General features: G+C 39.2%; 63 protein-coding genes and 1 other RNA gene (1 of these 64 running past the window's edge). 46 read left to right on the forward strand and 18 right to left on the reverse strand.

Annotated elements, in window-relative coordinates; genetic code table 11:
• Positions 1-401 (forward strand): IS3 family transposase (locus Q8865_00545; GenBank protein ID MDP4151916.1); only part of this gene is annotated, 401 nt, incomplete at its 5' end.
• A 78-nt stretch (positions 402-479) separates the two neighbouring features.
• On the opposite strand, the gene Q8865_00550 is transcribed toward Q8865_00545, so the two are convergent.
• Positions 480-1817 carry a sodium:alanine symporter family protein gene (locus tag Q8865_00550; GenBank protein MDP4151917.1) on the reverse strand — a complete coding sequence of 446 codons (1338 nt, stop codon included), beginning with the start codon at positions 1815-1817 and terminating at the stop codon, positions 480-482.
• A gap of 198 nt (positions 1818-2015) precedes the next feature.
• Here Q8865_00550 and recJ point away from each other — a divergent pair, with 198 nt between their 5' ends.
• The 11 genes from recJ (at position 2016) to Q8865_00605 (ending at position 13575) form a co-directional block, all read left to right on the forward strand.
• A complete protein-coding gene (gene recJ / locus Q8865_00555; GenBank protein ID MDP4151918.1) occupies positions 2016-4103 on the forward strand; it encodes a single-stranded-DNA-specific exonuclease RecJ in 2088 nt (695 codons plus the stop codon).
• Positions 4104-4128: 25 nt separating this feature from the next.
• Entirely contained in the window at positions 4129-6312 is a 2184-nt protein-coding gene (locus tag Q8865_00560; protein ID MDP4151919.1) for a bifunctional (p)ppGpp synthetase/guanosine-3',5'-bis(diphosphate) 3'-pyrophosphohydrolase, read from the forward strand.
• Positions 6313-6774, forward strand: a complete 462-nt coding sequence (gene dtd / locus Q8865_00565) for a D-aminoacyl-tRNA deacylase (GenBank protein ID MDP4151920.1) — start codon at positions 6313-6315, stop codon at positions 6772-6774.
• A gap of 2 nt (positions 6775-6776) precedes the next feature.
• Positions 6777-7400: an MBL fold metallo-hydrolase gene (locus tag Q8865_00570; GenBank protein MDP4151921.1), complete on the forward strand. Its 624-nt coding sequence runs from the start codon at positions 6777-6779 to the stop codon at positions 7398-7400.
• An 18-nt stretch (positions 7401-7418) separates the two neighbouring features.
• The gene (gene hemZ, locus Q8865_00575) at positions 7419-8861 is read left to right on the forward strand and encodes a coproporphyrinogen dehydrogenase HemZ (GenBank protein MDP4151922.1); all 1443 of its coding nucleotides are present in this window, start codon (positions 7419-7421) and stop codon (positions 8859-8861) included.
• 14 nt (positions 8862-8875) lie between these two features.
• Complete coding sequence (locus Q8865_00580) at positions 8876-9844, forward strand: hypothetical protein (GenBank protein ID MDP4151923.1); 969 nt, start codon at positions 8876-8878, stop codon at positions 9842-9844.
• A gap of 56 nt (positions 9845-9900) precedes the next feature.
• Positions 9901-10257: a hypothetical protein gene (locus tag Q8865_00585; protein MDP4151924.1), complete on the forward strand. Its 357-nt coding sequence runs from the start codon at positions 9901-9903 to the stop codon at positions 10255-10257.
• Between the two features lie 221 nt (positions 10258-10478).
• Positions 10479-12086, forward strand: a complete 1608-nt coding sequence (locus Q8865_00590; GenBank protein ID MDP4151925.1) for a polysaccharide biosynthesis protein — start codon at positions 10479-10481, stop codon at positions 12084-12086.
• 1 nt (position 12087) lies between these two features.
• On the forward strand, positions 12088-12894 hold the full coding sequence (gene mazG / locus Q8865_00595; GenBank protein MDP4151926.1) for a nucleoside triphosphate pyrophosphohydrolase: 807 nt from the start codon (positions 12088-12090) through the stop codon (positions 12892-12894).
• Positions 12895-12948: 54 nt separating this feature from the next.
• Positions 12949-13221 (forward strand): HU family DNA-binding protein, encoded by a 273-nt coding sequence (locus Q8865_00600; GenBank protein ID MDP4151927.1) that lies wholly within the window; start codon positions 12949-12951, stop codon positions 13219-13221.
• 111 nt (positions 13222-13332) lie between these two features.
• Complete coding sequence (locus Q8865_00605) at positions 13333-13575, forward strand: RNA-binding S4 domain-containing protein (protein MDP4151928.1); 243 nt, start codon at positions 13333-13335, stop codon at positions 13573-13575.
• A gap of 62 nt (positions 13576-13637) precedes the next feature.
• Here the strand turns inward: Q8865_00605 and Q8865_00610 are convergent, their stop codons facing one another.
• Complete coding sequence (locus tag Q8865_00610; protein ID MDP4151929.1) at positions 13638-14525, reverse strand: class I mannose-6-phosphate isomerase; 888 nt, start codon at positions 14523-14525, stop codon at positions 13638-13640.
• A gap of 94 nt (positions 14526-14619) precedes the next feature.
• Here Q8865_00610 and Q8865_00615 point away from each other — a divergent pair, with 94 nt between their 5' ends.
• From Q8865_00615 to Q8865_00625, 3 genes are read left to right on the forward strand one after another with little or no spacing between them, the layout of a single operon-like run.
• Positions 14620-15486 (forward strand): YegS/Rv2252/BmrU family lipid kinase, encoded by an 867-nt coding sequence (locus Q8865_00615; protein MDP4151930.1) that lies wholly within the window; start codon positions 14620-14622, stop codon positions 15484-15486.
• A gap of 36 nt (positions 15487-15522) precedes the next feature.
• On the forward strand, positions 15523-16767 hold the full coding sequence (locus tag Q8865_00620; protein ID MDP4151931.1) for a replication-associated recombination protein A: 1245 nt from the start codon (positions 15523-15525) through the stop codon (positions 16765-16767).
• Between the two features lie 9 nt (positions 16768-16776).
• The gene (locus Q8865_00625; protein ID MDP4151932.1) at positions 16777-17244 is read left to right on the forward strand and encodes a flavodoxin domain-containing protein; all 468 of its coding nucleotides are present in this window, start codon (positions 16777-16779) and stop codon (positions 17242-17244) included.
• 3 nt (positions 17245-17247) lie between these two features.
• Here the strand turns inward: Q8865_00625 and Q8865_00630 are convergent, their stop codons facing one another.
• Genes Q8865_00630 through trpS form a run of 4 tightly spaced genes read right to left on the reverse strand, consistent with a single transcriptional unit; the run spans position 17248 to position 21272 of the window.
• Positions 17248-18000 carry a hypothetical protein gene (locus Q8865_00630; GenBank protein ID MDP4151933.1) on the reverse strand — a complete coding sequence of 251 codons (753 nt, stop codon included), beginning with the start codon at positions 17998-18000 and terminating at the stop codon, positions 17248-17250.
• A 24-nt stretch (positions 18001-18024) separates the two neighbouring features.
• On the reverse strand, positions 18025-19182 hold the full coding sequence (gene wecB, locus Q8865_00635; GenBank protein MDP4151934.1) for a UDP-N-acetylglucosamine 2-epimerase (non-hydrolyzing): 1158 nt from the start codon (positions 19180-19182) through the stop codon (positions 18025-18027).
• 9 nt (positions 19183-19191) lie between these two features.
• A complete protein-coding gene (locus tag Q8865_00640; protein MDP4151935.1) occupies positions 19192-20259 on the reverse strand; it encodes an MraY family glycosyltransferase in 1068 nt (355 codons plus the stop codon).
• The gene (trpS, locus tag Q8865_00645; protein MDP4151936.1) at positions 20259-21272 is read right to left on the reverse strand and encodes a tryptophan--tRNA ligase; all 1014 of its coding nucleotides are present in this window, start codon (positions 21270-21272) and stop codon (positions 20259-20261) included. The genes Q8865_00640 and trpS overlap by 1 nt, the downstream gene beginning before the upstream one ends.
• Before the next feature lie 200 nt (positions 21273-21472).
• Between trpS and ffs the strand changes: the two genes are divergently transcribed.
• From ffs to clpB, 31 genes are all read left to right on the forward strand, one after another.
• Positions 21473-21737: signal recognition particle sRNA large type (gene ffs / locus Q8865_00650), an RNA gene on the forward strand.
• 45 nt (positions 21738-21782) lie between these two features.
• Positions 21783-23336 (forward strand): DNA polymerase III subunit gamma/tau, encoded by a 1554-nt coding sequence (gene dnaX, locus Q8865_00655; protein ID MDP4151937.1) that lies wholly within the window; start codon positions 21783-21785, stop codon positions 23334-23336.
• A 25-nt stretch (positions 23337-23361) separates the two neighbouring features.
• Positions 23362-23712 (forward strand): YbaB/EbfC family nucleoid-associated protein, encoded by a 351-nt coding sequence (locus Q8865_00660; GenBank protein ID MDP4151938.1) that lies wholly within the window; start codon positions 23362-23364, stop codon positions 23710-23712.
• A gap of 16 nt (positions 23713-23728) precedes the next feature.
• On the forward strand, positions 23729-24331 hold the full coding sequence (gene recR / locus Q8865_00665) for a recombination mediator RecR (protein MDP4151939.1): 603 nt from the start codon (positions 23729-23731) through the stop codon (positions 24329-24331).
• Between the two features lie 23 nt (positions 24332-24354).
• On the forward strand, positions 24355-25236 hold the full coding sequence (locus tag Q8865_00670) for a 2-oxoglutarate dehydrogenase (protein MDP4151940.1): 882 nt from the start codon (positions 24355-24357) through the stop codon (positions 25234-25236).
• Positions 25237-25340: 104 nt separating this feature from the next.
• On the forward strand, positions 25341-26330 hold the full coding sequence (locus Q8865_00675) for a biotin--[acetyl-CoA-carboxylase] ligase (protein MDP4151941.1): 990 nt from the start codon (positions 25341-25343) through the stop codon (positions 26328-26330).
• On the forward strand, positions 26327-26875 hold the full coding sequence (locus Q8865_00680; protein ID MDP4151942.1) for a biotin transporter BioY: 549 nt from the start codon (positions 26327-26329) through the stop codon (positions 26873-26875). The genes Q8865_00675 and Q8865_00680 overlap by 4 nt, the downstream gene beginning before the upstream one ends.
• Positions 26876-26943: 68 nt before the next feature.
• Positions 26944-27690: a hypothetical protein gene (locus Q8865_00685; GenBank protein ID MDP4151943.1), complete on the forward strand. Its 747-nt coding sequence runs from the start codon at positions 26944-26946 to the stop codon at positions 27688-27690.
• Positions 27691-27743: 53 nt separating this feature from the next.
• Complete coding sequence (gene yabP / locus Q8865_00690) at positions 27744-28025, forward strand: sporulation protein YabP (protein MDP4151944.1); 282 nt, start codon at positions 27744-27746, stop codon at positions 28023-28025.
• A 1-nt stretch (position 28026) separates the two neighbouring features.
• Positions 28027-28542, forward strand: a complete 516-nt coding sequence (locus tag Q8865_00695; protein ID MDP4151945.1) for a spore cortex biosynthesis protein YabQ — start codon at positions 28027-28029, stop codon at positions 28540-28542.
• Positions 28532-28813, forward strand: coding sequence for a septum formation initiator family protein (locus tag Q8865_00700; GenBank protein MDP4151946.1), 282 nt, complete (start codon positions 28532-28534; stop codon positions 28811-28813). Before Q8865_00695 ends, Q8865_00700 begins: the two co-directional genes overlap by 11 nt.
• Positions 28814-28871: 58 nt before the next feature.
• Positions 28872-29303, forward strand: coding sequence for a S1 RNA-binding domain-containing protein (locus Q8865_00705; GenBank protein MDP4151947.1), 432 nt, complete (start codon positions 28872-28874; stop codon positions 29301-29303).
• A 229-nt stretch (positions 29304-29532) separates the two neighbouring features.
• Entirely contained in the window at positions 29533-30687 is a 1155-nt protein-coding gene (locus Q8865_00710; protein MDP4151948.1) for an amidohydrolase, read from the forward strand.
• Between the two features lie 6 nt (positions 30688-30693).
• Positions 30694-31536: a fumarate hydratase gene (locus Q8865_00715; protein MDP4151949.1), complete on the forward strand. Its 843-nt coding sequence runs from the start codon at positions 30694-30696 to the stop codon at positions 31534-31536.
• Positions 31537-31628: 92 nt separating this feature from the next.
• Positions 31629-32153: a ribosome-associated translation inhibitor RaiA gene (raiA, locus tag Q8865_00720; GenBank protein ID MDP4151950.1), complete on the forward strand. Its 525-nt coding sequence runs from the start codon at positions 31629-31631 to the stop codon at positions 32151-32153.
• Positions 32154-32275: 122 nt separating this feature from the next.
• A complete protein-coding gene (locus Q8865_00725; GenBank protein MDP4151951.1) occupies positions 32276-33190 on the forward strand; it encodes a metal ABC transporter substrate-binding protein in 915 nt (304 codons plus the stop codon).
• 4 nt (positions 33191-33194) lie between these two features.
• Positions 33195-33938 carry an ABC transporter ATP-binding protein gene (locus Q8865_00730; protein ID MDP4151952.1) on the forward strand — a complete coding sequence of 248 codons (744 nt, stop codon included), beginning with the start codon at positions 33195-33197 and terminating at the stop codon, positions 33936-33938.
• Positions 33935-34753, forward strand: coding sequence for a metal ABC transporter permease (locus Q8865_00735; GenBank protein ID MDP4151953.1), 819 nt, complete (start codon positions 33935-33937; stop codon positions 34751-34753). The genes Q8865_00730 and Q8865_00735 overlap by 4 nt, the downstream gene beginning before the upstream one ends.
• Positions 34746-35159, forward strand: coding sequence for a Fur family transcriptional regulator (locus tag Q8865_00740; GenBank protein MDP4151954.1), 414 nt, complete (start codon positions 34746-34748; stop codon positions 35157-35159). Before Q8865_00735 ends, Q8865_00740 begins: the two co-directional genes overlap by 8 nt.
• A 774-nt stretch (positions 35160-35933) precedes the next feature.
• Positions 35934-37826 (forward strand): cation-translocating P-type ATPase, encoded by a 1893-nt coding sequence (locus tag Q8865_00745; protein MDP4151955.1) that lies wholly within the window; start codon positions 35934-35936, stop codon positions 37824-37826.
• Positions 37827-37992: 166 nt separating this feature from the next.
• The gene (locus Q8865_00750) at positions 37993-38187 is read left to right on the forward strand and encodes a spore coat associated protein CotJA (GenBank protein ID MDP4151956.1); all 195 of its coding nucleotides are present in this window, start codon (positions 37993-37995) and stop codon (positions 38185-38187) included.
• Positions 38181-38558 carry a spore coat protein CotJB gene (locus Q8865_00755; GenBank protein MDP4151957.1) on the forward strand — a complete coding sequence of 126 codons (378 nt, stop codon included), beginning with the start codon at positions 38181-38183 and terminating at the stop codon, positions 38556-38558. Before Q8865_00750 ends, Q8865_00755 begins: the two co-directional genes overlap by 7 nt.
• A 14-nt stretch (positions 38559-38572) precedes the next feature.
• Complete coding sequence (locus tag Q8865_00760; GenBank protein ID MDP4151958.1) at positions 38573-39142, forward strand: manganese catalase family protein; 570 nt, start codon at positions 38573-38575, stop codon at positions 39140-39142.
• Between the two features lie 61 nt (positions 39143-39203).
• A complete protein-coding gene (locus Q8865_00765; GenBank protein MDP4151959.1) occupies positions 39204-39365 on the forward strand; it encodes a hypothetical protein in 162 nt (53 codons plus the stop codon).
• Positions 39365-39619 carry a hypothetical protein gene (locus Q8865_00770; protein ID MDP4151960.1) on the forward strand — a complete coding sequence of 85 codons (255 nt, stop codon included), beginning with the start codon at positions 39365-39367 and terminating at the stop codon, positions 39617-39619. Before Q8865_00765 ends, Q8865_00770 begins: the two co-directional genes overlap by 1 nt.
• A gap of 91 nt (positions 39620-39710) precedes the next feature.
• Entirely contained in the window at positions 39711-40544 is an 834-nt protein-coding gene (locus Q8865_00775; GenBank protein ID MDP4151961.1) for an endonuclease/exonuclease/phosphatase family protein, read from the forward strand.
• Positions 40545-40693: 149 nt separating this feature from the next.
• Positions 40694-41068: a DUF134 domain-containing protein gene (locus Q8865_00780; protein ID MDP4151962.1), complete on the forward strand. Its 375-nt coding sequence runs from the start codon at positions 40694-40696 to the stop codon at positions 41066-41068.
• Positions 41061-41897 (forward strand): Mrp/NBP35 family ATP-binding protein, encoded by an 837-nt coding sequence (locus Q8865_00785; protein ID MDP4151963.1) that lies wholly within the window; start codon positions 41061-41063, stop codon positions 41895-41897. Before Q8865_00780 ends, Q8865_00785 begins: the two co-directional genes overlap by 8 nt.
• A gap of 1 nt (position 41898) precedes the next feature.
• Positions 41899-42285 (forward strand): NifB/NifX family molybdenum-iron cluster-binding protein, encoded by a 387-nt coding sequence (locus Q8865_00790; protein ID MDP4151964.1) that lies wholly within the window; start codon positions 41899-41901, stop codon positions 42283-42285.
• Positions 42286-42464: 179 nt separating this feature from the next.
• On the forward strand, positions 42465-43100 hold the full coding sequence (locus tag Q8865_00795; GenBank protein ID MDP4151965.1) for a hypothetical protein: 636 nt from the start codon (positions 42465-42467) through the stop codon (positions 43098-43100).
• 12 nt (positions 43101-43112) lie between these two features.
• Positions 43113-45710, forward strand: a complete 2598-nt coding sequence (gene clpB, locus Q8865_00800) for an ATP-dependent chaperone ClpB (GenBank protein MDP4151966.1) — start codon at positions 43113-43115, stop codon at positions 45708-45710.
• Positions 45711-45736: 26 nt separating this feature from the next.
• Here the strand turns inward: clpB and Q8865_00805 are convergent, their stop codons facing one another.
• The 12 genes from Q8865_00805 to Q8865_00860 all read right to left on the reverse strand — a co-directional run.
• Positions 45737-46360 carry an ABC-2 transporter permease gene (locus tag Q8865_00805; GenBank protein ID MDP4151967.1) on the reverse strand — a complete coding sequence of 208 codons (624 nt, stop codon included), beginning with the start codon at positions 46358-46360 and terminating at the stop codon, positions 45737-45739.
• Positions 46357-47217: an ABC transporter ATP-binding protein gene (locus tag Q8865_00810; protein ID MDP4151968.1), complete on the reverse strand. Its 861-nt coding sequence runs from the start codon at positions 47215-47217 to the stop codon at positions 46357-46359. Before Q8865_00810 ends, Q8865_00805 begins: the two co-directional genes overlap by 4 nt.
• 3 nt (positions 47218-47220) lie before the next feature.
• Positions 47221-47595, reverse strand: coding sequence for a GntR family transcriptional regulator (locus Q8865_00815; GenBank protein ID MDP4151969.1), 375 nt, complete (start codon positions 47593-47595; stop codon positions 47221-47223).
• A gap of 128 nt (positions 47596-47723) precedes the next feature.
• Positions 47724-48473: a hypothetical protein gene (locus Q8865_00820; GenBank protein MDP4151970.1), complete on the reverse strand. Its 750-nt coding sequence runs from the start codon at positions 48471-48473 to the stop codon at positions 47724-47726.
• A 25-nt stretch (positions 48474-48498) separates the two neighbouring features.
• Positions 48499-49167, reverse strand: coding sequence for a hypothetical protein (locus tag Q8865_00825; GenBank protein ID MDP4151971.1), 669 nt, complete (start codon positions 49165-49167; stop codon positions 48499-48501).
• A gap of 14 nt (positions 49168-49181) precedes the next feature.
• On the reverse strand, positions 49182-51032 hold the full coding sequence (locus Q8865_00830; protein MDP4151972.1) for an LTA synthase family protein: 1851 nt from the start codon (positions 51030-51032) through the stop codon (positions 49182-49184).
• A gap of 162 nt (positions 51033-51194) precedes the next feature.
• Entirely contained in the window at positions 51195-52802 is a 1608-nt protein-coding gene (locus tag Q8865_00835; GenBank protein MDP4151973.1) for an S-layer homology domain-containing protein, read from the reverse strand.
• Positions 52803-52804: 2 nt separating this feature from the next.
• Entirely contained in the window at positions 52805-54301 is a 1497-nt protein-coding gene (locus Q8865_00840) for an S-layer homology domain-containing protein (GenBank protein ID MDP4151974.1), read from the reverse strand.
• A 19-nt stretch (positions 54302-54320) separates the two neighbouring features.
• Positions 54321-54896 (reverse strand): hypothetical protein, encoded by a 576-nt coding sequence (locus Q8865_00845; GenBank protein ID MDP4151975.1) that lies wholly within the window; start codon positions 54894-54896, stop codon positions 54321-54323.
• Positions 54889-56874 (reverse strand): nucleoside-diphosphate sugar epimerase/dehydratase, encoded by a 1986-nt coding sequence (locus tag Q8865_00850; protein ID MDP4151976.1) that lies wholly within the window; start codon positions 56872-56874, stop codon positions 54889-54891. Before Q8865_00850 ends, Q8865_00845 begins: the two co-directional genes overlap by 8 nt.
• A gap of 55 nt (positions 56875-56929) precedes the next feature.
• The gene (locus tag Q8865_00855) at positions 56930-57634 is read right to left on the reverse strand and encodes a CpsB/CapC family capsule biosynthesis tyrosine phosphatase (GenBank protein MDP4151977.1); all 705 of its coding nucleotides are present in this window, start codon (positions 57632-57634) and stop codon (positions 56930-56932) included.
• A gap of 35 nt (positions 57635-57669) precedes the next feature.
• Positions 57670-57671, reverse strand: partial view of a CpsD/CapB family tyrosine-protein kinase gene (locus Q8865_00860; protein MDP4151978.1) — a 2-nt sliver only. Its footprint extends 751 nt past the window's final position; only 2 of the gene's 753 nt are visible here; its start codon lies beyond the right edge, outside the window; its stop codon straddles the right edge of the window (only 2 of its three bases are visible, at positions 57670-57671).

Genomic DNA, 57671 nt, shown 5'->3' on the forward strand with positions numbered 1-57671 from the left:
GTGATCTTTACGATAACAGCATCGTCGCTCACAAAACAGGCACGGAGCAAACGATTAATCTTGTGCTTACAATCAAAGTAGCCAAAGAAAAAGAATCGGTCACCGCAGAGTTACAGCTCCACAGTGACCAAGGGTTTCAATACACTTCGAACGGGTATTTTAACCTAACCAAAGAATACGGCATTACACCATCAATGTCAAGACGCGGAAACTGTTATGACAATGCTATGGCTGAAAATTTCTTTGGTATCCTTAAAACCGAGTGCATTTACAGAAATAAGCCTAAGACATTTGCTGAAGCACGACAGATTATTGATGACTTTATCTTTTTTTACAATCATGAACGAATTCAACTGAAAACAAAACTGACGCCGCTTGAAAAACGACGCCAGTTTGTGTAAATCAATGATATTCTACGATAGTGCGGTGCGTGTAATTTTTCGACAGTCTGAACCTTCGGCTAAGTGGCGGCGGTTTTTTTAGTGTATGTTCATTTTAAAGTAATGTTTTGTTTCATTAACAACTTCACCGGAAAGCGCCAAAATACCTATCAGGTTTGGAATAATGATTAGTCCATTAAAAGCATCGCTAAGTTTCCAAACCAAATTAAGTCCGAAAACTGAGCCGATCATAAGGAAAACTCCAAAAAATATTCTATAGTAAACGATTTTCGAAGATCCAAATAAAAAGTGCCAGTAACTTTCCCCGTAAAAGCTCCAGGCAATGATAGTTGAGAAAGCAAATACTATCAGGGAAAAAGTTATAAAATACTCTCCGAATGGCCCTAGGACTGAGCGATAGGCATAAATAGCGGTGTCGACACCATTAAGATCTTTTTTATCAGCACCGCTGCATAAAACGGAAAATGCGGTAAATGAACATAGTACGATAGTATCTATAAATACCTCCATCATACCCCACAGACCTTGTTTAACGGCGCTTTTCTCGGGTGACGCTGCGTGTGAAGGAGAAGATGTTCCAAGTCCAGCTTCGTTTGAAAAGATACCCCTTGCACACCCTAGTTTTATGGCCTGATACATGCCGGCTCCAGCCGCACCGCCAGCTATTGAATGAATATCAAAGGCACTGCGAAATATTTCGTATATTACTTTCGGGAGTGCCGGCAGGTTAAATAATATAACTGCAAGCGATGCTGCAATAAAAAGAAATGACATTACCGGAATAATAAAAGAAGTTATTGAAAAGATACGTTTTATTCCGCCTGACATTATTACTGCAATTATAATGGCAAACACAATGCCTGTAACAGCCTGCGGGATCTTAAAAGATGTTTTTGCGGCGCATGCCATTGCGTTCGCCTGTACCATATTCCCCATTCCAAATGATACAAGAAGCCCCATGACGGCATAGAAATATGCCAAAGGTTTTATACCAACGCCATTTTTAATATAATAAACTGCACCGCCTTTGTAATTTCCGTCTTTGTCCTTGAATCTGTATAGCATGGCAAGCACTATTTCAGCATACTTTACGATCATTCCCAATACTGCGCTGACCCACATCCAAAAAATTGCGCCCGCTCCGCCTAACGAAATGGCAGTTGTGACGCCAACAATATTTCCTATGCCGACAGAGCCTGAAAGAGCTGTAGTTAGTGCAGAAAACGGTGATATACTATTTTTATTTTTTGTTTTGAATAATGTGCCGATCGTATTTTTGATTACAAACCAAATGTGAAACTGAAAAAAATTGCAGCCAACAGTAAAATATAAGCTTACTGCAAAAATTACAGCCAGCATAAAAGGTCCCCAAAGGGCAGCATTCAGCGTATCTGAAATTTTCTCTATCAAAACCATTTTATCACCCCTCTGGCACCTCTCAAATTAATATGCATAAGCTTAATTGATTATACTTATAAATTCAAAATGCGGAGAAATACAGGTAAAAGTAGAAAAACTTTACCCTGATCCTATAAGGATTAAAATGGTTGCTAAAACATAGCATTACTGATATAATAATTATTTATAAGTAATGTATATTGTGAGGGGAGTTTGATGAAAGAGAAAAATTGGATAATCAGAAAGCAAGGCGATGAATGTGTTCATCAGCTTTGCTCTGCACTTGCGGTATCTCCTATAATTGCCAGACTTTTAATAAACAGAGGCTTTGATACAGTGAGCGCAGCAAAGGACTTTTTAAGTAAGTCTATTGATCAGCTGTATGATCCATTTTTACTTCCTGACATGGATAAGACCGTAAATAGGATTAGTAAAGCTCTAAGCGATAATGAGCTTATAACAATTTACGGTGACTACGATGTTGACGGGGTGACGTCAACAACTATTCTTTTTCAGTATTTAAAGGCAAATGGCGGAAGAGTATCATACTACATACCGGATCGGGTTGAAGAAGGGTATGGCGTTAACAGCAGTGCTGTTGAAATGATAGCTAAGACGGGGTGTACACTGCTGATTACTGTTGATTCCGGTATTACGGCAGTCGAGGAAATGCGCTATGCCGCATCTCTCGGCATGGATGTGATAATTACTGACCACCATGAGTGTACGGGAGAAATGCCGCAGGCTGTTGCGGTTATCGATCCCAAAAGGCCTGACAGTGAATATCCATTTAAACATCTCGCAGGTGTTGGCGTTGTTTTTAAACTTTTATGCGCACTGGCAGGCAGAGATAAGCTTTTTGAAATAGTAGAAGAGTATTCTGAGTTGACCGCTCTAGGTACTACCGCTGATGTAATGCCTTTAAATGGCGAAAACCGCATACTTGTATCACTGGGGCTGAAAAGGCTTGAGCATACTAAAAATCTTGGACTGAAAGCACTCATTTCACTTGCAGGCATAGAAAAAAAGAAGGTAACAACGTCTGTTATAAGCTATTCAATAGCGCCAAGAATAAATGCAGTAGGCAGGGTAGGGTGTGCCCGTCAGGCTGTGGAACTGCTTCTTGCTGATTCTACCGAGTCCGCAATGCAGGCGGCACAGGTACTTTGTAGTGCAAATGTTCTTCGACAAGAAGAAGAGAATAAGCTGCTTGCTGAAGCATATAAGCAGTTGCAGCAGGATGAAGCTATTCTAAAAAATAAGATAATAATTCTAGTTGGAGAAACATGGCATCATGGCATTATCGGGATCGCAGCATCGCGTATTAACGAACGATACGGGCTGCCTGCCATTCTGATCACATTTGACGGAGAAATGGGCAAAGGGTCTTGCCGCAGCAGTAAATCGCCGTTCAATATCTACGGCGCGCTTGAACTTCAGCGTAATTATTTTGAAAAGTTCGGCGGGCACGCGTCTGCTGCTGGCTTCTCTATACGCCGTGAAAATATAGATCCTTTTAAAAAGGCCTTAACTGAGTATGTAAATAAAACTATAACCCAACAGGATCTTACACCTTGTATAGATGTCGACTGCGAAGTCTTATTTTCGGATATAAGTTTAAAAACGATCAAAGAAATATCACTGTTAGAGCCGTATGGAACTGAAAATCCAACTCCTATTTTTTTAGTAAAGGGAGTAAAGATTAGTGAAGTTATGCCGCTTTCAAACGATAAGCATACACGGCTTACACTTTCACATGATAATTTAAACGTAAACGCCTTCTGCTTTGGAACACCTGCATCGTCGTTTCCTTTTTTTGTCGGGGACAGGGTAGACATCGTATTTAATCTTGATACCAATGTATATCGGGGAGAGACTACACCCCAGGTTACAGTAAGGGACATAAAGCTTTGCGAAGAGGAACGTTTAATACTTGAAAAATATTTTGATCTTTTGAAATGCTATGAAAATCACCTTCCCATCGATCAAAAAGATCTTGCAGATATTTTACCTGACCGGGAAGATTTTCTTTCTGTTCACCGTTACATAAGACGCAATAAAGAACCAAGAACACTTGAAGCAATGGCAAGAAGGATAGCATATACTACTGAAGACACTTTTAATATTTGCAAACTAAAAATTTGTATCGACGTTTTTTGTGAAATGGGATTGATTCAGTCGGAAAAGATAGAGGAACAGGGTCAGGTGCTTTATAGACTTTCAATCTTGCCAACGGTAGATAAGAAAAATTTAAATAATTCAACTATTTTGATAGGATTAAAGAAGATGCGGGCAGGAAGATAGTCGGAAATTATGTGAGGGAGTATCGATGGGTCAATATTATGATAAATTAAAAAACGCTGTCATACAAAGTGGCCAGAGTTATGATATTGAAAAAATCACTAAAGCATATAATATTGCTGAATCTGTGCATGAGGGGCAGAAACGTTCTTCAGGTGAAGATTACATTTCGCATCCTGTTGAAGCGGCAATTATACTTATCACTTTGGGACTCGACACAGACAGCGTCTGTGCCGGCCTTTTGCATGACACCGTAGAAGACACAGAATTAACCATTGATGATGTCAAAAAAGAATTTGGTCCTGACATAGCTGAGCTTGTCAATGGGGTTACAAAGCTTGGACGTATTCCTTATACAAGCAAGGAAGAAGAGCAGGTAGAGAATCTTAGAAAGATGTTCCTTGCAACTGCAAAAGATGCAAGGGTTATTATTATAAAATTATCTGACAGGCTTCATAATATGCGGACGCTTCAGTTCGTCAGCGAGGATAAAAGACGGCAAAAAGCACTTGAAACAATGGAGGTCTATGCTCCCCTTGCACATAGACTAGGTATGCAGCGCTTAAAAATCGAACTGGAAGACTTGGCTTTGCGATTCCTTGATCCGATCGGATATGCTGAAATTGAGGAAGGCCTTAAAATTAAAGAAAACGAACGCAAGGCTTTTCTTGAAAATACGATGGATCGAATCAAGCAACATTTTGAGGAAATGGGCTCAAGTGTTCAGATAAGCGGGCGTATCAAGCATGTTTACAGCATATACAGAAAAATGTACCGGCAGAATAAAACAATAGATGAAATATACGATTTGTATGCAGTTCGTCTTATAGTTGAAACAATTACAGAGTGTTATAATGCGCTCGGGATTATACATGACATGTATAAGCCTATTCCAGGCCGTTTTAAAGACTATATTTCGATGCCAAAACCTAATATGTATCAGTCACTCCATACAACGGTTATAGGTAAGGAAGGCATTCCGTTTGAACTCCAGATTAGAACATGGGACATGCACCGTACGGCTGAGTTCGGTATTGCCGCGCACTGGAAGTATAAGAATAACATTCAAAAACAGGATGGCAGTGAGGGCAAGCTTGAGTGGGTGCGCAAGCTTTTGGAGATGCAGACTGCTTCAGTTGACCCGGACGACTTTATGCGTGCATTTAAAATCGATTTCTTCGCGGATGAGATTTTTGTTTTCACGCCGAAGGGAGATCTTGTCAATCTGCCGGCTGGTGCAACAGTAATAGATTTTGCATATGCAATCCACAGCGAAGTTGGTAATAAAATGGTGGGCTGCAAGGTTAACGGCAAAATGATGCCTCTTGAATATCAGCCAAAAAACGGTGATATTGTAGAAATAATTACTACTAATGCCGGCAAAGGACCTAATCGTGACTGGCTTTCGTTTGCAAAAACCGCAGAGGCAAAAAGTAAAATTAAAACATGGTTTAAACGTGAACGACGCGAAGAAAATATAGAAAAAGGAACCGAAGATTTCGAACGTGAGCTTAAAGCAAGCGGCATTACAATTGCGCAAAAACAGCGCGACGAAATATTGCTTCAGATAGCAAAACGAGTTGGCATCACAGGAGTTGAAGAGCTTTTTGCAACAATTGGTTATGGGGGTATCGCGCTTACAAGGATCATGCCTCGTTTCCGTGACGAATATCAGAAACTATTAAGTGTTAAAAAGACTGATGAACAGATCCTTGCAAACTTAAACACAGAGAAAGAGACCCGCCAGAACAGGAAAGATGCATCCGCTGTTATTGTTGAAGGTATTGATAACTGCCTGATAAAATACGCAAAATGCTGCAATCCGCTTCCAGGCGATCCTATTGTTGGCTTTATTACAAAAGGCTATGGGGTTTCTATTCACAGAACGGATTGCAGTAATGCAGTAAACGGCATGCAGAACGAAGAAAGCGATCGCTGGCTTAAATGCCATTGGGCAAATTCTAAAAATACATCGTTTAAAGCTTCTTTACAGCTGTCATGTGTTCAAAGGTATGGACTTTTGGCAGACATATCCACAACGCTTGCCACAATGAAGGTATTTATCCATGCGGTGAACGCAAAAGAAGGCAGCGGAAGCTATACTGATATATTTTTAACAATTGATGTTGCGGACACTGATCATCTTGATCATATTATATCGAAATTATTAGCAATCAGCGGCGTCCTAAATATAAAAAGGGGGGTGAGCTGATTGAAAGCTGTGATTCAGCGTGTTTTGAATGCGTCTGTAACCGTAGAAGGGAACATTATTTCATCCATTGGCAAGGGGTATCTCATACTTCTCGGAGTCATGAGGGACGACACGGAAAAGGATATTTTGACGTTGGCGTCTAAAACGTCACGTCTTAGAATTTTCTCAGACGAAGATGGTAAGATGAATCAAAGTATTATTGATGTTGACGGAGAAATACTCGTCGTATCGCAATTTACGCTTTGCACCGATGCTAAAAGCGGAAACAGACCTGGTTTTACGTCAGCTGCGTTACCGGAAAAGGCTGAGACTTATTATAATTTATATATAGAAAAGCTCAAGGAAAACGGGGTTAAACATGTTTTGAGCGGCAAGTTCAGAGCTGATATGAAGGTTGAGCTTGTTAATGACGGCCCTGTTACTATAATTTTTGACACAAATGACTGGAGAAAGGGAGACTAAATTTGAAACTCGTATCAATGGTTTCCGGCCCGATTTCGACAAACACATATATAATAATTGATGAGAAATCTAATGATTGCGCTGTTATCGATCCGGCGATAAGAAATCGTGAAATATACAATTTTCTGGACAAGCATCCAGAGCTCAAAATCAAATATATAATCGCTACTCACGGTCATTTCGATCATGTTACACAGATAGAAGAACTGAAAGAGAAATATGGCGGTGAGGTTGTGATTCACCGTGCAGATCTTCCGTGGCTTGTTTGTGATTATAATGCGCGATATGCCCGTCATACTGCAGCAGCTAAGCCTCTTTCTGCTGATATGCTGCTTGATGGTGGCGAAACATTATTCGTCGGAGACATTAAACTTATATTTATCCATACACCAGGTCACACGCCTGGCGGGATGTGCATACAATGTGAAAATTGTTTATTTTCGGGAGATACATTGTTTTTAAATGATGTCGGCAGAACGGATCTTGAGGGCGGAGACGAAACAGCGCTTCATCACTCTGTTAAGGAAGTCATTGGCTCAATAAACGAAGATTTGAAGGTATATCCTGGGCACGGTGATCCAACAACACTTTCTCACGAAAAAACTCATAATCCGTATTTTAAATAGATTTGAAATGAGGCAGTAATGCGCATAGAATGTAATGGTCATAGTTACCGCAATTTAATAGAAAGCGTTTCGCTTTTATTTTATCCTGTATCCAGTTTCGAGGGGGATGAAGGCGACGGACGCGGTGTTGTAAGCACATTGAAAGTCGAACAAAATATGGCTTATGCGCATACTCTGTTATATGACGGACCGCAGAGTGCAGAATATGAGTGCAATGAAAAGGTGAAAGAGGATGGAGATTACCAGGTTCTTATAGGAAAGTCTGTCTTTCTTGCTTGGCAACGACTATGTAATATAACGCCGCCATGGGGTACACTTATCGGTATTCGCCCCGCTAAGGTTGCATCAAGACTATTATCGGAAGGTTATACAGATCAGGAAATAATAAACTTTTTTCAAGACAATTATTTTACAAGACAGGATAAGGCTTCAGTATGCATTGAGGCGGCTAAACTTGAAAAGAATGCGCTCGGTTTACTCAAGCCCGATATGTTCAGTTTATATGTATCCATACCGTTTTGCCCAAGCAGATGCAGCTATTGTTCGTTCGTATCGCATTCTATTGAGAAGGCAAAAAAACTTATCGATCCTTATGTAGATCTTTTATGCCGTGAGCTTGCTCTGTGGGGGGAAGCTGCTCGCGGAAGGTCTATGCGCCCATTGACAATTTATTTTGGCGGTGGCACACCTACAACTTTATCTGGTCAGCAGCTTTTAAGGATTATGAATACAATAAAAGACAGCTTTGATCTCACTTCACTTCAGGAATATACCGTAGAGGCCGGACGCCCTGATACAATCACTAAAGAAAAACTCGAAGCTATTAAAATCGGCGGAGCGGGTAGAATAAGTATAAATCCGCAGACAATGTCGGATAATACGCTTGCAGCGATTGGCAGAAGGCATACATCGGATGATATCCGCACAGCATTTAAAATTGCCCGTTCTGTTGGATTTGACACTATCAATGCTGATCTTATTGCAGGACTGCCGGGAGAAGGAATAGAAGACTTTTCACATACTTTAAAGGGGATTTTGGATCTTAGCCCGGAAAATATAACGGTTCATACTTTAAGCATTAAAAAATCGGCATTTCTAAAGGAAAACGGAGGAGATTTGCTTAGTAAACAGGCGGCTGTTACAGGAGAGATGGTATCTCTTGCATCAGAAGTATTGCGAAAAGAGAATTATCATCCGTATTATTTGTATCGCCAGAAGAACACGGCAGGGAATCATGAAAATGTAGGTTATGCAAAAGACGGGCATGACGGTTTATATAACATATATACCATGGGTGAACATCAGTCGATTTTAGCGGCTGGTGCCGGAGCTGTCACAAAGATCGTAAAAATGCCCGAAAACCGCATTGAACGATTTTTTGAATATAAATATCCATATGAATATATAAATAATTTCGAAAAAGCAGAAAATAATATCAAGCAGGCAATGAGACTGATTTGATTCAGAGGTGCACGATGGACATAAATAAGGGTATTAGCGTTATCGATATCGAAAAAATATCAAGGGCTGTTTTAGAAAACCCTCAAGCCGTTATTGATGAAGCTGAAAACACATATATTTCACAGTTAAATACTGTTGTAAATGCTGTATCAAGTGATTTATATAAACACAAAATAATAATGCTGTCAGGACCGTCTTGCAGCGGAAAAACGACAACTGCACTTATAATAGAGAGTATGCTCGAAAAGCGAGGCATTAAAGCATATACCATATCTCTTGACGATTTCTTTTTGGATCGCGAGAAAGTGCCGAAAAACGCTAAGGGCAACCCTGATTTTGAAAGCGTTCAGACACTGGAACTTGACTTATTGGAACGCTGCCTGTGTTCTCTTGCGAGAGGAGATGAAACGCCGCTTCCTCATTTCCATGTTGATAAAGTAATCAGGGAGGACAACGCCAGAACCTTAAGGCTTTTAGATAATGAAGTTGCAATTGTTGAGGGCATTCATGCTTTAAACGATCTCGTGCTTAATCATTTGCCCTCAGATCGTTCATATAGGCTTTATGTAGGACTTAGAAGCAATTATTTGAAGGATAATAAGCTTTTTCTTGCAAAAAATGAATTAAGATTACTTAGACGGACAGTGCGTGACAGTAAATTCAGAAGTAATCATGCGATTGGAACATGGGATATGTGGGCAGATGTTAGGCATGGTGAGGCAGAATATATAATCCCATTCGCTGATCGAGCGGACATCGTTATAAATTCAGCATTTTCTTATGAGCCGATGCATATGAAGCCTTTCGTTCTTCCACTGCTTGAAACGCTTTTTGATACCCGACATGCAGAAAAAGCTAAGAGACTTTATAATGCAATAGCCTCGCTTCCTGAGATAGACAGAAAGCTTGTTCCTGCAATTTCCATGCTTAGGGAGTTTACCGGAGGTTCTTCGTTTTATAAGAATAATGACTTGAATGTTTAAAAGCTTTTGGTATATCATATATACATGAAGGCATATCTAAAAAGGAGTGAGTTTTAATGAGCTTTACCACTGAACTGCTTTGCAAAATTAAAAAAGCAACAGATGTCGCAGGAAAAAAGGTTGGAGAATTTACAGAGGCATCGAAACTGCACCTTGATCTTTTAAATGCGCAGGCATCACTTGAAGATTTGTATCTGTCTCTTGGAAAAGAAGTATATGCAACATCAAAAACTGATAATCAGGATGTAACAAAAATTAATGAAATGTCTGGCCAGATCGATTTGAAACTGGCTGATATTGAAAGTATTCAGGCTAGAATTGCTGAAAACAAAGGGAAGAAGACATGCGGTACATGCGGAGCATGTAATGACGATGAGGCGGTTTTCTGTTCTCGCTGCGGCAGTAAGCTTTAATACAGCCTGCCAAAAAGCGCAAAAGGGAGTTATTGCTCTTTTGCGCTTTTTTGCGTTTACATAAATATTACTCGAGATCAAAAATGCTCACAAAAAAGAATAAATTGTTAATAAATAATAAATTAAATTGTATTATAACTTAACATTGCTGTATAATTCATAATGTTTGTTTTTAGGAAGTATATTAAAGCAAGAATGTAATTGAAAGGGTTAATCTATTTATGGCTGCAAAAAAACAGAATTTCATGGAGGGCGCACTTGTTCTGATGCTGGGCGGCATCATAGTTAAAATTATAGGCGCTCTTTTCAAAATACCGCTCTCAAACCTGCTTCATGGCGTCGGTATGTCCTATTTTACCGTTGCGTATGACATTTATACTTGGGTTTATATTATAACAACGGCAGGCCTGCCGATCGCGATTTCACGAATGGTTTCTGAAAGTAACAGCCATGGGAGATATACTGATTCCAAGCACATACTCCAGGTCGCTTTTAGAACATTTTTTGCGTTTGCAATCGTTACATCGGGATTCCTGCTGATATTTGCTAAACAGCTTGCAGATTTGATGGACAACAGCGACGCTGTTTATTGTATTATTGCTGTTGCTCCGGCTATTCTTTTTGAGATTATTATGTCTTCGAACCGCGGTTATTTCGAGGGCCATAAAAATATGGTTCCAACAGCTATATCACAGATTATTACTGCAACTGCAAAACTTACCTTTGGCTATGCGCTGGCGTATATTCTCTTAAAGAGAGGTTACGGGCTTCCAATCGCGGCTGCAGGAGCAATTTTCGGTGTTACAATCGGCGGCGCACTCGGCGCAATCTACTTATTTTTTAAGCGTATACATTATAAACCGGAACGTGAATCGATTTTTACCACAGATGTTGCAACTCCGCGGCGTAAGCTTTTGAAAAGGCTTCTTGCAATAACGATTCCAATAACGATTGGATCTTCCGTACTTAGCATTACTAACTTGATAGATACCGGTATGGTTATGAACCGTCTTAGTAGCGCAGGAATTGCTATGGATAGGGCAAAGTTGCTGTTTGGCAGCTATTCTGCCCTTGCGCGTACCATGTTTAATTTGCCAACAGCAGTTATAATTCCAATGGGTGTCAGCGTAATTCCATCTCTTGCCGAAAAATTTGCAACTGGGGTCAATAAGCAGTCTAGGGGAATTGCAGAATCCGCATTACGCGTTGTTATGATTCTATCAGTACCAGCAGGATTTGGACTTGCGATGATGTCAAAACCTATTTTGTCATTACTTTACTCTTCTCTGACAGAAGAAGTAAAAATTGCTGCCCCGCTTCTTACTTCTCTTGGGCCGGCTGTAGTTTTTGTTTGCCTCGTCTCAATTACAAATGCTATACTACAGGCGATTGGAAAAGAGAAGGTTCCGGTAGTTACGATGCTTATCGGTGGAACAATGAAACTTGTTTGCAACTATATCCTTGTAGGAACACCTAATATTAATATCTCTGGGGCTCCTTTTGGTACAAACCTCTGCTATGGCACAATAGCTTTATTAAATATTATTGTCATCTGGCGCTCGCTTGATGGTTTACCGACCATAATACCGACAACAATAAAGTCTGTCGGCTCCGCTCTTGTTTCATGCGGAGTTGCAGCGCTGCTCTTTAATCCTATTGCTGCAGCTATAGGTGCCACACTTTCTACCCTAATTTGTATAATAATCGCAGTATCTGGTTATTTTATAATATTGTTAACGTTCAAGGGTATGAACGAAGAGGATATTTTGCTGCTGCCTAAAGGAGAAAAAATTAAAAAAATACTTGCAAAATACGGATGGATAGGATAAAATGAAAACAATCAGTAAATATTTGGTTAATTTTGACGGTAACTACGATTTTGACGACCTAAAGGAAATAGTGCGAATCCTGAGAGCTCCGGGCGGTTGTCCGTGGGACAGGCAGCAGACGCATGAATCTATACGCAAAAACTTTATTGAAGAAACTTATGAGGCTATTGAGGCAATCGACAATAAAGACGCTGAACTTCTCGAAGAGGAACTTGGAGATGTATTGCTACAGGTTTTGCTTCATGCAGAGATGGAAGAGGAAAGCGGCATATTCGGAATTAGGGATGTAGTAGATGGGATTTGCAAAAAACTTATACTCCGACATCCTCATGTTTTTGGTGATGTTTCAGCGGAAACAAGCGAACAGGTGTTGAAAAATTGGGACGAAATCAAGAAAAAAGAAAAAAGTCAGAAAAATGAGTCTGAGGTTCTTAACAGCGTTGCCAAAAGCCTTCCCGCTTTAATGAGAGCTGTTAAACTTCAGCACAAAGCGTCAAAAGCGGGATTTGACTGGGACGATTATAGCGGCGCTCTTGAGAAAATAAAAGAGGAAACTTCTGAACTTGAATTGGCTATCAAAAACAATGATCAGCCTAATATAGAAGAAGAACTTGGCGATCTTCTGTTTTCAGTTGTTAATGTATGCCGCTTTTTTAAAGTCGAACCTGAAGAGGCACTTACAAAAACAAGCGACAAATTTGTGTCGCGTTTCTCCAAAGTTGAAAAGCTTGCGGCGGGGCAGGGCAGAGACATGAAAGAAATGACGCTTGAAGAGTTGGACAAGCTTTGGGAAAAAAGCAAAGGTTAAACTTTCGTTGTTTAACGGATTATATAAAATTACTTAAAATGCTGGAGGGTATTTATGAACAAGATGGAATTAATAGCTGCCATAGCTGAAGATGCCGAGATTTCTAAAAAAGACGCTGAAAAGGCGCTTAATGCTTTTACAGACATTGTTGAAAAGGCTCTTAAAAAAGGTGACAAGATTCAGCTTGTTGGTTTTGGATCTTTTGAAGTTAAGGTCAGAGCGGCTCGCACAGGCAGAAATCCTCAGACAAAAGAGGACATCCAAATTCCTGAAAAGAAACTTCCTGTTTTCAAGGCTGGTAAGAAATTAAAGGATTCCATTGCATAAGTTTTAAAATACTGTTAAAATGGTTGACGTGAATCCGTCAACCATTTTTTTTAAATTTGGCTATCCGTTTGCCGTAAAAGCGGACCCAACACAAGTTGCGGTTATAATTTTATGAGATTAGACAAATATTTAAAAGTATCACGTATTATAAAAAGAAGAACTGTAGCTAACGAGGCTTGTGACGCTTCACGTGTCACAGCTAATGGTAAGCCTGCCAAAGCGTCATATGAAGTTAAAATAGGGGATATTCTCGAGCTTCGTTTTGGACAAAAAACGCTTAAGGTTGAGGTTACCGGATTAAATGAACATATATCAAAAAACGATGCCCAAACCATGTATAAGGTAATAGAATAAGAGGGCTTCTATTTCGGAAGCCCTCTAAATGTATTAATTGTGTTTTTATTAAATAATAATTATTATACAGTTGTTACAATTACTTCGCCACATCCCTCTATGACATAGTTCCCATATCCTGACGGAATAAATATGCTGTCACCTTTGCGTGCGCTTATTCCATCTATATTAAAATCACCGCTTAGTACAAGCAGATGATGAAAACTGTCTTCATCAGCAGAGAGAGAAGCTTTGCTTTTTATATCTAAACGATGTGACGTAAAATATTCACATGAGGATAGAAGAACGCAGGTATAGCCATCATATGACTCTGCAGCGTAAGAGTGCCTGGCGGAAGCGGGTTTTAAGTCTGTGACGTCAATCGCCTTGTCAATATGAAGCTGCCGTCCTCTTCCGTAATCAAATACTCTGTAGGTAGTATTTGAGTTTTCCTGTATTTCAGCGATTATAATCCCTTTTCCAATTGCGTGGAGCGTTCCTGCCGGAATAAAAAATACGTCTCCGCGCTTTACTTTTACAGAATTCAATATCTCTTCGACTGTTCCGTTTTTGATATGGGTTTCAAATTCATCCTTTGTAACTTCATATTTTAGTCCGTAGTATAAATAAGCATCCTCTTCGCAGTCTACGATGTACCACATTTCTGTTTTGCCTGGTTCTCCTTCGTGTTTATATGCATACTCATCATTTGGGTGAACCTGTACTGAAAGGTTTTCCTTTGCGTCAATAAGCTTTATCAGAATCGGAAAATTATCTGTTTTCAGATATTCCCTGAGGGGCTGACCGGCAAATTCGCCGTTAGCAATAATACTATCCCCATCTTTATGACACGCAAGTTCCCAGCTTTCGGCCAGCGGGGTGATATCAGTGATTTTATTATATTCGGTTTTTAGCCTGTTACCGCCCCATATATAGTTTTTATATATAGGATTTAGCTTTAAAGGTGTCATTTTCTCTCTCCTTAAGTTTTTATCTATTATAACGCAATAAATTAGACATGGTATAATATTTTTATAAAATAAGTCTAAGGATACGGTGAATAAGATGAAACTTAAATTTATTTATAATCCGAAGGCAGGCCGTGGAAAAATTCTTAGATGGTTAAGCAGAATAGAATATAGATTTAAAAAAGCGGGAGCTGAACTGGAGGTATTTTGCCTTGATGGTAAAGCCGATATGCAGGATTTTATAACAAAAACTCCTGTGGATTATGACGGAATAGTTGTTGCCGGCGGCGATGGAACAGTCAACCGTGTAATAAACTGCATGATCAAAAATGATGTAGTCACGCCGTTAGGCATACTTCCAACGGGGACAGCAAATGGGTTTTCACGTTTTATGAGAGGAAAACACCATATTCTGAAGGCTGTGGACGTCATTTTAGAAAACCGCGTAGTAATGACGGATCTTGGGTGTGTCAATGGAACATATTTTATAAATGTATGCTCTGCCGGGGTTTTTACAGATGTTTCACAAAAAGTCGATATTAATCTAAAAAACAAAGTCGGAAGCCTTGCTTATGTATTTGCGGGGATTAAAGATTTAAAAGAATTCAGTCCCATAACGCTTTCTGTAAACGGAGAAATTGTTGAAGCATTATTTTTTCTTGTGTTCAACGGGCGTGGAGTTGCTGTACTGGATAAGCTTGCGGATAAAGCAAGTATTCGTGACGGACTTCTTGACGCTGTTGTAGTAAAAAAGTGTAATTTTTTAAGAAGGATCCGTGTATTTACCAAAATGGTTTTTGGAAAACATTTTGGCGATAGCGCAGTGATGTTTAAACAGTGTGACCATATAATTATTAAGAAACTGAATGGGACATGTTCTCTTCCTGATGTTGACGGTGAACCAGCCCCTGAATTTCCTCTTGATATTATCTGTGAAAAGAGAAAAATGCCGATTTTTATGTAAGAAAGGGTGAGTACCGTGCAGCCTCTTGCTGACAGAATGAGACCAAAATCGCTGTCTGACGTGGTCGGACAAAAGCATCTACTTGGCAATAACGGGATACTAAAGCGCATTATCGAAAGCGGCATAGTGCCCAATATGGTATTTTTCGGGCCTCCCGGAATAGGCAAGACTACAGTTGCAGACATAATAGCAAAGTCAGCCGGCAAAACTTTATACAAGCTTAACGGGACAAGCGCTTCGACATCGGATATAAAGGCAATTATTAGCGGGCTTGGCACTTTTGAAGCACAGGGAGGAGTGCTCGTTTATCTTGACGAGATCCAATATTTCAACAAAAAACAGCAGCAGTCTCTCCTTGAGTATATGGAAAACGGTGATATCACGCTTATAGCATCGACTACCGAAAACCCTTATTTTTACGTCTATCCGGCTCTGCTATCAAGATCTACCGTATTTGAATTTATGCCCCTTGACGAAAGTGACATTATGATGGTCATTAACAGGGGCATCATCGAAATGGAGCATACAACAGGCGTCACCTTTGATATCGAAAAGGGTGTTTTGGAGCATATTGCTTTCTCCTGCGGCGGGGATGTGAGAAAATCTCTTGTAGCAGTGGAACTCTTATGCCTAGCCGCAGCTTCTAAAGAGTCGCATACTATTAGTTTGGAAGATTCGAAGCTGGTTACGCAAAAGTCTGCAATAAAGTATGATAAAGACGGCGACAGCCATTATAATATATTAAGTGCCTTTCAGAAAAGTATCAGAGGTTCAGATCCCGATGCGGGGCTTTATTACTTAGCTAGACTGGTTGCAGCCGGGGATCTGCCGTCCATTTGCCGCCGGATCCTTGTTATAGCAGCTGAAGATATAGGGCTTGCATATCCGCAGGCAATTTCAATTGTTAAGGCATGTGTGGACAGCGCTTTACAGCTTGGCTTTCCTGAAGCGAGGATTCCTTTGGCTGAAGCTGTCATTTTGCTCGCTACAGCCCCTAAATCAAACTCTGCCATTATTGGAATAGACACTGCACTTTCGAGGATGCAAGCCGGAAATACGGGCGATATACCGGCACATTTAAAGGATTCGCATTATTCCGGAGCTGAGAAACTTTCACATGGGGTCGGTTACAAGTATCCGCATAACTACGACAATCACTATGTTGCTCAGCAATATCTTCCCGATAAATTAAAGAATACGCATTTTTATGAATACGGCGATAATAAGTTAGAGCAGATAACACGTGAATATTGGATAAAGATCAAAGATAAAAAGGGGTAGGGGGACATTATGAAAACTTTAATTGTATATGCAAGCAAGTCTGGCACAACGGAAAAATGTGCGCAGATTTTGGCAGAAAAGCTTTCAGCTGACGTTAAAGACGCAGGAAAAGAAAAAATCGATATTGAAGGATATGATACTGTAATTATCGGCAGTTCGATACGCATGGGGAGAATTCAAAAATCTGTTAAGGACTTTATTGATAAGAATATTGGCTTGCTTCTTAAGAAAAAAATAGGGCTTTTCATTTGCTGTGGTTTCACGGAAAATGCGAACCAGTTTTTCTCAGCTAATTTTCCTCAAAATTTGCTAGATTCGGCAATTGCAAAAGAATGTTTTGGCGGTGAGCTTGATAAAAACAAACTTCACGGCCTAGATAAAATAATCGCGGGCATGGTTACCAAAACTGATCCCAACCGTCCCGCTCCAAAGATTTTGCTTGAGAATATCAATAAACTTGCTGCAAGCTGCAGATAAAAATCACCCCGAATGTCTATAAGACCTTCGGGGTTTAAAATACCTTTTGGGCAGCGTTTCAGAAATCTCAGAAGTTTGTATCGCCATTGTCAGATGTCCTGCGGTATAACATTCAGATTTTAACACGACGCCATATTCAAGTGAAATCCAATATTTTTCGGTTTGACTGAAAGATGGTGAGGTATATTCCACATATAAAATCTGCCTGTTGTCCATCAGTTCAAATCGAGCAGCCGTAATATCCTTAACAGGAGCATTCAAAAAATATGATAATTCAGGCATTCTCATTAGAGATGAACGTGAATACTGTTCGGATGCTGCTGTACTGAACGATTCACCGTTAAGATAATTCGAAATTTTTACATTCCCGCCTGAAATAGAGTAGGAATATTGCAGCCCTCCGTTAGCGGTATATATCTCTATAAGTTCGCTTCCGTCTTTTTTATAGTATCTTGCGTTATTTGTAATGGACGCTGCACCATTATATATAGTTGTTTTAATATTCCAGTAAAGTGTATTAGGTGTCTTATAAGTTTTAAGATATGCTTTGATATTTTCTTTTGATATTTCCGGAGTTACACCCTCACCTGTAATTTTAGGAGGAGATAACTCGGGATTTTTTGCAAATTCGCTTTCAGGCATGGAGACGCTTTCTTCCGGAACAACCGGGGCAAGATGTGTTCTGCCCCACCATACCAGCGCACAGAGTGCGGCTGCAAGCAGGACGTATTTTAAAATTGAAAGCTTTTTTTTCAAACGTCCTCCCCCCTTAATCGGAAGCTATATTCCAAACTCCTTTGGCGCGGGCTGATCCGCAAATTTATGAAGTATTGCCTGGACTATCCTCTCGCTTGCGTGTCCGTCTCCATACGGGTTTACAGCTTTAGCCATTTTATCATATACAGCACTGTCGGTAAATAAAGTAACAAGGTCGTTATAGACATCCTCTTCTTCAACGCCTGATATTTTTACTGTACCAGCAGTTACAGCCTCAGGACGTTCTGTTTCATGTCTTAAAACAAGAACCGGTTTTCCAAGCGCGGGAGCTTCTTCCTGCAGACCGCCTGAATCGGTGAGCACCAAAAAGCTATCGTTCATGATATTATGCATATCGTCAGTATCGATTGGAGAGGTGAGAACGACATTTTCGACATTTCCTAATATGCGCTTTGCAGTGTTTTTGACGCGAGGGTTAGGATGAACGGGATATAAGAACAAAACGTCTTTGAATTCATCGGCGGCGCGGTGTACTGCGTTAAAAATATTTTCAAAAGGCTGGCCGAGATTTTCTCTTCTGTGAGCAGTCATAAGCACTATGCGCATATTGTTTTCACGGGCGCGCTCAACAGCTTTTTGAACGTCAGGGCTTTTGTATTTATAATTAGGGTGTATTGTATACTTTAAAGCATCTATAACGGTGTTGCCTGTTATATAAATATTATCATGAATATTTTCACGGTTTAGATTTTCCTTATTAGCATGGGTAGCGGCAAAGTGTATATCAGCTATGTCGCTGATAACTAGCCTGTTGAGTTCCTCAGGATATGGCGAATATTTATCAAATGAACGAAGCCCTGCTTCAACATGTCCCACCCTTGCCCCGGCATAGAAAGATGCCAGAGCCGCAGTAACTGCTGTTGTTGTATCGCCGTGAACCAGTACAAGATCAGGCTTAAATTCAGTCACGGCGTCTTGCATGTGCGATATTACTTTTGAGGCGATAGAATTTAATGTCTGAGATGGTGTCATAATATTAAAGTCGAAGTCAGGTTTAATATCAAAAAGGTTAAGAACCATATCAAGCATTTCTCTGTGCTGAGCGGTTACGCAAACACCGCATTCAATGCGGCGATTTTTCTTTAATTCCTTAACTAATGGCGCCATTTTAATTGCTTCAGGCCTTGTTCCGAACACAACAAGAGTTTTTAGTTTTGACATAGCAGCCTCCTAATTCTTTTCATTGTCAGCTTTTTCTGAGGATTTGCTGTTTTCATGATACATACGGGCAGCAACAAGAAAGACAACGAGGGCTGTGCAGACGATAAGTACCGCTTTTGTCGTTCCTGTCTGCGTAAGCAGAACAGCGGATATACCGCAAACAATGCTTACAGAATAAATTATGGCGACTGTCTGCTTCTGCGAAAATCCCATATCAATCAGCCTGTGATGCAGATGACTTCTGTCGGGCGACATAGGTGACCTGCCTGAGGCAATTCTGCGAAGTATAGCAAACGCAGTGTCAAATATGGGCAATCCTAAAATTAGAAACGGAACAGCAAATGATACTAAAGCGTAAAACTTAAATAGACCTTGAATTGAAATTATGGCTAGTATATACCCTAAAAATGTCGACCCGGTGTCACCCATGAATATTTTTGCGGGATTTAAATTATATGGCAAAAATCCGATACAGGCTCCAGCAAGAGCAGCGGTTAAAATCTCAACATCTCTTTCACCGAGGATCAACGCAATGCAAAGGAGTGAGAAACATGCAATAGATGAAACTCCGCAGGCAAGTCCATCAAGTCCGTCTACAAAGTTAACAGCATTCGTAATGCCTACTATCCAAAATACTGTAATCGGAACAGTCAGCACGCCAAGATTTAAGTAAGGGTTATTTGAAAATAAATTTATATTTGAGAAAAAATTGATTTCCACGCCGGATAAAGCGGGGATAAGAGCAGCCACGATTTGTACGATAAATTTCGGCATGGCGTCAAGCCTGTATATATCATCAAATATTCCAAGCACTAGAATTATCACACCGCCGATAAGTATTGCGCGCATCTGGGTTGTCAGATCAACCATTAGCAGAGCTGTAAAAAAGAAACCGAAAAATATAGCAAGTCCGCCAAGACGCGGAATAGGTTTTTTATGCATTCTCCGGCTGTCTGTAGGAACGTCAATCGCACCTACTTTTTGAGCGAAAGATTTTACGACAGGTGTAAGCAAAAAAGATATAAAAGCTGCCGCAACAAATGCTATTACAACATAAATATACCGAAGGGGGAACATTAAACACCCTTCCTTTCAATAAAACCGATTTTGCGCTGAACTTTTGAAAGGGTCTTTTGAGCTATCCAAGAAGCTTTTCTAGCTGACTCTTTATATAACGACTCAAGATAATCCTTATTTTTTAGCAGGTCTTCTGTCTTTTCACGAAGCGGTCGGAGCATCTCAACAACGGCCTCACCAACCGAGCTTTTGAATTCGCCGTATCCTTTACCGTCAAATTCAGCTTCGATCTCTTGAAAGTTTTTGCCGGTCGCAATACTGTAAATAGTCATTAGGTTGTTTATTCCGAGTTTGCCTTCTTTATAAATGACTTGAGTATCGCTGTCGGTAACTGCTCTTTTGAATTTGCGGGCGATAACGTCAGGCTTATCCATAAGCAAAATAAACGCGTTTTCATTGCTATCCGACTTAGACATTTTGCGCTCAGGTTCAGCAAGACTCATGATCCGTGCGCCTACTTTTGGAATTATAGGCTCAGGAATTTTGAAAACGTCACCATAAACTCCGTTAAATCTTGTTGCCACATCCCGGCAGATTTCAACGTGCTGTTTTTGATCCTCTCCAACAGGAACAGCATCCGTTTGGTATAAAAGTATGTCTGACGCCATTAGAACAGGATAGGTGAACAGACCTGCGTTAATATTGTCGGCATTTTTTGCAGATTTATCCTTAAATTGGGTCATTCGGGAAAGTTCACCGAACATCGTGTAGCAATTTAAAATCCATGAAAGTTCTGCATGCTGAGGAACATGGCTTTGTATAAATAAAAGCGTATTGTCGTTATTAACGGGATCGATGCCGCAGGATATAAGCTGCGCGTACAGTTCAAGTGTCTGGCGCCTTAAATCGGCGGGGTTTTGACGAACTGTGATGGCATGCATGTCCACAACAGAAAAAATGCAGTTATACTCATCCTGCATACTCACCCAGTTTTTAACAGCTCCAAGGTAATTTCCAAGTGTTATTTTACCGCTGGGCTGTATACCGCTGAATACGGTTTTTTTGTTGTCCATTAACTTTTTACCTCAAATTAAATATTTATCTTATGTATTATATACCATTATTCCCGCCTTTTCAATTAAAAAAAGGATTGGGCATAGGTATCTTTGGTTCCATATCAAGGATACTTAGTTAAAACTCTTTGTATTGACTTGAAGGAATAAAAAACGTATAATAAGTAAAGTATAAAGCAAAGCCTTGATGACAGATAAAGCCGCGCTAACCGGGGAGTCAGCGGTGCCCTGTACCTGCAATCCGCTATAGCAGGGGCGAACGTCCGAACTGAGGTAATCGACTGTGCAGCTGCCGCGTGGTATGGTGCGTTGAGAGGCAGGCCTTATGCAATCAAAAACTGTGAACTATGTCAGGCGGGGAACCGAGCAGCATTAAGCAGATCTTTTGATGTGCCATGAGTATCCCTGCCTTGAGCATCTACCGAGCGTTCCGTGTATAGCCTATTTTCGAAGCGGACTGCGCGGTTTTATGTGACATCAAGGCACTTTGCTTTCAATGGAGGTGACAATATGTACCAGGCACTGTACCGCAAGTGGCGGCCTCAGATTTTTGATGAGGTTTCGGGTCAGGAACATATTGTACCACTTTTAAAAAAGGAAGTAGCCGATAATAAGATTTCTCATGCGTATCTCTTTTGCGGGACACGCGGAACGGGAAAAACAACGCTTGCAAAGATACTTGCAAAAGCAGTTAACTGCGAGAATCCGAACAACGGCAATCCCTGTAATGAGTGCGAATCTTGCAAAAGCATTACAAACGGAAGCAACATCGACGTTGCTGAAATCGATGCAGCATCAAACAATGGTGTCGATAATATAAGAGAAATACGTGAGGAAACTCAATATACACCTGCAAGATCGAAGTATAAGGTGTATATTATTGATGAGGCGCATATGTTATCTACGGGGGCATTTAATGCGCTTTTAAAAACTTTGGAAGAACCCCCTGAGCATGTTATATTTATTCTTGCTACAACCGAGTTTGCAAAGGTGCCTGCAACGATTCTTTCAAGGTGCCAGAGATTCGATTTTCATAGAATACCAAACGAAGTAATAGAAAAAAGGCTTAAGCAGGTCTGTGATTCTGAGGGCTTTAAAGAAGACCATGAAGCGCTTACCCTGATCGCCAGGCTTTCAGACGGGGCTCTGAGAGATGCTTTGTCTATTCTGGATCAGTGCGCTTCAGGCGGGAGCGTCACCTATAAACGGGTTGCAGATATTACTGGAATCGGTGATAGGGGCTATCTTAAAGACCTTGCTGCTGCAGTAGCAAAAGAAAGTTTTGAAGACGCGGTTCAGGCGATTGCAGCTCTTGAAGGAACAAGTAAGTCGCTTGAAACTGTCGCAGACGAGCTGTCGTCATATTTTCGAGATATTCTGATAGTTAAAACATGCAACGCCTGGCAGGGGCTTTTGTTATCGCCGCCCGCTGAATGGGACACGATCAGGTCATTCTCAGAATGTTTCAGTGTACAGCATCTTCTTTCTCTTATAAATATTCTTCAGCGTGAGAATGATAATATAATTAAAAGTGCCAATAAAAAAATCGAACTTGAAATGACTCTGTTTAAGCTTTGTTCAGTTTTAAACAAGGCATTTGTTGAAACAAAACCTGAAACTGTAACAGTTGCAAAACCTTCTAAAAAGGCTCCGCATACGGATGATGCTCCACCGTGGGATACAGATTCGAATAATGAAAAAAGAGTGCCTGAGTCGCCGAAAGTTGAGACTGCAGTAAAACCAACGATGATAAAAGACGGTGACCCTGAATTTTGGCCGGAAGTGCTTGCTTCGCTTCATCCATCATTATCGGCTTCGCTAAAACGTTCAAATGTTGCAGTGAAAGATGGAAAACTTATTATAGCTACCTTTAGCCCGCTGACTTATAAAACATTATCTGAAAATAGGGCTACGATAAGTGAAATACAAGAGAAAGTTGCAGGAATAAGCGGACTGAAGCTTGAAATTGAAGTGAAAAAAATTGATGAAGCCGGTGAAAAAAGCACAGCCGATGATAATAGAAAACAATTTTTAAAAAATGCTCAAAATTTTATGAATAAATAGCATACTGAAAGGCGGACTTAGAAAAATGAAAGCAAGACTACCTGCGGGGTTCAATCAAGGCGGCCAGGGCAATATGAATAACATAATAAAACAGGCGCAAAAGATGCAGGAGGATATGGCCGCCCTTCAAAGTGAACTTGAAGAACGAGAGTATGAAGTCACTGGCGGCGGCGGTGCAATCAAAGTCGTTATGACTGGAAAAAAACGTTTAAAATCAGTTGAAATAACCCCTGAGGTTATCGACCCTGATGATATAGAAATGCTCCAGGATATAATAGTTGCTGCTGTTAATGAGGCGGCGGATAAAGTGGAAGCGGAAGCTGAAAAAGAGATGGCATCTATAACTGGCGGTATGAACCTTCCCGGAATGTTTTAACTGCAGGGGGTAAGATATGCAATATCAGGTGCCTGCGGTTGCTAAACTTGTTGAACAATTCGCACGTCTTCCCGGAATCGGGCGGAAAACAGCTCAGCGGCTGACTTTTGCCATTATCGGAATGTCGAAAGACGAGGCTTTAGCTTTTGCCGAAGCCGTGAAAGATGTAAAAGAAAGCGTTAGATACTGTAAGGTCTGTCAGAATATTTCGGATACGGAGGTTTGTGCAATTTGTGACAGCCCTGTGCGTGACAAGACGACGATATGTGTTGTTGAGGATGCTCAGGATGTTGAGGCGTTTGAAAAAACCAAGGAATACAGGGGACTTTATCACGTTTTGCATGGCCTTATTTCGCCAGCAGATGGTATAGGCCCTGATAATATCAGGGTAAAAGAATTACTTTCACGTCTGTCGGGTGGGACGGTTCGTGAGGTGATTATGGCGACGAATCCTACCATTGAGGGAGAGGCAACCGCAATGTATATTGCAAGACTCCTTAGCCCTCTAGGTGTAACAGTCACGCGGCTTGCTTTTGGTATTCCTATAGGTGGAGAACTAGAATATGCAGACGAAAACACTTTGCTTCGTGCAATAGAAGGACGGCACGAAATAAAATAACGGTAATGAAGGGGGATATCCTTATGTTGGGATTTAGAAGTGATGGTAAGCTGGTTAAGCCGGAGGATCCAATGTTTTCGGTTATTCCGCTTATAATGACGCGTCGTAGTGATGCCCAGGTATTCCATAAGATTACCATCAACACCGACGCCATTGATAACTATATCAGGGAAAAGCGTGAAAACGGTTTGCGCTATACGTACATGGATGTGGTGATAGCGTCTTTAGTAAGGATATTTGCTCTGCGACCCGACCTTAACAGGTTCATTGCAGGCGGCAGGCTTTATCAGCGTAAAGGAATATTCATTTCTTTTGCTGTAAAAAAGGCGATGTCTGATGATGCCCCGGAAACAACTGTTAAAATAGGTTTTACCGGCAACGAGACTATGGAGGAAATATCAAGGAAGATTCAGGATGAAATTACTTTCAATAAGCAGGCCGAAGGACAAAACGATACAGATTTGCTTGTAAAAGTGTTTCAATTTGTCCCACATATTGCACTTAGAGCCTTTGTCGGTTTTGCCAAATGGATGGACAGAATGGGCGTTTTGCCAAAAAGTTTGATTAAGCTAAGTCCTTTCCATACGACTGCATTCTTTTCTAACCTTGGCTCAATCAATCTTGACTATATATACCATCATATTTACGACTTTGGAACAACAAGTGTATTTATAACGCTTGGTAAACGAGTAAGAATTCCAGAAGCTGTTGATGGTGAAGTTGCTGTTAAAAAATGCACCAATATCGGTGTTGTCGTAGATGAACGTATCTGTGACGGATATTACCTGTCAAAAACACTTAAGCTGCTGGATAGACTGTTCAATCACCCGAATATGCTTGATGTGCCATTATACGAAAGCGATGGGATGGTTTCCGAAATGGAAGAAAACAAGGCCACAATATAATTATCTAAAAATTCAGCTAAGTTATTAAAAAGCGGTGTAAACTAGTTTATGAGAATTAGTTTACACCGCTTTTCCTTTGGGGTATAATGTTTTTGGGTGATGATATGTTAGATAAAAAAATATATGCTATTTTAAACAGGAGCCGGGGCAAGATTATCTCTGGAGGAGAAATCAGCCGGGAATTAGGGGTTACACGCGCAGCGGTCTGGAAAGAGATTAGGCATCTGATAGCTGAGGGCACTGAGATAGAGAGCATTCATGGCAGGGGATACTGTTTAAACAGCGAAGATGATACTCTAAGTGAAGAAGCCATAAAAGCCCATCTTGCTACTAATGAAATCGGCAGGAATATTGCAATATTAAAAACTGTTGATTCAACAAACAATTATGCAAAAGCAGAGGCTGCATCGGGCGCACCTCATGGTTTTACTGTCATATCCGAAGAGCAGACAGCAGGAAAAGGCAGGCTTGGACGAAAGTTTGAATCTCCGGCAAAGAAAGGGATTTACTTAAGCATAGTTCTACGTCCAAACATCCCTGCTAGAGATATGGGATTTTATACCATTTCCGCTGCTGTAGCAGTTTCAGAGGCAGTTGAAAAAATATCAGGGCTAATTCCAGAGATAAAATGGGTAAATGACGTTTTACTTTCAGGTAAAAAACTGTGCGGAATACTTACTGAAGCATCTGTTGAAGGTGAAAGTCATCATCTTGAATATGTCGTTGTTGGTATTGGAATTAACGTATCTACAGACAAAAAGGATTTTAGCGAAAATGTCGGTGATATTGCGGTATCTTTATCACAGGAGGGCTTAACGAAGGTTAACCGTTGCCGGCTTATCGCTGAGATTTTAAATCAATATGAAAAATTGTACAGTATGTTTTTATTTGAAAATAATAAAAAAGAAGTACTTGACCTATATAAAAAGCGTCTTTGCGTTTTGGGAAAGGAAATAGATATAATTTCAGGAAACACAAAGCGACAGGGAAAAGCTGTTTTGCTTGATGAGGAAGGCGGGCTTGTTGTTGAACTGCCGGACGGCAAACGCGAAACTTTGACTTACGGTGAGATCAGTATAATGAATAAAGAATGAAAAAGTTTAATATTAAGAATATGGCGCTATGTGCGATGTTTGCGGCACTGTCGGCTGTGTCTGCATTCATAAAAATCCCTTCACCTATAGTCCCGTTTACAATGCAGGTTTTTGTTGTGGTTCTTTCAGGTGTTTTGTTGGGATCACGTCTAGGAGCTATTTCTCAGGCACTTTATGTTGCAATCGGGCTTATTGGCCTGCCGGTGTTTACAACAGGCGGTGGTTTAGGATATGTATTTCAGCCCAGTTTTGGCTATCTTTTCGGGTTTATTTGCGGTTCGTTTGTTGCTGGGTTTATTACGGAAAGAATAAAGAAACCATCTTTTCTAGGTTATTTTTTAGCTTTGATCATAACGATTATTGCAGTATATATACCGGGTGTTATTCATTTATACATTATAAAAAACTTATATCTGGGAACGTCAATGTCAATCGGAAAGACGTTATGGTATGGCGCGGCATTGTTTATTCCAGAAGATTTAATTACAGGTATTATTGCAATATTGATTGCTTTACGTATCCGACCTGTAATTAATAACCTGTAAAAATCTGCACATGCTGTTGACACTGCTTTTAGATGATGATACTATAAGACGAAAGGGAGGAAATCTCTGTGAAAGACAGCATTTTTAAACAATCGTTTAGGGATATTAAAGAAAATTATTGGTTTTTTATTGTTTTGGCTGTCGGCGTAATGATTTTTTTATTTTTAGGGTTAGATATATTTTCTGGAATAATAGTAGATTTAATGTATATGTCGGATCATACAAGCGTCATTATTAAATCATTAACGTTATTATTGGTAATCGCAGTATTAACTTTAACACTATCTGTTTCAGCAGGTTTGTTTAGAAAAATTCATGATGGAAATGTAAGCGCACAAAAAGTGTCGTTAAAATATTTTATTTGCTCTTTCTGCGCTGTCATTCTATTTTACGTTATACCGGGTATTTGTTTGTCAGTAATAAACTTTTACAGCAATGCCGGTGATTTATTACAGATCGTATATATGCTTTTAAACTGGTTATTTATTTCGCTTGCTGTTGCTTTTGTATTGGCATCAACTTATAGAATTAATACATTTAAATATATTCTGACTTCAGTGAAGTATTGGATCACAACTGCTATATTTATGGCGGCAGGCTATATCACAAAAATATTTTCGTTTTATTTTTCAAATATACTGTTTCCATTAAAAATTTCTGAAGAAGATTATTCATATGGATTAACGGCGGCTTATAGTTGTAATATACTTTTTTACAAAATAATCTACACTCTTTTAGCGGCTGTTTGTATTTTGCTGCTTTACGAAATAATTGTCAGGATTTATATAAGTCAGCTTGACAGGCACAAGGAATAATAGCAAGCGCTGTATCATACTCTTTAGTAATAAAACTAAGGAGGATAAAGGACATGGCGGAAGAAAAGAAAACCCAAAAAACAGCGCATAATATAATTCTTGAAAACAGACACTTGGTTAGTATTTCTGGGGTAGAAGATGTGGACAGCTTTGACGACGAGAGCGTATCACTTTATACAGTTGCAGGCGAACTAGTTGTTAGCGGGACAGATTTACATATTAATCGGCTGAACGTTGAGAGTGGAGATGTGCAGATCGAGGGGGAAATTGATAGTCTGGAATATACCGCGCAGGAGAGCAAAAAAGGCGGCTTCTTCTCACGGTTGATTAAATAGTATGGAGCTGTCGGTTGCCAACCAGGCTGTAGTATTTCTTCTGTCAGTTGCACTTGGCTTCGTGCTTGGATTTATTTACGATATATTCCGAATACTTCGTATTGCCGTGCGGACGAAGGGCATTGGCGTTTTTATCGAGGACATGTTATTCTGGATAATATGTGCTGTTGCAGTGCTTTTGTTCTTGTTTGTATTCACGAGCGGCGAAGTCAGAATGTACACATTTATTGGGACAGCTCTTGGCGCAGTTATCTATTTTATGTCCTTGAGTATTCTAATTATGTCAAGCGCGAAAATAATTATTATACAAATTAAAAAAATTATAAAATTTCTTTTGCATATCGTGGCAATGCCGATTATAATAGTATCAATGGCTACTAAGCCACTTATGGTTCGGTATAAGAGAAAAACCGTAAGGCGGGTGTATTTTATTACTCACCCGTTTCATATGTTTGGGCGTAAACCACGTGTTAAAAAACGGCGCGTAAAGTCACGCGGAGGAGAAAATGAAACGTAAAAAAAGCGGATGGATTGTTAAACTGTGTCTGGCGGCATTTATAATCTATACCGCATATAAACTTGTAAATCTTCAGATGGAGATTCACGGAAAACGTGCTGAAATTGCTGATTACAAGGTGAAAATTGAGGAACAGCAACGTCAGAATGAGAATCTACAGCAGGATATCGATCATAAGCTGACTGAGGATGAGATCAAGCAGATAGCTCGAGACAAATTGGGACTTGCCACTCCCGATGAGCGTATCTTCGTCAATGTTACAGGGCAGTAATGGGTCAGTTACAGCTTATGGCTGTTAAATATGTATATTAAACAAGGGGGACATTTATTTGGGGTTCGAAGTCGGAATGGTGGTTGACGGGAAAATAACCGGCATTACAAAGTTTGGCGCTTTTGTCGCACTGCCGGACGGAAAGTCAGGCATGATTCATGTGTCCGAAATTTCAAATGAGTATGTAAAGGAAATCCGTGATTACGTAAAAGAGGGAGATACGGTTAAGGCTAAAGTTATATCTATAGATAACGAAGGCAGAATTAGCTTATCAATTAAACAGCTCACGGAAAATAAACAGCAAAAACGTGCTCCGCGCCCGGTCAGGGTTTTCAGCGGAGTGCCTGATGATATTGACTGGTCAAGGAAGACAGAAACGGGATTTGAGGATATGATGAGCCGTTTTAAACAGGACAGTGATGAAAAAATCTCCGCGATCAGACGGAATTTTGAATCAAAACGTGGCACTTCATATAAAAAAAGAGGTTAGTAAATATTTAAAGCCCGTTAAACGCTGGATCATCCGGCGCTTTTCGGGCTGTTTTCTTTACTGTTTGTTCTTTTTTATAAAATAAAAAGACCGGCATTCTTGCCGGCCGCAAAGGAAAACAAAACAATGAAAGGGCAAATGAAGGGAGTAAACAACAGCTATATATTAACACGACTTACATAATATGTCAACAGGTTTTCTGAAAAAGTTTTATTTTTTTGGAGGAAAAATGTTAATCATTAATGCACATATATTGCCAATGGACGGAACTTCGATCGAAAACGGATATATCTATATCAAAAACGGCAAGATTTCCGCTGTCGGAAATATGGATGATATTCCGGATACTTTAAATAATTCAGGTAATAAATTTGATGCAAAGGGTGCTCTGGCATTACCAGGATTTGTGGACGCACATTCACATATCGGCATGTGGGAGGATGGGCTTGCGTTTGAAGGTGATGACGGCAATGAAAACACAGATCCGTCAACACCTAATATGCGCGCAGTTGACGCAATAAATCCAATGGATTTTGCATTTACAGAAGCACTTGACGGAGGAGTTACTACTGTTGTAACCGGACCCGGCAGTTCCAACCCTGTGGCTGGGCAATTTGCCGCCATTAAAACTTATGGACGCAGGATTGAAGATATGCTGATCAAGGCTCCTCTTTGCATGAAATTTGCTCTCGGAGAGAATCCGAAAATCAGTTTTACTGAAAAGGGAAACGCTCCGAAAACGAGGATGGCAACTGCTGCAATTATTAGAGAAACGTTGTCTAAAGCGGTTGAGTATGCAGAAGGCAAGCGGAAAAAGAATAAGGACGATCGTCCTGAGTATGATGCAAAAAGTGAAGCAATTCTTCCTCTTTTGGAGGGCAAAATATTTGCGCAGTTCCATGCTCACAGGGCAGATGATATATTCACAGCGATAAGGATCGCAAAAGAATTTAAAATTAAATATGTAATTACCCATTGCACTGAGGGGCATCTTATAGCGGATATACTTGCTAAGGAGGGCGCAAGGGCTATCGTAGGGCCAAGCCTTGCCACGCGCAGCAAACCGGAACTGAAAAATCAGTCTTTTGAAACGCCTGCTGTATTATCTAAAGCCGGAGTAACTACTGCTATTACCGTTGACCACCCGGTGTTGCCTCAGCAGTTTTTGCCACTTGCAGCCGCTTTAGCGGTTAAAGCCGGTATGGAAAAAGAGGAAGCCTTAAGGGCGATAACCATAAATGCCGCTGTTATTTCCGGGATTGATGAAAGAGTTGGATCAATTACTGTAGGAAAAGATGCGGACATTGTGGTTTTTGATCGGGATCCGCTTGATATAATGGCTAAAACGATTTTTATTACGGTGAATGGCAAACGGGTAAAGTAGGAAAATATGAGAGAAATTAATGTAAATATTATTACTCAAACAGTCGAAAGACTTTGCATTGAAAGCAATCTTAAACTTCCGGCTGATATTGAGAAAGCAATAAGAGATGCGTCTAAAAATGAAGAATCAGCATTGTCATGCGACGTTATGCAAACTATATGTGATAACATGGATGCCGCGGCTGAAATGAATCTTCCAGTTTGTCAGGACACCGGTATGGCAGTGGTATTTTTGTCAATTGGTCAGGATGTTCATTTTACAGACGGAAACCTTTATGACGCAGTAAACGAAGGTGTGCGAAAAGGTTATCTAAATGGATATTTGCGGCTGTCTGTTGTAGAGGACCCGTTAAGACGTAAAAACACCGGTGATAATACCCCAGCTGTAATTCATACAGAAATTGTGCCGGGTGACCGGGTTCGTGTAATCGTCGCCCCAAAAGGATTTGGCAGTGAGAATATGAGTGCCCTTAAAATGTTTACACCATCAGCGACTCGTGACGATATATTGACATTCATTACTGATACTGTAAAGAAGGCCTCAAGTAATCCATGCCCTCCAATCATAGTCGGCGTTGGTATCGGTGGCACATTTGAAAAATGTGCGGTACTTGCAAAGCAGGCTCTTATTACACCGTTAGACTGTCCAAATTCAGACTCTTTTTATGCAGAAATGGAGAAAGATGCGCTTTCTGCCATTAACGAGACCGGCATAGGACCTGCCGGTTTAGGCGGGAAAACAACTGCTCTCGGAGTGCGCATCAAAGCATTTCCTACACATATTGCCGGGCTTCCCGTTGCTGTTAATATCGGGTGTTACGTGTCCCGCCACAAAGAGGAAACCATTTGACATTGTACCCTTGTTGCGTTAAAATGAATTTGAGGGAATAACAATCCTTCACTGACAAAAGATAGATATAAAAAGCAAAAGGGGTGTCATTTATGGAAATCAACATTACTGTATTGGGAAAATATGAACTGCCTAAAAATGCAGCAGAGCACATTGAAAAGAAACTTACCAAGCTCAACAAATTTTTCAGCGAAGACACCGTTGCCCAAGTCAAAGTTTACGAAGTTAAATTAGGCGTTTCTATTGAGGTTACTGTTTACTATAAGGACATGATTTTTAGAGCAGAAAGGACTGCTCCGAAGTTATACCCTGCACTTGATTCTATTGAAGATATACTGGAAAGACAAATACGCAAGAATAAAACCAGACTTGAAAGGCGGCTTAAAGAGGGCGCCTTTGCCGGAGGATTTGAAACACCAGTTGAAGAGGAGAAAGATTTTGATGTTCTCAGAGTCAAGAAATTTAGCCCGAAACCTTTAAATGTTGACGAGGCCATACTTCAAATGAACCTTCTCGACCATACATTTTTCGTATTCCATAATGCAGAAACTGATAAAGTAAACGTTGTATATAGAAGAAACGATGGCGGTTACGGATTGCTTGAACCAAATGTTTAATAGAAAAAATAAAGGTACCGAATTTCGGTGCCTTTATTTTTTTACGAATAGCATATTGACAATGAATGGAAAGAGTTATAAAATAAATGCGAATGCGAATAATTTGCATTTAGGAGGATTAAATGAAAAAATCGATTTCTTTTTTATTGTCTATATGTTTGACGTTAGCGTTTACAGGATGTTCAACAGGTAATCAGATGAATGGGGCAGGAAAAACAGAGATAAAAGTTTATGCCAGTATATATCCTGTATATGACTTTGCAAAAAAAATAGGCGGCGATAGAATAAATTTAAAATGTATAGTTCCATCAGGGACCGAGCCGCATGACTGGGAGCCGGCATCAACCGATATTGCTAATTTGGAAAAAGCGGACGTCTTTTTATATAACGGCGCGGGTATGGAACAATGGGCGGAAAAAGTAACTAAATCTATTAAAAATAAAAATATAGTTATATCCGAAGTCTCAAAAGGGATTGAACTTTTGACTGAAAAGTCAGAAGGAAAAGCTGAAACGCAAAGTGATCCACATGTTTGGCTAAATCCGCAAAACGCCAAAATCGAAATGGAAAACATAAAAAATGCACTTGAAAAGGCTGACCCTCAAAATCAGGATTTTTATGAGCAGAATTACAGCGATTGTTCAAGACAGCTTGATGAACTTGATAAAGAGTTTAAAGATACACTTTCGACTCTGCCAGGTAAAGATGTAATTGTTGCCCACCAGGCATTTGGCTATTTATGTTCTGCATATGGGTTAAATCAGGTCGCAATTGAGGGGCTCACAGCTGATTCTGAGCCTGATCCGGCTAAAATGGCTGAGATAATAGACTATGTAAAGAAGAATAATATTAAGGTTATATATTATGAAGATCTAATTAATCCTAAGGTCGCGAAATCAATTGCAGATGCAACTGGGGCTAATACAATGGCTCTCAATCCTGTGGAAGGACTTACTGATGATCAGCAGGCATCCGGTCTTGAATACTTTTCAGTTATGCGAAGCAACTTATCGGCGCTTTCACAAGGTTTAAGGTGATAAAATGGAAGTAATAGCACAGGCAGAAAACCTTTGTTTCAGATATGGTGACGAGCCGGTTTTGGAACAGGTCAACTTTGCAATTAATGAAGGGGATTTTGTAGGTATTATAGGTTCAAACGGGTCAGGCAAAAGCACTCTTCTAAAACTCCTTTTAGGGCTAATTAAACCAGCGTCCGGAAGGATAAAATTGTTTGGAAAAGATGCGCATACTTTTACTGACTGGACGAAAATTGGGTACGTTCCGCAAAACAGCGGTACGAGTGCAGGGGGATTTCCTGCCACTGCAGAGGAAGTCGTAAAAGCAAACCTGTTTTCACAAATAGGGCTGCTGCATTTTCCCAAAAAACAGCATACTGCAATGACACTTGACGCTCTTGAAATGGTTGGAATGCGTGAACATGCAAAACAGCTTGTAAGCACAATGTCTGGCGGACAGCGGCAGAGAGTTATGCTTGCAAGGGTGCTGGTAAACAAGCCAAAGCTTTTGATTTTGGACGAGCCTACCACAGGGGTAGATGCGAAGTCGGTTGAGATGCTTTATGACTTGCTTAGAGGTTTTAATCACGATGGGATGACGGTATTAATGGTTACTCATGATACAGAACGTGTTTCAAATATTACAAACAGGATGTTATGCATTGAAGATGGATCGCTTGTAGAATTAGCTCGCGATGAGCTTGCAAGCGAACTGAAACATAAGCATAAACACCCGCTTAGACAGCAGAACGGGGATAAATTAATATGACGCTATTTCAGTATGATTTTATGAGACGTGCCTTTATTGTCGGAATATTGCTTGCAACAATAATCCCATGCATAGGAATTATTGTCGTACAAAAAAGACTTTCCATGATCGGAGACGCTTTATCGCATACATCACTTGCGGGCGTTGCGGCAGGACTTATTTTAAATATCAATCCTATTTTGGGAGCCGTTGTAGCATGTATCGCCGCCGCTCTGAGTATTGAGGCAATAAGAAAAAGGATCCCTAAATTTTCTGAGATGTCTATAGCAATAATCATGTCAGCCGGCATAGGGCTTGCCGGCGTATTGTCGGGTTTCGTTAAAAACGCTGCAAATTTTAACAGCTTTCTATTTGGCAGTATCGTTGCTATAAGTGATTTTGAACTGATTATGGTTATTGCTGTAAGCATTGCCGTTATGTTATCGTTTATCTTTTTATTTAAAGAGCTTTTTTATGTTGCTTATGATGAACAGGCAGCAAAGCTTGCTGGAATCCCAGTAAAAACTGTTAATTTTATTTTTACGATTTTAACAGCCGTAACAGTCTCAGCTGCGGCTAGAACAGTTGGAGCGCTGATTGTCTCTTCGCTGATGGTATTACCTGTTGCATGCGGTATGCGGTTTGGAAAAAGTTACAGGCAGACTGTAATTTATTCAGTAGCTTTTGGAATATTGTTTACAATAGCAGGATTATTTATTTCATATTACGCAAGCCTAAAGCCCGGTGCAACAATTGTTCTTGTGGGAGTTATTTCACTTGTTTTTATTATGATTATACAATCTATATTTCATAGGGGAGTGGGTAATAATGCTTGATGATAAATGGCCTGACGGAATAAAAAAGACAAGACAGCGTGAATGTGTTTTAACTATTTTAAAAAATGCAGATACACCGCTTACGGCTCTTGATATATATGAAAAAATCGATCAGTCAACTGCGCCAGTATGGCTGTCAACAGTGTACAGAGTACTTGAGCTGTTGGCTGAAAAAGGCTTTGTTAGTAGGACAACGTTAATTGACAAGGGTATAATGCTTTACGAGATTAACAGGAATGAACATAAGCATTATGCGGTCTGTATACATTGTCATAAGAGGATTGCCCTTCAAAACTGCCCGCTTGAAATCTTTACGCCTGAGCTTACTGAAAATAATTTTCATGTTGTCGGGCATAAAGTTGAAATGTATGGTTATTGCAGTAAATGCTATGCTGAAATGTTATAAGAACTAAACCATATTTTCAGCCTTGTAAAATGATGTTTACTATGTTAATATACATTAAAAAGGTCTTTTTATGGGGATGATTGTTTGAGAAAATCAAATGCAAAAACCTGGTTTAAATTCGGCTGCATCGCTTCTGCATTGTTCGTTCTTGTATCTTTTTTTGCGTTTTACTGGACTAAAATGCCGTTTCGCTATAATAACATGATTTATACTTATAAATTCACGTTATGGGATCTAGTCAGGTATCTAGGAAATATGGATGCATTTAAGGCGCATATAGGCAATGATAAAGTTGCTGAAGAAATGATGAAAGTATTTAGGGATTTTACATTAATTTTTTATACCATGATGCTGATTCCTATACTTTACGCCATTTATGCTGTTTTGGCCGTTACCAAGTTTGAAAAAAGCCATTTTTTTGGAAACATAGCTGCCACTACAACTATGGTGCTTACGGTTTTTATGGCGGTTGTTGATGTGGATATCTGGGAACGCGCCAGTATGGATCCTAATGCTAAATATGTACTTCCTGGTTTTTTAACTCTTATAATCTGTAAAGGAGTTTTTATTGTGCTTTTAGGAGCGACTGTACATAAAACACTTATACATAGGTTTAGAGACGACAAGAGGGTTTGGACATGCTCTTCCTGCGGTCAGGAGAACTCGATTGAAACACATATGTGTGGGTCTTGCGGGTCTTTACGCTATAACTCGGGAAAATCAAAGTACGAGAGATACCTTCTCCGTTTTTGGTATGACCATGATTTCAGAACTATGATTTTTACGATCATTTCAGGTATTACACTGGTCTTAAGTCTTTTAAAAGTTAAGTTTTCGTTATTTGGTTTTGAATTTGATATTGCATGGATTGCAATTATATTATCGGGCACTCCTATGCTTTGGATGGCGATTTATGGATTATTTACTAGGCTTGATATAAAAGCTGGTGTTCTTGTTTCGCTTGCGCTTATCGCAGCTGTCTATATCAATGCTTATTTTGCTGCCGGCGAAGTGGCGTTTATAATGATGGTCGGAGAACTTCTGGAAAACAGCACTATGCGAAAGGCAAGAGAAGGATTATCAGGTCTGATAAGTCTAGCGCCAAAGACTGCAAGAGTTCTGGTGGATGGAACCGAAAAAGTTATTTCAGCGTCTCAGGTGAATATCGGTGATCATATCTTGGTAAAGCCGGGTGAAACGATTCCTGTTGACGGCAAAATTTTAAGTGGAGAAACTTCGGTAAATCAGGCAGTTATGACAGGCGAGTCGATGCCTGTTGCCAAAACGGCCGGAGATGAAGTTTTTGTCGGGACAATTAATCAGCACGGTGCTATTGAAATCGAAACAACAAAGATTGGCGCAGATTCTTCTCTTGGCAAGATGATCAGCCTTGTCAAAGAAGCCGAAGAAAAGAAAGCACGTGTAGTAAGGATTGCGGACAAATGGGCTGGATATATTGTGCCGGTTGCACTCTTTATTGCAATCCTTGTTTATTTTGGCGGCGCCTCACTGAGCCAAGGAATGGTTATACTTGCAAGCCATCATAAAACCGGGAGCCAGTATTATAACCAGATTCAAAGAGCAGTTACAGTGCTTGTTGTTTTTTGCCCATGTGCACTGGTGCTTGCAACGCCTACCGCAATGATGGCGGCAATCGGGAACGCAACCAAAAAAGGAATACTTATAAAATCAGGCGAAGCTCTTGAACTTATGAGCAGGATTACGGCGATCGCATTTGATAAGACAGGGACTATTACAGAGGGAAAGCCAGCCGTAGTTTCCACTTTATGCTTCAATGGCTCAAGAGAAAATGAACTCATAAGTCTTGCGGCAAGTGCAGAGCGTCTTAGCGAACATCATCTTGGGCAAGCTGTCATTAGATTCGCTGAACAAAAAGGTATTGAAACACTTCCTGCTGATAACTTTCTAATGCACTCCGGCAAAGGTATATCTGTCAATATAAAAGGTTATCCCGTATTTGTTGGCAACATCCGCCTTATGGAGGAAAACGGCATTGCTATATCAGAGGATGAAAAAGAACAGGTTCAGGAACAGCAGAAAAACGGAAAAACTGTTTTACTTGTATCTGATCAAAAACATCTATTAGGGTTTATATCTGTTGCAGATACCGTAAAGAAAAATGCTCGGGATTCTGTTTTAAAGCTAAAAAATGCGGGCATAAAAAATGTTGTGCTGATCACCGGCGATAATGAAGTAACAGCTAACGCTATTGCAACTCAAACAGATATTGTAAATGTTTATTCTTCACAACTTCCGGAAGATAAGGTGAACGTCGTCAAAAAGCTTATGGAGAATTCAAGCGTTGCAATGGTTGGAGACGGTGTAAACGATGCACCGGCTCTAGCAACAGCTAACGTAGGTATTGCTATGGGTGCGATGGGAACTGATATAGCGATAGAGGCGGCTGACATAGCTTTGATGAGTGATGAGCTTGAAAGGCTGCCTGAGCTTATTGATCTCTCAAAAAAGACAATGAGTACAATAAAAATCAATATTATTATATCTATGTGTATAAATGCCCTCGCAATTACAGCTGCAGCAGCAGGAATTTTAAATCCGGCTATGGGTGCAATTGTTCATAATGCCGGCTCTGTCCTGGTTGTAGCAAATTCAGCCATGATGCTGAAATACAAGCTTAATCAATGATAAAAAAATTATATCTTTAATTGAAGAAAAATCCCCGTTATCTGCGGGGATTTTTTTGTTTTCAAGATAGAAACTGTGCTTTTTACAAACAGTCAAAGGGAACGAATTTATTTCTTTACACGTATAGTGTTATTGTCAATCCATGTAGAAAGGATGAAATATACTAATGATAAACGAAATGAAACAAGAAGACACTATGAGATATAGGCAGCCTACATTGTTTCTCGGATATGCCGCTGTTCCAAACCAAAGTTTACAGCAGGTCTATGATGAAGCAAGGGCGTTAACAAGAGGAACAATTTTCCCTGAATTGGATTTGCCTTATGGGGTTTACGGCAGGGAGGGATATTTACCATGGTAGATTACGGATATGATGATTTTATGGAAGAATATCTCCAAAAGAGAGAATCAAAAGAAGTAAACGCTAAGCCAATGGAAATTCGCCAGCCCGAAATGCGTCAGCCTGAAATGCGGACTACCCCAATGAGTAACAGGCAGGAAAGTCTTTTACGTAAAATTCAAGAGTATGAATTCTATGCAATAGACTTGAATTTATATCTTGACACTCATCCGACTGATAAACGTGCATTGCGCATGTTTAAAGAGACAGTTGAAAAGTCGAAACAGCTAGAATCTGAATACGTTGAGAATTACGGCCCGCTTAAGGCAAGCGACGCAACAAACAAAGACTATTGGACATGGATCGAAAGCCCATGGCCATGGGAAAGATAGACGAGGTGTAGTATATGTGGATTTATGAAAAGAAAACAGAGTATCCGATTAAAATTAGAAATAAAAACCCCAAACTCGCACAGTTCATTTTGACACAATATGGCGGCCCTGATGGCGAGCTTGGAGCGTCGTTGCGTTATTTGTCTCAGCGTTTTTCTATGCCTGATGATATTTCCAAAGGTACATTAAATGACATAGGTACAGAGGAACTGGCCCATTTGGAAATAATCGGCGCAATTGTTCATCAATTGACTTCAGGAGTAGGAGCAAAGGATTTTGAAAAATCGGGCGTTGGTGCTTACTACGTAGATCATACCAATGCCGTATATCCTGCCTCTGCATCCGGTTCTCCTTGGACGGCGGCGTATATTCAGTCAAAAGGTGATCCGATAACAGACATTATGGAGGATATGGCTGCTGAACAAAAGGCACGTACAACATATGATAACATACTGAAACTTTCAGATGACCCTGATGTAAATGAAATTATCAAGTTTCTGCGCGAAAGGGAAGTAGTGCATTTTCAACGTTTTGGCGAGGTTTTAAATAATCTTCAAGCTAATATCAAGCCTAGGAAACTATAATACAATAATACAGTTTCTATTAAAAAAGCATCTTTTATGCGTTTTTGCAAGGGATGCTTTTTTGTATAATGCGGCAGTCGATGCGGAGCTTTCCACAAGAAAGGATGGCCACGATTGTAGGCACTGCGTCAAGGCTTATGAATCAGCGAAAACTGGACGTAACTGCTTGAATGAACATTTAGAACGCGAACAAGATATCATAGTATCAAAGGGGGCTACATAATGAAGAAACGCAAAAGAAAATATGAATTCTCGAAAGTGATACTTACCTGGGTGACGGGCGGCGTCATATTTGTGACTGTTTTTGCGTGTATTATGTCTTGGAAGACCAATGATATGAGCGTGTTCCAGTATCTTATCCCGGCAGTTTTCACGGAACTCGCGACTGCGACGGGGTTTTATTTCAACAAGGCAAAAGCTGAAAACTTAGTTAAAATTCAAAAGAATGTGCCGCAGGATAAAAGCGAAGGCGAATAAAAGAAAGGATTTTTAAAATATGTTGTTATTGACAATAAGTGAGTACTTTGATACATTAAGCAGGTAATTAAAAAGAGAGAGGAAAATGCAAATGAACAGCGTGAATGTTAAAGAAGACGGCTTCATTCGCATAATGACAAGTAATGTTTGGGGCAACTGTGGTGCGAATTTAATTGCTAACAGAGATGATTTGCTGGCGCAGGTTTTTCTCAGTTTGTTGCCGGATGTAATCGGTATGCAGGAGTTTTCGCCTAAAATTCGCGGAGAGATACCTAACCTCACGGAGCTTATATCAAGCTGTTATGCCGAGGTGGAGGTGGAAGCAGGGGAGTATTTAAACAATTACACTCCGCTGGTGTATCTTCGTGATAAATACAGTGTGCTTAAATCTGGATTTCACTCATACAGCGGGCTTAATGACAAAAATTCAAAATCTATCACTTGGGCGGTGTTTCAAAGTCATGTGGAGGATGTCCGTTTTGCCGTATGCTCAACGCATTTTTACTGGACTGGCGATGAGGCAGGCAATGCTGCAAGACTTAATAATTGCGATGAGTTAAAGGCTGTTACTGATGGGATTTTAAAAGACTATAATGTACCTGTTTTCTGCATAGGGGACTTTAACTGCACTATCGGAAGTGAGCCAATGAGCAAGCTTTTTGCACACGGTTTTACTGATACGCATGATGCGGCAACTTTACACGCATCTAATTCAGGGGGGCATCATAATTATCCGGAATGGGATGAAAAAACGAATACATTTAAAAATGCGCCTAAACCCATAGGTACATATGATAATTCAATTGATCATATTCTTTTAACGGGGGAACGGGCAGACATTTTTGTTTACGAAACTGTTGAAATGCAAGATGCGCTTGATGCATCTGACCATTGCCCGGTTTTTGCTGATGTCAGAATTGATTAAATATAAAGCCGTTTGCTTTTGAGCAAGCGGTTTTTGTTTTAGTTCATTTTTATGCCAATGTAAATTAACATTAATGATTATTGACATATGCCGAAAAAGAAGTATAATAAATATAAATGGCATATGCCGATAATGGGGTGGTGAAAGATATGGCAAGACCAAAAAAATGGCGGCGTGTATGCTGTATGCCAATGAGTCAAAGCTTTGGCCCATTAGAGACAGAAGTCCGAGATCGAAACATTATTCTAATGACTGTAGATGAATATGAATCTATACGTTTGATAGACTTGGAAGGCATGACCCAGGAAGAATGCGCCGAAGTTATGACTGTTGCCAGAACCACTGCACAGGCTATATACAACAGCGCGCGTAAAAAGCTGGCAGAAGCATTGGTAAATGGAAAAGAGCTGCACATCAACGGCGGCGATTTCGTTATTTGCAATGGCGAGCCGCCGGGATGCGGCTGCAATCATTGTCATAAGAGAAGATGTCAACAAGATTTAGGAGATGAAAATAATGAGTGAGGAATGTTCACACGATTGTTCTTCTTGCGAGAGCGAATGTAATGAAAGAACGGGGGAAAAAACAGATTTTAGGGAGAAATCTAACGAACTGAGCCACATAAAAAAAGTTATAGGGGTGGTCAGCGGCAAGGGTGGCGTAGGCAAGTCGATTGTTACCTCTATGATGGCAGTATTGGCACAGCGAAAAGGTTTTCAAACTGCTATACTAGACGCAGATATTACCGGACCGTCTATACCTAAAGCATTTGGTATCCATGAAAAAGCATCCGGCAGTGAATTGGGATTATTTCCTGCGAAGACAAAGACCGGTATCTCTGTGATGTCTTTAAACCTTCTTCTTGAAAATGAAACCGATCCAGTAGTATGGCGCGGTCCAATCATTGCCGGTACAGTCAAGCAGTTCTGGACGGATGTTATATGGGGAGACGTGGACTATATGTTTATCGACATGCCTCCTGGAACTGGTGACGTACCGTTGACAGTGTTTCAATCAATACCTGTTGATGGAGTTATCATAGTTTCTTCACCTCAGGAATTGGTTGGCATGATTGTTGAAAAGGCAGTTAATATGGCTAATATGATGAATATACCGATTTTGGGGCTTGTTGAAAATATGAGCTATGTAAAATGTCCGGACTGCGGTAAAGAATATAAATTATTCGGCGAAAGTCATATAGACGCAATTGCTGAAAAGTTTGGCGTTAAGACAGTGTCTAAAATTCCAATTGATTCGAAACTTGCCGTTGCCTGTGACGCTGGCATGATCGAACTCTTTGATGGAGGCTGGCTTGATAATATGATTAACATGATTGAAAGCGAGGTAAAATAGCGTGAGAGTTGCGGTTACTTATGAAGACGGGCAGGTGTTCCAGCATTTTGGACATACAGAGAGTTTTAAGGTGTATGATATTAAAAATAATGAAGTTGTCTTAGCCACAATAGTGAGTACGAATGGCAGCGGGCATGGAGCGCTTGCGGAAATGCTAAAAAGGCTCAATGTAACGACTCTAATCTGCGGCGGCATTGGAGGCGGGGCTAAGCGCGCATTAGCAGAGGCAAAAATCGAACTATTTGGCGGGGTGACTGGCAGTGCAGACGCTGCAGTTGAGTCGCTTTTAAAAGGAAATTTGGTATTTGATTCTGAAGCGACATGCGATCATCACGGCGAACATCACGAAGGTAATTGCAATACGAACGGATGCAAAGATCACAATTAAAGTAAAAAAATTTAAAGCGGCTTCCGGAAAATCGGTAGCCGCTTTTCGTTTATACTATACAATCTATGAAACTTAGTATATTTTATTATTTAAATTGTATAATAAATTATATAACATTGTTGACAAATTAAATAAATAATACTACAATAAACTTATAAAATACAGGAATTGGAGCAAATATGAAAAAAAGTTTATATAGTCTGTTGCTTTATGATGATTTAGTAGCTGCTCTTGACAGGGTAGGATATACAATGAATATAAGCAGGTCAAATCTTATCAATCAGATTATTGCAGATTATTTGTCAATGCAGACGCCTCATGGTCAACGCCGCGATATATTTGATGAACTTGCACGGCTTATGGTTTCAAAGCCGCCGTTTAGAGTGCAGAGCGATCCGACTGACTCAATGATGTCTGTATATTCTCGGCTTCAATATCGATACAATCCTACGATAAGGTATTGTATCGAATTATCAAAAGATGGGGATATTGCAGAGGGAGTGCTTAGAGTTACAACTCGTACGCAAAGCAATGAACTTTTGGAAGCGCTTAAGAGCTTTTTTACCCTCTGGAAGAATATCGAAAACTACTGTTTGGGCGGAAATGTTCACAGCGAACTGTCAGAAGGGCGGTTTGAACGCAGTTTTTCGCTAAAAGATAAAAAAATCGGAAGCAGTTCAGATATTGCGGAGGCTATTTCAGGTTATATAAATATTTTACACAATGGCTTATCAAATTACCTTTCGGGAGGGACAGAAAGGGAACTTCTGAATCTTTATCAAAACTATATATCAGAGCAATCATCAATAAGTTAAAGGAGGCTTAATATGAATGTTTCAAAATTAACGCAAAAATCTATAGAGGCTGTTCAGAATGCTCAGCGGACTGCAACTGAATATAATCATGTAAATGTCGATTGCGAGCACCTGCTTTTTGCCATGCTTTCACAGGAGGATGGGTTAATTCCTGCTCTGCTTCCCAAAATAGATTTGGATATTGAATCTATGCGCCGTGCCGCAGAGGAAGCGCTAAAACGTATTCCAGGAGTTACGGGACCGGGAAGAGAGATAGATAAAATCTATGTATCGCCGGAACTTGACAAGGTTTTAAACGCTTCGGAAGATATTGCGTCAAAAATGAATGATGAATATGTTTCTGTTGAACATCTTATGCTCTCGCTTATAGAAAACGGAAATAAAGCTGTGACATCGATATTCCAACAGTTTAAAGTTACGAAAGATGCTTTTTTATCGGCTCTTGCGGCTGTGCGCGGTAATACTAGAGTTACAAGTGACACGCCTGAGGACACATACGATGCGCTAAAAAAGTACGGTCAGGACCTTGTCGAACTGGCGCGCCGTCAGAAACTCGATCCCGTTATAGGGAGAGATGATGAAATACGCAGTGTTGTTCAAATTTTATCCCGTAAAACTAAAAATAACCCTGTGCTGATTGGTGAGCCTGGCGTTGGTAAGACGGCCATTGCAGAAGGTCTTGCACAGCGAATTGTACGAGGAGATGTGCCGGACGGCTTAAAAAACCGTCAGGTATTCTCACTTGATATGGGCGCTTTGATTGCAGGCGCTAAATTCAGAGGAGAGTTTGAAGAGCGTTTAAAAGCTGTTCTTCAGGAGATCAAGGCATCTGAAGGCAGGATCATTCTGTTTATTGATGAGCTTCACAATATCGTCGGAGCGGGGAAAACAGACGGCGCAATGGATGCAGGAAACCTTTTAAAGCCAATGCTGGCACGCGGTGAGCTTCACTGCATCGGAGCTACCACTATTAACGAATATCGCCAGTATATCGAAAAAGATCCTGCGCTTGAGAGACGTTTTCAGCCGGTTATGGTTGAGGAACCTACAGTAGAAGATACGATTTCAATACTCCGCGGACTTAAGGAGCGCTATGAGGTATTCCACGGGGTCAAAATATTGGACAGTGCGCTTATTTCGGCAGCAGTATTATCTCATCGTTATATATCTGACAGGTTTCTGCCTGATAAAGCCATAGATCTTATAGATGAGGCTTGCGCAATGATAAGGACAGAGATTGATTCCATGCCTGCTGAAATGGACGATATCTCAAGAAAAATTATGCAGCTTGAAATAGAAGAGGCGGCACTTAAAAAGGAGAAAGACAGCCTATCGGCGGCTCATCTGAGCGAAATCCAGTCTGAGCTATCCAATCTTCGCGACCAGTTTAAGACAATGAAGGCGAGATGGAACTCTGAAAAAGAGGGAATAGGCAAAGTTCAGAAGCTTCGCGAAGAGATAGAATCAGTTGGCGCACAGATAGAAAAGGCGCAAAGAGAATATAATCTTGAAAAGGCGGCAGAGCTTAGTTATGGTCGTCTGCCGCAGCTTCAAAAAGAGCTTGCCGAGGAGGAACGGAAAGCACAGCAGGCTGCATCACATAAAACTCTTTTACGGGATAAGGTGACAGAAGAAGAAATTGCACGCATAATTGCAAGGTGGACCGGAATACCTGTGTCCAAACTTATGGAGGGCGAAAGGGAAAAATTGCTTCATCTTGACATCGAACTGCACAAACGCGTGATTGGTCAGGACGAGGCAGTTCAAAAGGTCTGCGAGGCAATTATCAGATCAAGAGCCGGAATACAGGACCCCAACCGCCCAATAGGTTCATTTATGTTTTTGGGACCGACAGGTGTTGGTAAGACAGAGCTCGCGAAAGCCCTTGCGTCTGCGCTGTTTGACGATGAACATAATATGATCCGAATTGATATGAGTGAATATATGGAGAAATATTCAGTTTCAAGGCTTATTGGCGCGCCTCCGGGATATGTCGGCTATGACGAGGGGGGACAGCTTACCGAAAGCGTCCGCCGCAGACCCTATTCGGTTATTTTGTTCGATGAGGTGGAAAAGGCTCATCCTGACGTATTTAATGTGCTTTTACAAGTGCTTGACGACGGTCGTGTAACAGATTCACACGGAAGGACGGTTGACTTTAAGAACACCATTATAATAATGACATCAAACCTTGGGTCAAGTTATCTGCTTGAGGGGATAGATGAGCAGGGGAATATAACTTCTAAGGCGAAAGCCCAAGTTGAAAATGTATTGCACGCTTCTTTTCGTCCCGAGTTTTTGAACAGACTCGATGATATCGTATTCTATAAGCCGCTTACAAAAAAAGAGATTTCAAGTATTGTTGATTTGATGATAAAATCACTCTCTGACAGACTTGCCGACAGGCAGCTTTCTGTAGAATTGACTGCACGTGCAAAGGACTTTGTTGTTGATCAGGGGTATGACCCGGTATATGGGGCCCGTCCGCTTCGCAGGTTTATACAAAAGAATATAGAAACACTGATCGGCCGAATGATAATAGCACAGGATATAAAACCTGAAACTAATATAGTTGTTGATTATGATGGTGAAAGGCTTATTGCAAAATAAAAAAGGGCTTCAAGCCCTTTTTTATTTTAGAGATCTTTCTTTGAAAATATTGATATTGAGATATTATATGAAAGGAATAGTGAGGCTAAAGTTATAACAGGTGAGGCAAACATCAATCCCTTAATAAAATTATCGCTGGGCATCGGTATATTAGCCTTAAATAAAACAAAAGCAAGCATAAATGGAACTGCCATTATCAAAATCAGCATAATTCGGCTTTTTTCTGTGCCAAATTTATAAATTAGCGGAATCATTATACTGATGAATATCAATGCTATCTCCGAGACAACAAATGCTGTCAGAAACCATTCTGGTTTTATGCTGAGAGATCGAACCATACAAGTAATAAATGTTATCAAAATGGAAGACAGGGAACCGAATAATACTAAAGCCAGGCTGAGGCAATATTTTTCTAAAATAAAGCTGCTTCTAGAAATAGGCATTGTCATTGCATAGATATTCCATTTTGCTAAATCATCATAAGAGAATGACGTTAGAACCATCATAGAAAATACAAAAATTATTATACCTATAACGAAACTTGGACTGTTCATTGTAATGGCAAAAATGCCGTAAAATATAAGGGTTGTAAAAAGCAATTTTGAGTTACGAATCAGGTTAAAGTAGTCTTTCAAAAATAAACCTTTCATTGCACATTCTCCTTTTCCATCAAAAGCAGGATTTCTTCTGTCGTTATATTGTCAATTACATAACCTGGATACTTTCTAGCTGCGTCTTTTTTATTTCTAACAAGTATTTCATAGCCGAAACTGTTGTGGCGCATTCCGGCAATATCGTCTTTTGATATTTTTGAAAATGGTTCTTGACCGCATTTGATCAAACCATAGTTATCAAGCAATATGTCCTTTTCATCAGATAAAATAATTTTTCCGTCTCTAATAAAAGTGATATAGTCAGCGACTTTCTCAAGATCTGAAGTAATGTGTGATGAAAGTAATATTGAATGATCTTCGGCCTGTATAAACTCTAAGAAAATATCTAATATCTCATTTCTTACTACCGGATCCAGACCGCTTGTAGGTTCATCTAAAATTAAAAGTTTTGGGTTATGGGCAAGCGCTACGGCAATAGACATCTTCATTTTCATACCGCGGGAATACTGCTTCATAATTTTATCTTTCGGTAACGAAAACTTACTTAGGTATGATGAAAAAAGACTTTTGGACCAGGAGGCATAAATCTTTGACATGATTTTTGAAATATCGGCAGCATTTAGATTATCATGAAAATAACACTCGTCAAATACTACGCCAATTTGTTCTTTAATCTCTTTTTCATCTTTAATATTATCTTTTCCAAAGATCGAAATTGTTCCGGAGTCTCGCTGGATAAGATTCAGCAGCAGTTTTAATGTGGTAGTCTTTCCGGCTCCGTTTGCGCCGATCAAACCCATTATCGAGCCCTTCGGTAAAGAGAATGACACATTGTCTAGGGTAAAATCACTGTAGTGTCTGGTTAGGTTATTGACTGTTAATATGTTTTCCATTTGTTATTCCTCCAGGTAAAATATCTCAAGAAGGCTGCGGAGCTCATCAAGTGTAATTCCGCTAGTTCTAGCTGTATTAACTGCTTTTTGCAAATAATCTTCAACGATGCGCCTGTGTTCCTCTTGAATAAATTCTAAGTTTTTTGCTGCGACGAAGCTTCCTTTTCCTGTTACAGTTTCTATAAAACCGTCTCTTTCTAAGTCTTCATAAGCTCGTTTTGTTGTTATAACGCTTATTTGAAGTTCTTTAGCAAGAAATCTCATAGAAGGAAGCATATCGCCTTCCTTTAATGTTCCGCTAATAATTAAGTTTTTTATTTGCGAAGTGATCTGCTCATATATCGGTTTGCCGCTTGAGTTGCTTATAATAATATCCACAAATTCACCTGCCGTGTTATATTGTATATATTGAATATATACAATATAACATTATATGTAGTTGCTGTCAAGGCATTTAAATAAAAAAAGCATCTGAATTAATTCAGATGCTCGAGTAAATAGGTTTACTATTTCAATGGGGGATATGCACTTTCATCTATATCAACAGGTGTATAAGCTTGGTTAATGTTTTTAAATTCTATGCTGTAATTTAGGGTTATATTTTTCTTAATATTATTATTATCAAGTTTAAATGTGCTTGAAGCAGTGACATCTGTGATTTGCCCAGATTTATTTATTTTAACGATATAAGAAACATCACTTATGGATATTGCCTGACCTTTTGAATCGAGGTCTGGAACTGAATCAAACAGAATGCTGCTCAAAGGATCTAGCAGCGTATTTCCACTTACGGTAAATATTATTTGACTGCCTGTTTCGGTTTTTGAAGGGCGATATGATTTTACAGCTTTTCCATCGAACTTCATTAGATAACGCAGAGCCGAGACCTTATCAGGTTCTAAATCTTTCCGATATTTGACTCCGTTTTCATCGGAGTATAACGTTCCATTAGCATAGTATGACTTTAACGCCGTTGTTACATCAACCATCTTAGATGCTGATTCCTTAGTAGCAGCTGTTGTAACACCATTTTTCAACTGTTCAGAAACGTTTTCGTTTTTTATAAACTCGTCGACTTTTCCGTTGTATCTGATAGTTGTATTCATTTGCATAACAGAATTTATACTATCTGCATTCTGCAGCATTTTAAATGCATCATCATATGTTTTCAATATTTTAGAATTTGATGTTCCGCATCCAGTTAGTAATGTAGTAAGAATACCAAATAAAGTAATAATAGACAAAAGTTTTTTCATTATGACTCCGTTTCCTGTAAGTGTACTATTTTTTGAAATAAGAATCCAAGTCTGATGGTGTGGTAACTGTATTTCCATCTTCACGGCCGATGTTTATTGTATATTTATATTTAACAGTAACGCCCTGTTTTTTATCGTTTGCAGTAAAATATAGTATCTTTTCATTTTCTTTGGCATCTGATAAAAGTACTTTATCATATTTTAGATTTTTCAAGTTCAGATCTGAAAATCTAAGGGCTGATTTAATATATGCGTCAAGGCTATTTTTCACAACATTTGGATTGAGTTTTAAACCGTTTAATCCATCTAGTTCGCTGGAGGATTTAATGGTGTTGCTTTTTGAACTAATTGGGAATCGGGTATTAAATAGAAACATTGCTTGCTCAGCTTGTCTACTATTAGCTGTAGTAAAGCTTTTTAATTCTGAATCATCTTCATATAGTTTTCCATTAGTATAATAATAATGTAACTTATAGGTACTGTTTGATTGGCTTAAATTTACGTCAGCGTAATAGCTGTTATCTGACTTCTTTATATTTGAATTAATAGAAATTTTATAGCTTCCGCCACTGGTCGATATGTTTGTCTCGATTTTTACTTTATATATGTCTGTAAAATTTCTGGTCTTATTGCTGCATCCCGAAAGCAACATAGATAGGCAAAGCAAAATAGTTAAAAGTAACCCTTTTTTCATTTAACACCTTATTTTCATTTATTGCTTAAGGATGGCTGAGAATAACCTTTGCCAAGCAAACGGTCATAAGTTATCATTTCGTGTAATGCATCCATCTTGGAGATCGTTTGCGCATCATTACCGTTTGTTACGTAGTAAACGGGATTTTTGACAGGCATAGTGTTCGCCAATTTAACAAGGAATGACATGTAATTATCCTGTGGGGCACCTATATACTGGGATACCAGAGCTAAAACATTATATGGGGAAATACCGCTGTCAGGAATCGTTAACTTCTTTCCGGTGTTATAGTTAGAATAAATAATTAACGGAGTGCCGTACATTTTGTTGTTTTCCGATAAACTCCACTCTGTTGGCTGATCTGATTTCACTAAGCCTGATTTAACATAAATCGAATTGTTAGTGCCTAAAGCGGGTAAATGATCGCCGAAATAAACGAGTATTGTCGGTTTGTTTCGGGTATTTATATAGTCAATAATTTTTTGAAAAGCCGCGTCATTATCTTTTGTTCCCTCGCAGTAGTTTTCAAGGATATTTATTTCCTCATCTGAAAAAGATGAATTAGATACTGTAACCGAATGTGAATCGTACTTATCAAGATAGGGAGTATGGTTTTGCATAGTGATACCAAATAGGAATGTTGGCTGTTTTGCTTCGTCTAATGCCTTAATTACTGTATTAGCAAAAGTATCGTCGGAAATAAGTTTATTTTTATAAACAGGTGTTATTCCGAAATCCTCTAAATCCTGCATGCCAATAAATTTATCAAAACCTAAAAGGGGATAGCACCTTTCACGGTCAAAAAATGTTTTGTTATACGTATGGACAGCAACAGTGCTATAACCCAGATCCTTATAGTGCCAAGCATAGGACCAAACAGGATTTTTAACATACTGCTGATACGGGACAGTTCCGGAAGGCAGTTCGTTAACGGTGAGACCGGTAAGCATTTCAAACTCTGGTCTTACTGTTCCCCCGCCAAATGTCGGTGAAATCATTGTCCCCCTTATGGACTGATTATTTATATTATGAATGTTTTTCAGAGGATCAACGCTAAATTTTGTATTTGGGAGCTGCGTTACATCAAATAATGCTTCAGATAGAATAACTATTACGTCAGGCTTTTCAAAGTTACTACTTTCGACAGGCGGATAAGAAGATAAACCTTCCTCGATTGAACTACTTGAATATCCATCCGGCGCAGTGAGACTGTTTTTATTCACACTCATCGAAAAAGATGCGATAAGTCCATTTTTTTGATAGTTATCCGATGGATTTTTTACGCTTGTCATCCCCATAGCCGGAAGTGCCTTTGTACTTATATATCCGCTCTTAAATGATATGACAATTGCAAATACCATTGCAGCGCTTACGGCAAAACGTCTTATAAGAGTGAGATTTATTCGCATATTGGCAACCAGCAAGATAAATAAATACGATAGTAATAGGATCAGCATTAGAATCGAATAGAAAGAAAAATAGACAGCCGATATTGTAGTAAAGCTATCCGCATTTTTCATCAAATAAAGATCCCAAGGAAAAAGATACTGCCTCAACGTTTCGTATTTATTGTAGTCAACCATCGCTAAAATGTATAGCGCTATACCTGTGATTGAGGCGGCCTGCCATATCCTACGTAAAATAAGAAGGCCGACAATATAAATTATTGATATTAATAAAATATCAAATAAGAAAATTAAAGTATTTTCATTAATAAATTTAAAGAGTAGCGATAGGCTATTGAAATGTATAAGCTCTACCATAATTACTAAGAATACAGGGAAAAGAACCGCACCAATAAGTGCAGATATATGAACCCATCGTTTTGCTTTTAATTTATTTGCTATTCGATTTAATGTTTTCATAATAGCTCCAAACTGCAAAAGCTATGCAGTTAAAATAAAGTTAGTTAATTCCGAAATTTATACCATCAAGATTATACGCTATTAGATATTATAATGCAACACACCTTAGTTATATGTTAAGAAATTGTAATAAAAAAGCGGCCCTGATAGGTCGCTTTTTTATTATTTAGTTATAGTTAAATCTCGAAGTAAGTAATACAATATTTTTGCTGCTTCCTGTCTTGTAGCGTTTGAGGATGGATTAAAATTGCTGTTTTCATCTCCTGCGATATACCCTGAGCTATTAAGAGCTGTTACAGCATCTAATGCGTAACTTGCAATATTAGACGAATCTTTGAAACTTATTGTATTTGAAGATTTGAATAGATTTTTAGCTGATGCAGCATTATAGATGATTTTGCATAAATCCTGACGGGTAATTGGCTGACCGACACCGAATTTATTATCACCAACGCCGTTTATTATTCCTGCTTTATATGCGCTTGATACATAAGGGAAATACCAGTCACTACTATTTACATCAGCAAAGCCCGGATTATCATTTGATTGTAAATTAAAAAGCTTAACAATAAGTTTGACAAATTCTTCTCTTGATATTTTATCGTTTGGTGAAAATAGCCCGTCGCCTTTGCCCCCAACAATTCCGCGCAGAGCAAGCTGGTTTATGTAATCTGTTCCCCAGCCATTATTATCTTTAAATGGTGCAGAGTTTTGTTTTATAAGATAACGACCGCTTTTTTCAATACGTGCTGTAAATTTGCCATTTTCATATGTTGACAAAAGCACAACATTTCCGTCAGTATCGTGGAGCGTCATTAGAGGATTGTCACAGGTAAAGCTGATTACGCAGGATTGTGGAAGCAAACCATCAGGCTGTTTATCATTATTGCTGTAAACACTGACATTGATTGCCTTTACATAGCCTTGCGATTTTTCGCTAGCCGTAGTATCAGCATTCTCAACTTTTAATTCTAAACCGTTTTCATTCCAATCACTGCTTGTAGGTGAACCAATTTCTGAATCATTGTTTTGTATTACACAAACCCCGGTTTTTTGAAGCAGTTCTGCTATTTTAGGTTTAGCATCCGTTGTAACAGTGTTAAGACGGTCTGCGGTCTCCTCAGCAAGCTTTTTAAGTGAAATGGGGTCACCATTAGAGGTACTTAACGAATTTAAACTACTTTCAAATGTAGAAGATACATAATTCACGGAAAAATAGCTATCAGAATAAGATAACATTGGCTTGCTATCATTGATTTCAGAAAAAATGCCCAGGAAATTCAATAAAACGCCGGATGTAATTCCATCTTCATCAAATAATGTTTGAAGGTTTGGATAGTCTTCATAAATCAACAATAATATAGAATTGGCATTGTTTGCTTCATCAGTAGTCAACGGGGTCTCTGTACGATTTTGGTAAATATCAGCGTATTTCTTGCGAGTATCTTCAGGAATTAAACGTAAAACTGATATCGCTGTTTTGGCGTCTTGTGGCTCGATATACTGAAAAATTGGAGCTAGTAATGCGCTCGCGACATCTCCACCGCTGGGGTCGTAATTATCGATGTAACTATCGATTAAATCAAGCCCTTTATCGACGATAAGCAAGGGTTTTAAGAATGTAAACAGGTTAGCGCGTTCCTCAGCCGAATAAGTTAACAATCCGTCTATTATTTTTGACATAGAATCAGCGCCAAATGCTGTCGGCGGTGAAATAACCGCCGACAGCATTAAACATATGCATAGTGTAATAGAAATTATTTTTTTCATAGTTATGAAAGATATCCGTCTATATACATTAGCCTATAGATCATAACAGCTGATTCAGAACGTTTAATTTCTTCTTTTGGCTTAAATGATCCATCTTCGTAACCAGATACAATCCCTAATGCAGAACAAGTATTGATATTATCCTGAGACCAGCTGCTAAAAGACGATTTGTCGCTAAAGCTTAATGGATTGGATTTTGGGGCTTGTTTTACCACTCTTGCAACTAATGCAGCAAACTCTTCACGTGTGAGTGTAGCTTCAGGATGGAAACCACCGTCATCATATCCTTTAAATATGCCTAGCTCATCAAGTAAAGCTATATATGGTTCCGACCAGTCTGCAATACTATCTTTATCTGTGAAATTAACTGTTGCATCTGATTTTAGTTCACTTTCAATACCAAGAGCTTTAACTAATACTACTGCAATTTCTTGACGTGTTATTTTTGCTTCAGGATGAAAACCGCCGTCAGGGTATCCTGCAAAAATATGGCGACTCTCTAAAGCGCCTACATAGGGTTCACTCCATGTATTCTGAACGTCTGTGAAAGTTGAGGTTGCCACCGGAGCTGCAATAACTGGGGGGTTTACTGTTGGAGTTTCGGGTTCAGTACCTGAGCCGTTATCAGTGCCTGAGCCATTGGTAGATCCACTGCTACTGCCGCCGCTTGAACCACCGCCAGAACCACCGCCATAACCGCCGCCGCCAACTGTTGAAGGCTCAAATAATCCAATTTCTCTTAACACTTTTGTTATATCAGAGCGAATTGGATCAATAGTTGGGTCTGCAGCGTTAAATGCGCTGCAAAGAACATTTGAAAGGCTATATGTATCGGTAATAGTTGTGCCGTTAATAACAGTGCCACTAAGATAAGATTGTACTGCGTTATCAAATGTAACAGATGATGTTTTGAGCTTTAATTCAGTACTGCTTGTTGATGTGTTTGTAAGATAAATAGAACCCTTTAATGCCGTAAATAAAGTTAATATTGTGTTTGCACCTATACCATGATCGTTTCTGAGCATGTCAATAGTATTCGCAGGAACTAGTGCAACATAAACATTATTTAAAGCATTTTGTGTATCAGTTGAAGAAATTGTAACATCAGATTTATTTTCAAAATCAGTTAATGATTCTTTACGTTTTTCCTCCGGGATACATTTCATAAATTTAAGCAAAAATATTGCATCATCTTTGTTAGCCGTTAAAGCAGCAGAGTAATTATTGTAAAATTCAGTGAGTGCAGAAGGAACTTTGCTGCTATCCTGTAATCCTGCGACTAAAGCGTCAATACCGTCATTTGTCTGAAGATATGTACTCAAAAGGTTAAAATATTCGGTTCTTTTTGCTGCAGTAAGCGATAATAAATTATCACTTATTTTCGTGATTGCACTGGAAACAGATGAAGAGTTTAAATCAACTGCTGCAAAAGCCGACGTAGAAAATAGGCTTGCAATGATTGAGAAAACGAGAAATAAACTGAGTAATTTCCTTTTCATTTTATATGCTCCTTTGAATTTAATTTAATAGATTAGCATATTTAGTGTAAATTTTGGCTATTTGATTTTTTTTATCAGATGATAATGACTGCCTTAAAATTAAGTATGCTCTGCTTATTTCGTCACTTGTTATCCCACCTTTCGGCATACTCAATAATTCGAGGTATTCATTATTCGATAAAGAACTGCTTATTATTGACATTACTTTTAATTTATCGGAAAAAGATACTTCAGACTCAAGCTGTTTTACAGATTCTTCTGTATATTTTAATTTTTGCTGGTTATCCGATACTGAATTATTCGCGTTTTTCCGGGCATCTGTTTCACTTTTATTTGAGCTATCATTACTTTGGGCATCTTGATTTTTATTTATGTTTCCAGATCCACTATTAATATTATTTTTGTTATCATTAGAAGCCGAATCAATTTTTGTATTAGGAGGTGTTTTATTAAAATTTTTCTGATTTTCTGTTGCGATTTCATCAAATACAACTGAAAATGTATGGTTAACGAAGTAAATGCCGCCTATTCCTGCCAATATCAATAGGCTTATAATAATTGAAAGTATTATTAGGATCTTTTTCTTTTTAATCAACCTTACCACCATCTTTATTGGAAGTAACTAATGTATCCAAAGTTTTAACGGATCTAAATAATTCAGGGGAAGATATAATTTCAGTAAATACCCCTTCAGCTGAAGCAAACTTAAACTCGTCAATATTAGGAGAAGAATAGCTTGGAACAACTTGCTTTATGACTTCTTTTATGTTACTTGTATTATTAGATAAAATCACAGACTGAAGTAAAGCGAGGTTTTCCTCAATTTTGTTTAAATTAATCAAGTTTGGTTTTGCAATGTAGATTTTTTGGTGAGTAGTTTTTGTCAAACCTTCTTCTGCTGTTAATAATTCTTCATAAAGCTTTTCACCCGGTCGAAGTCCGGTTATTTTAATAGGAATATCGACATTTGGCTCTAACCCGGACAAGCGTATCATATTAACTGCTAAATCATAGATTTTAACTGGTTCTCCCATATCGAGAACAAAAATTTCTCCGCTTTTAGCAAATACACCAGCTTGAAGTACAAGTTGTGTAGCTTCTGATATAGTCATGAAATACCGGGTGATATCCTTATGTGTAACAGTGACTGGCCCGCCTTTTAAAATTTGCTTCTTGAATAGGGGAACGACAGAGCCATTGCTTCCTAGAACATTTCCGAACCTAACCGCTACAAATTGTTTACCTGTTTTCTTCCATGCACTTTGAACAATCATTTCGCAGATGCGTTTGGTTGTACCCATTATGCTTGTAGGCCTGACAGCTTTATCGGTTGATATTAAAACAAATTTACTTACGCCGTATTTTACGCTGGTATTAACAAGATTTAATGTACCAAAAACGTTATTTTTTATAGCTTCGACAGGATTAGCCTCCATAAGCGGAACATGCTTATGCGCAGCTGCGTGGAATACTACTTCCGGCGAAAAATTAGAAAATATCCTGCATAAACGCTGGTGGTCACGGATACTAGCAATGATGGATACGCATTCTACGTCGGGGAAATTATTGAGCATCTCAAGACCAATATCATAAAGACCATTTTCCCAAATATCCAGAATCAAAATCTTTTTTGGCTTAAAACGGGCAATTTGACGGCATAATTCAGAGCCAATTGACCCTGCGCCACCTGTGACCATAACGACTTTATCTTTTAAATATTCCGAAATTCCGGCGTTATCTAATTTAATTGGATCTCTCGCCAGAAGATCTTCAATTTCAACGCTTCTTAGGTTATCTGAAAAGTCACCTGACATTACTAAGTCATCAACATGCGGCAATACACGAACTTTACATCCAGTTTTACTGCATATGTCGAGGATATCTTTTTTATCCTCATTGGATATTGCAGCTATTGAAAGTAAAATCGTGTCAACTTCGCCTTGCTGACATATTTGTTCAATTTTTTTTCTTGTACCCAGTACCTTTACTCCGCAGATTTCTTTTCCTTTCTTTTTTTTATCGTCATCTATTATTCCTATAAACTCATAATCATTTTTGCCGGTTTGTTTTAAATTGTTGACAATAATTCCACCAGCAGCGCCGGCACCTATTATCAGCACTCTGTTTTTCTTGCGTTCTTCTTCTTGATGAAACCCGAGGGCGCGTCTATTATGTATGAAATAAAAATGTGCAAATATTCTGCTGGCAGTTGTAAGGAGAATGATTAAACATAAAGATATTAAATATACAAGCAGTGCATAATCACCGATTACTTCCCGTATTGCAGGACTGATGGCTATTAACAGAATTGTTGAAACAGAGCAAGCGAAAGCAATACGCAAGTAATCATTTATGTCGGCATAGATAATCACAATACTATAAACTCGGAAAGCAAAAAACGATATAGAGTATACAACAGCAGCCTTTAATACAATAATCCTAAGCGATGTTAAATGCCCTATAGACCAAAAACTTCGAATAACAAGACCTACAAATAAAAATGAGCATACGACAAACAACATATCTAATAGATATAATATGATTTTTCGCCTGCTCAGATAAATTGACTCCATAATATCCCCCGTTAGTGAAATAGTTTTTACTCACATAATACTAAAAGCTTATATTTCAAATAAGAGGCTTTTTATTTGATAGTATTAAAGCTGCATTTTTATCTATATGATTTAGGAAATCAGCTCCAAAATATTTAGTTATTTTGCCTGCGGCGATATCCATTTTGGGGAATCGGGTTTTTAGATTATGTGTATCAGAACCAAGAAGATGGAATTTTTGTTCCTTATATAATTTAATAATATTTCTTCGACCGGTAAAATAGCTTAAAGAGTCAGCATTTATTTGTGAAATAACATCCATCTCTAGTAATTTCAATATTCGATTAAAGCTCATTACGCCCATATATCTTTCAACATGTGCTATAATGGGGTGGAGACCTCTAAGCACAATTTTATATACAGACTCATATATCCAATCCTGCCATGGTTCCATCGGTGGTTCAATTAAAATATATGAAGTATTTTCTATACATAGTTTTTCAAGACCTTCAATAGAATCCACCCCCCGAGTGAGAAAAACCTCAGCGCCAAGTTTAATTGAGATATCGCCCGGTAATGCGAGCTTTTGAAATGATAACGATCTTCGGTTTAAAAAATCATCAACAGACATATGAGCGGCATTATAATGCGGAGTTGCAAGAATAATCGAAACATTCTGATTTTTTAAGAGATCAATCAACTTCAAAGAAGTATCTAGATCAGACGCGCCATCGTCAATCCCAGGCAGTATGTGAGAATGAAAGTCTATCAATGTTTTCACCACCCCATTGAGGATAACTCATATAACAATAAATCTT

This window comes from Bacillota bacterium (assembly GCA_030705925.1).
In the GTDB taxonomy this organism is placed as follows: Bacteria; Bacillota; Clostridia; order Oscillospirales; family Feifaniaceae; genus JAUZPM01.

What these genes read in the sequence shown, in the direction of transcription:
- Q8865_00550 (MDP4151917.1), bottom strand. Translation starts at nt 1,817, where the DNA reads ATGGTTTTGATAGAGAAAATTTCAGATACGCTGAATGCTGCCCTTTGG.
- recJ (MDP4151918.1), top strand. Translation starts at nt 2,016, where the DNA reads ATGAAAGAGAAAAATTGGATAATCAGAAAGCAAGGCGATGAATGTGTT.
- Q8865_00560 (MDP4151919.1), top strand. Translation starts at nt 4,129, where the DNA reads ATGGGTCAATATTATGATAAATTAAAAAACGCTGTCATACAAAGTGGC.
- hemZ (MDP4151922.1), top strand. Translation starts at nt 7,419, where the DNA reads ATGCGCATAGAATGTAATGGTCATAGTTACCGCAATTTAATAGAAAGC.
- Q8865_00580 (MDP4151923.1), top strand. Translation starts at nt 8,876, where the DNA reads ATGGACATAAATAAGGGTATTAGCGTTATCGATATCGAAAAAATATCA.
- Q8865_00585 (MDP4151924.1), top strand. Translation starts at nt 9,901, where the DNA reads ATGAGCTTTACCACTGAACTGCTTTGCAAAATTAAAAAAGCAACAGAT.
- Q8865_00590 (MDP4151925.1), top strand. Translation starts at nt 10,479, where the DNA reads ATGGCTGCAAAAAAACAGAATTTCATGGAGGGCGCACTTGTTCTGATG.
- mazG (MDP4151926.1), top strand. Translation starts at nt 12,088, where the DNA reads ATGAAAACAATCAGTAAATATTTGGTTAATTTTGACGGTAACTACGAT.
- Q8865_00600 (MDP4151927.1), top strand. Translation starts at nt 12,949, where the DNA reads ATGAACAAGATGGAATTAATAGCTGCCATAGCTGAAGATGCCGAGATT.
- Q8865_00605 (MDP4151928.1), top strand. Translation starts at nt 13,333, where the DNA reads ATGAGATTAGACAAATATTTAAAAGTATCACGTATTATAAAAAGAAGA.
- Q8865_00610 (MDP4151929.1), bottom strand. Translation starts at nt 14,525, where the DNA reads ATGACACCTTTAAAGCTAAATCCTATATATAAAAACTATATATGGGGC.
- Q8865_00615 (MDP4151930.1), top strand. Translation starts at nt 14,620, where the DNA reads ATGAAACTTAAATTTATTTATAATCCGAAGGCAGGCCGTGGAAAAATT.
- Q8865_00620 (MDP4151931.1), top strand. Translation starts at nt 15,523, where the DNA reads ATGAGACCAAAATCGCTGTCTGACGTGGTCGGACAAAAGCATCTACTT.
- Q8865_00625 (MDP4151932.1), top strand. Translation starts at nt 16,777, where the DNA reads ATGAAAACTTTAATTGTATATGCAAGCAAGTCTGGCACAACGGAAAAA.
- wecB (MDP4151934.1), bottom strand. Translation starts at nt 19,182, where the DNA reads ATGTCAAAACTAAAAACTCTTGTTGTGTTCGGAACAAGGCCTGAAGCA.
- Q8865_00640 (MDP4151935.1), bottom strand. Translation starts at nt 20,259, where the DNA reads ATGTTCCCCCTTCGGTATATTTATGTTGTAATAGCATTTGTTGCGGCA.
- trpS (MDP4151936.1), bottom strand. Translation starts at nt 21,272, where the DNA reads ATGGACAACAAAAAAACCGTATTCAGCGGTATACAGCCCAGCGGTAAA.
- dnaX (MDP4151937.1), top strand. Translation starts at nt 21,783, where the DNA reads ATGTACCAGGCACTGTACCGCAAGTGGCGGCCTCAGATTTTTGATGAG.
- Q8865_00660 (MDP4151938.1), top strand. Translation starts at nt 23,362, where the DNA reads ATGAAAGCAAGACTACCTGCGGGGTTCAATCAAGGCGGCCAGGGCAAT.
- recR (MDP4151939.1), top strand. Translation starts at nt 23,729, where the DNA reads ATGCAATATCAGGTGCCTGCGGTTGCTAAACTTGTTGAACAATTCGCA.
- Q8865_00670 (MDP4151940.1), top strand. Translation starts at nt 24,355, where the DNA reads ATGTTGGGATTTAGAAGTGATGGTAAGCTGGTTAAGCCGGAGGATCCA.
- Q8865_00675 (MDP4151941.1), top strand. Translation starts at nt 25,341, where the DNA reads ATGTTAGATAAAAAAATATATGCTATTTTAAACAGGAGCCGGGGCAAG.
- Q8865_00680 (MDP4151942.1), top strand. Translation starts at nt 26,327, where the DNA reads ATGAAAAAGTTTAATATTAAGAATATGGCGCTATGTGCGATGTTTGCG.
- yabP (MDP4151944.1), top strand. Translation starts at nt 27,744, where the DNA reads ATGGCGGAAGAAAAGAAAACCCAAAAAACAGCGCATAATATAATTCTT.
- Q8865_00695 (MDP4151945.1), top strand. Translation starts at nt 28,027, where the DNA reads ATGGAGCTGTCGGTTGCCAACCAGGCTGTAGTATTTCTTCTGTCAGTT.
- Q8865_00700 (MDP4151946.1), top strand. Translation starts at nt 28,532, where the DNA reads ATGAAACGTAAAAAAAGCGGATGGATTGTTAAACTGTGTCTGGCGGCA.
- Q8865_00710 (MDP4151948.1), top strand. Translation starts at nt 29,533, where the DNA reads ATGTTAATCATTAATGCACATATATTGCCAATGGACGGAACTTCGATC.
- Q8865_00715 (MDP4151949.1), top strand. Translation starts at nt 30,694, where the DNA reads ATGAGAGAAATTAATGTAAATATTATTACTCAAACAGTCGAAAGACTT.
- raiA (MDP4151950.1), top strand. Translation starts at nt 31,629, where the DNA reads ATGGAAATCAACATTACTGTATTGGGAAAATATGAACTGCCTAAAAAT.
- Q8865_00725 (MDP4151951.1), top strand. Translation starts at nt 32,276, where the DNA reads ATGAAAAAATCGATTTCTTTTTTATTGTCTATATGTTTGACGTTAGCG.
- Q8865_00730 (MDP4151952.1), top strand. Translation starts at nt 33,195, where the DNA reads ATGGAAGTAATAGCACAGGCAGAAAACCTTTGTTTCAGATATGGTGAC.
- Q8865_00735 (MDP4151953.1), top strand. Translation starts at nt 33,935, where the DNA reads ATGACGCTATTTCAGTATGATTTTATGAGACGTGCCTTTATTGTCGGA.
- Q8865_00740 (MDP4151954.1), top strand. Translation starts at nt 34,746, where the DNA reads ATGCTTGATGATAAATGGCCTGACGGAATAAAAAAGACAAGACAGCGT.
- Q8865_00745 (MDP4151955.1), top strand. Translation starts at nt 35,934, where the DNA reads ATGATTTTTACGATCATTTCAGGTATTACACTGGTCTTAAGTCTTTTA.
- Q8865_00750 (MDP4151956.1), top strand. Translation starts at nt 37,993, where the DNA reads ATGATAAACGAAATGAAACAAGAAGACACTATGAGATATAGGCAGCCT.
- Q8865_00755 (MDP4151957.1), top strand. Translation starts at nt 38,181, where the DNA reads ATGGTAGATTACGGATATGATGATTTTATGGAAGAATATCTCCAAAAG.
- Q8865_00760 (MDP4151958.1), top strand. Translation starts at nt 38,573, where the DNA reads ATGTGGATTTATGAAAAGAAAACAGAGTATCCGATTAAAATTAGAAAT.
- Q8865_00770 (MDP4151960.1), top strand. Translation starts at nt 39,365, where the DNA reads ATGAAGAAACGCAAAAGAAAATATGAATTCTCGAAAGTGATACTTACC.
- Q8865_00775 (MDP4151961.1), top strand. Translation starts at nt 39,711, where the DNA reads ATGAACAGCGTGAATGTTAAAGAAGACGGCTTCATTCGCATAATGACA.
- Q8865_00780 (MDP4151962.1), top strand. Translation starts at nt 40,694, where the DNA reads ATGGCAAGACCAAAAAAATGGCGGCGTGTATGCTGTATGCCAATGAGT.
- Q8865_00785 (MDP4151963.1), top strand. Translation starts at nt 41,061, where the DNA reads ATGAGTGAGGAATGTTCACACGATTGTTCTTCTTGCGAGAGCGAATGT.
- Q8865_00795 (MDP4151965.1), top strand. Translation starts at nt 42,465, where the DNA reads ATGAAAAAAAGTTTATATAGTCTGTTGCTTTATGATGATTTAGTAGCT.
- clpB (MDP4151966.1), top strand. Translation starts at nt 43,113, where the DNA reads ATGAATGTTTCAAAATTAACGCAAAAATCTATAGAGGCTGTTCAGAAT.
- Q8865_00805 (MDP4151967.1), bottom strand. Translation starts at nt 46,360, where the DNA reads ATGAAAGGTTTATTTTTGAAAGACTACTTTAACCTGATTCGTAACTCA.
- Q8865_00810 (MDP4151968.1), bottom strand. Translation starts at nt 47,217, where the DNA reads ATGGAAAACATATTAACAGTCAATAACCTAACCAGACACTACAGTGAT.
- Q8865_00820 (MDP4151970.1), bottom strand. Translation starts at nt 48,473, where the DNA reads ATGAAAAAACTTTTGTCTATTATTACTTTATTTGGTATTCTTACTACA.
- Q8865_00825 (MDP4151971.1), bottom strand. Translation starts at nt 49,167, where the DNA reads ATGAAAAAAGGGTTACTTTTAACTATTTTGCTTTGCCTATCTATGTTG.
- Q8865_00830 (MDP4151972.1), bottom strand. Translation starts at nt 51,032, where the DNA reads ATGAAAACATTAAATCGAATAGCAAATAAATTAAAAGCAAAACGATGG.
- Q8865_00835 (MDP4151973.1), bottom strand. Translation starts at nt 52,802, where the DNA reads ATGAAAAAAATAATTTCTATTACACTATGCATATGTTTAATGCTGTCG.
- Q8865_00840 (MDP4151974.1), bottom strand. Translation starts at nt 54,301, where the DNA reads ATGAAAAGGAAATTACTCAGTTTATTTCTCGTTTTCTCAATCATTGCA.
- Q8865_00850 (MDP4151976.1), bottom strand. Translation starts at nt 56,874, where the DNA reads ATGGAGTCAATTTATCTGAGCAGGCGAAAAATCATATTATATCTATTA.